This is a genomic window from Virgibacillus oceani (assembly GCF_014638995.1).
Taxonomy (GTDB): Bacteria; Bacillota; Bacilli; order Bacillales; family Amphibacillaceae; genus Virgibacillus_E; species Virgibacillus_E oceani.
This window is the reverse complement of record NZ_BMFR01000008.1, coordinates 57672-115342: the sequence shown is the minus strand read 5'-3', so window position 1 is coordinate 115342 and position 57671 is coordinate 57672. Positions and strand designations below refer to the sequence as shown.

Annotated in this window: 54 protein-coding genes and 1 pseudogene (1 of these 55 only partly in view); 11 read left to right on the top strand and 44 right to left on the bottom strand. The window is 37.4% G+C overall.

The window, feature by feature from the left end; all coding sequences use genetic code 11:
- A protein-coding gene (locus IEV74_RS11325; RefSeq protein WP_188455502.1) for an MFS transporter crosses the window boundary here: on the top strand, positions 1-107 show its end. 1063 nt of this gene lie to the left of the window's left edge; 107 of the gene's 1170 nt are visible here — the last part of the coding sequence; its start codon lies off the left edge, out of view; the stop codon is at positions 105-107.
- Between the two features lie 80 nt (positions 108-187).
- Here IEV74_RS11325 and IEV74_RS11320 read toward each other — a convergent pair whose 3' ends face one another.
- From IEV74_RS11320 to IEV74_RS11305, 4 genes are all read right to left on the bottom strand, one after another.
- Positions 188-892 (bottom strand): N-acetylmuramoyl-L-alanine amidase family protein, encoded by a 705-nt coding sequence (locus IEV74_RS11320; RefSeq protein WP_188455501.1) that lies wholly within the window; start codon positions 890-892, stop codon positions 188-190.
- Positions 893-920: 28 nt separating this feature from the next.
- Entirely contained in the window at positions 921-1787 is an 867-nt protein-coding gene (locus tag IEV74_RS11315) for a polysaccharide deacetylase family protein (RefSeq protein ID WP_188455500.1), read from the bottom strand.
- A gap of 399 nt (positions 1788-2186) precedes the next feature.
- Positions 2187-4064 (bottom strand): sensor histidine kinase, encoded by a 1878-nt coding sequence (locus IEV74_RS11310; protein ID WP_188455499.1) that lies wholly within the window; start codon positions 4062-4064, stop codon positions 2187-2189.
- Complete coding sequence (locus IEV74_RS11305) at positions 4061-4747, bottom strand: response regulator transcription factor (protein WP_188455498.1); 687 nt, start codon at positions 4745-4747, stop codon at positions 4061-4063. Before IEV74_RS11305 ends, IEV74_RS11310 begins: the two co-directional genes overlap by 4 nt.
- A 224-nt stretch (positions 4748-4971) precedes the next feature.
- On the opposite strand from IEV74_RS11305, the gene IEV74_RS11300 reads away from it, so the two are divergent.
- Positions 4972-5514: a DUF1697 domain-containing protein gene (locus IEV74_RS11300; RefSeq protein ID WP_188455497.1), complete on the top strand. Its 543-nt coding sequence runs from the start codon at positions 4972-4974 to the stop codon at positions 5512-5514.
- Positions 5515-5664: 150 nt separating this feature from the next.
- Positions 5665-6099 carry an aminoglycoside 6'-N-acetyltransferase gene (gene aac(6'), locus IEV74_RS11295; RefSeq protein ID WP_188455496.1) on the top strand — a complete coding sequence of 145 codons (435 nt, stop codon included), beginning with the start codon at positions 5665-5667 and terminating at the stop codon, positions 6097-6099.
- Positions 6100-6259: 160 nt separating this feature from the next.
- Here the strand turns inward: aac(6') and IEV74_RS11290 are convergent, their stop codons facing one another.
- Both IEV74_RS11290 and IEV74_RS11285 read right to left on the bottom strand, forming a co-directional pair.
- Positions 6260-7144: a VOC family protein gene (locus tag IEV74_RS11290; RefSeq protein ID WP_188455495.1), complete on the bottom strand. Its 885-nt coding sequence runs from the start codon at positions 7142-7144 to the stop codon at positions 6260-6262.
- A gap of 98 nt (positions 7145-7242) precedes the next feature.
- The gene (locus IEV74_RS11285) at positions 7243-7677 is read right to left on the bottom strand and encodes an SRPBCC family protein (protein WP_188455494.1); all 435 of its coding nucleotides are present in this window, start codon (positions 7675-7677) and stop codon (positions 7243-7245) included.
- 315 nt (positions 7678-7992) lie between these two features.
- Here IEV74_RS11285 and IEV74_RS11280 point away from each other — a divergent pair, with 315 nt between their 5' ends.
- Entirely contained in the window at positions 7993-9402 is a 1410-nt protein-coding gene (locus IEV74_RS11280; protein WP_188455493.1) for a right-handed parallel beta-helix repeat-containing protein, read from the top strand.
- 109 nt (positions 9403-9511) lie between these two features.
- On the opposite strand, the gene IEV74_RS11275 is transcribed toward IEV74_RS11280, so the two are convergent.
- The 8 genes and pseudogenes from IEV74_RS11275 to IEV74_RS11240 all read right to left on the bottom strand — a co-directional run bounded on the left by IEV74_RS11275 (position 9512) and on the right by IEV74_RS11240 (position 17108).
- A complete protein-coding gene (locus tag IEV74_RS11275) occupies positions 9512-9670 on the bottom strand; it encodes a hypothetical protein (RefSeq protein WP_188455492.1) in 159 nt (52 codons plus the stop codon).
- A gap of 83 nt (positions 9671-9753) precedes the next feature.
- On the bottom strand, positions 9754-11178 hold the full coding sequence (gene aspA, locus IEV74_RS11270) for an aspartate ammonia-lyase (protein ID WP_188455491.1): 1425 nt from the start codon (positions 11176-11178) through the stop codon (positions 9754-9756).
- Between the two features lie 173 nt (positions 11179-11351).
- A complete protein-coding gene (locus IEV74_RS11265) occupies positions 11352-11801 on the bottom strand; it encodes a PTS sugar transporter subunit IIA (RefSeq protein WP_188455490.1) in 450 nt (149 codons plus the stop codon).
- A gap of 1 nt (position 11802) precedes the next feature.
- The gene (locus IEV74_RS11260) at positions 11803-12471 is read right to left on the bottom strand and encodes an HAD family hydrolase (RefSeq protein ID WP_188455489.1); all 669 of its coding nucleotides are present in this window, start codon (positions 12469-12471) and stop codon (positions 11803-11805) included.
- Positions 12472-12519: 48 nt separating this feature from the next.
- Positions 12520-13921: pseudogene (locus IEV74_RS11255) on the bottom strand (PTS transporter subunit EIIC).
- Between the two features lie 38 nt (positions 13922-13959).
- Entirely contained in the window at positions 13960-14955 is a 996-nt protein-coding gene (locus tag IEV74_RS11250; protein ID WP_188455488.1) for a Gfo/Idh/MocA family protein, read from the bottom strand.
- Positions 14956-15189: 234 nt separating this feature from the next.
- Positions 15190-16005 carry a MurR/RpiR family transcriptional regulator gene (locus IEV74_RS11245; RefSeq protein ID WP_188455487.1) on the bottom strand — a complete coding sequence of 272 codons (816 nt, stop codon included), beginning with the start codon at positions 16003-16005 and terminating at the stop codon, positions 15190-15192.
- A 140-nt stretch (positions 16006-16145) separates the two neighbouring features.
- Positions 16146-17108, bottom strand: a complete 963-nt coding sequence (locus IEV74_RS11240) for a helix-turn-helix transcriptional regulator (protein ID WP_188455486.1) — start codon at positions 17106-17108, stop codon at positions 16146-16148.
- A 110-nt stretch (positions 17109-17218) separates the two neighbouring features.
- On the opposite strand from IEV74_RS11240, the gene IEV74_RS11235 reads away from it, so the two are divergent.
- Complete coding sequence (locus tag IEV74_RS11235; RefSeq protein WP_188455485.1) at positions 17219-17698, top strand: GyrI-like domain-containing protein; 480 nt, start codon at positions 17219-17221, stop codon at positions 17696-17698.
- A 136-nt stretch (positions 17699-17834) separates the two neighbouring features.
- Positions 17835-18299 (top strand): DUF8821 family protein, encoded by a 465-nt coding sequence (locus IEV74_RS11230; RefSeq protein WP_188455484.1) that lies wholly within the window; start codon positions 17835-17837, stop codon positions 18297-18299.
- A gap of 158 nt (positions 18300-18457) precedes the next feature.
- Here IEV74_RS11230 and IEV74_RS11225 read toward each other — a convergent pair whose 3' ends face one another.
- The 7 genes from IEV74_RS11225 to IEV74_RS11195 form a co-directional block, all read right to left on the bottom strand.
- Positions 18458-20554 (bottom strand): tetratricopeptide repeat protein, encoded by a 2097-nt coding sequence (locus tag IEV74_RS11225; protein WP_188455483.1) that lies wholly within the window; start codon positions 20552-20554, stop codon positions 18458-18460.
- Between the two features lie 299 nt (positions 20555-20853).
- Positions 20854-22293, bottom strand: coding sequence for a glycoside hydrolase family 1 protein (locus tag IEV74_RS11220; protein ID WP_188455482.1), 1440 nt, complete (start codon positions 22291-22293; stop codon positions 20854-20856).
- Positions 22294-22372: 79 nt separating this feature from the next.
- Positions 22373-23302: an ROK family protein gene (locus tag IEV74_RS11215; protein ID WP_188455481.1), complete on the bottom strand. Its 930-nt coding sequence runs from the start codon at positions 23300-23302 to the stop codon at positions 22373-22375.
- A gap of 74 nt (positions 23303-23376) precedes the next feature.
- The gene (locus IEV74_RS11210) at positions 23377-24399 is read right to left on the bottom strand and encodes a LacI family DNA-binding transcriptional regulator (RefSeq protein ID WP_188455480.1); all 1023 of its coding nucleotides are present in this window, start codon (positions 24397-24399) and stop codon (positions 23377-23379) included.
- 21 nt (positions 24400-24420) lie between these two features.
- Positions 24421-25248 carry a carbohydrate ABC transporter permease gene (locus tag IEV74_RS11205; RefSeq protein ID WP_188455479.1) on the bottom strand — a complete coding sequence of 276 codons (828 nt, stop codon included), beginning with the start codon at positions 25246-25248 and terminating at the stop codon, positions 24421-24423.
- A complete protein-coding gene (locus IEV74_RS11200) occupies positions 25245-26174 on the bottom strand; it encodes a carbohydrate ABC transporter permease (protein ID WP_188455478.1) in 930 nt (309 codons plus the stop codon). The genes IEV74_RS11205 and IEV74_RS11200 overlap by 4 nt, the downstream gene beginning before the upstream one ends.
- A gap of 192 nt (positions 26175-26366) precedes the next feature.
- Complete coding sequence (locus IEV74_RS11195; protein ID WP_188455477.1) at positions 26367-27659, bottom strand: ABC transporter substrate-binding protein; 1293 nt, start codon at positions 27657-27659, stop codon at positions 26367-26369.
- Between the two features lie 547 nt (positions 27660-28206).
- Here IEV74_RS11195 and IEV74_RS11190 point away from each other — a divergent pair.
- Together IEV74_RS11190 and IEV74_RS11185 are read left to right on the top strand one after the other, a co-directional pair.
- Positions 28207-28641 (top strand): MarR family winged helix-turn-helix transcriptional regulator, encoded by a 435-nt coding sequence (locus tag IEV74_RS11190; protein ID WP_229683139.1) that lies wholly within the window; start codon positions 28207-28209, stop codon positions 28639-28641.
- On the top strand, positions 28638-29213 hold the full coding sequence (locus IEV74_RS11185) for an NADPH-dependent FMN reductase (protein ID WP_188455475.1): 576 nt from the start codon (positions 28638-28640) through the stop codon (positions 29211-29213). Before IEV74_RS11190 ends, IEV74_RS11185 begins: the two co-directional genes overlap by 4 nt.
- Positions 29214-29533: 320 nt before the next feature.
- Here the strand turns inward: IEV74_RS11185 and IEV74_RS11180 are convergent, their stop codons facing one another.
- The 3 genes from IEV74_RS11180 to IEV74_RS11170 form a co-directional block, all read right to left on the bottom strand.
- Positions 29534-30115, bottom strand: coding sequence for a DUF1062 domain-containing protein (locus tag IEV74_RS11180; protein ID WP_188455474.1), 582 nt, complete (start codon positions 30113-30115; stop codon positions 29534-29536).
- Positions 30116-30586: 471 nt separating this feature from the next.
- Entirely contained in the window at positions 30587-31165 is a 579-nt protein-coding gene (gene cudC / locus IEV74_RS11175) for a choline uptake/conversion transcriptional regulator CudC (protein ID WP_188455473.1), read from the bottom strand.
- A gap of 197 nt (positions 31166-31362) precedes the next feature.
- Positions 31363-32262 (bottom strand): glycine betaine ABC transporter substrate-binding protein, encoded by a 900-nt coding sequence (locus IEV74_RS11170; protein WP_188455472.1) that lies wholly within the window; start codon positions 32260-32262, stop codon positions 31363-31365.
- 369 nt (positions 32263-32631) lie between these two features.
- On the opposite strand from IEV74_RS11170, the gene betB reads away from it, so the two are divergent.
- Both betB and betA read left to right on the top strand, forming a co-directional pair.
- Complete coding sequence (betB, locus tag IEV74_RS11165; RefSeq protein ID WP_188455533.1) at positions 32632-34089, top strand: betaine-aldehyde dehydrogenase; 1458 nt, start codon at positions 32632-32634, stop codon at positions 34087-34089.
- Between the two features lie 353 nt (positions 34090-34442).
- Positions 34443-36122 (top strand): choline dehydrogenase, encoded by a 1680-nt coding sequence (betA, locus tag IEV74_RS11160; protein WP_188455471.1) that lies wholly within the window; start codon positions 34443-34445, stop codon positions 36120-36122.
- A gap of 512 nt (positions 36123-36634) precedes the next feature.
- Here betA and IEV74_RS11155 read toward each other — a convergent pair.
- The 20 genes from IEV74_RS11155 to IEV74_RS11055 all read right to left on the bottom strand — a co-directional run bounded on the left by IEV74_RS11155 (position 36635) and on the right by IEV74_RS11055 (position 56869).
- Positions 36635-38029 carry a DNA methyltransferase gene (locus IEV74_RS11155; protein ID WP_188455470.1) on the bottom strand — a complete coding sequence of 465 codons (1395 nt, stop codon included), beginning with the start codon at positions 38027-38029 and terminating at the stop codon, positions 36635-36637.
- Positions 38030-38774: 745 nt separating this feature from the next.
- The gene (locus IEV74_RS11145; protein WP_188455469.1) at positions 38775-40829 is read right to left on the bottom strand and encodes a sigma-70 family RNA polymerase sigma factor; all 2055 of its coding nucleotides are present in this window, start codon (positions 40827-40829) and stop codon (positions 38775-38777) included.
- Between the two features lie 508 nt (positions 40830-41337).
- Entirely contained in the window at positions 41338-41994 is a 657-nt protein-coding gene (locus IEV74_RS11140) for a KwaA family protein (RefSeq protein ID WP_506016884.1), read from the bottom strand.
- Positions 41995-42064: 70 nt separating this feature from the next.
- Complete coding sequence (locus tag IEV74_RS11135) at positions 42065-43042, bottom strand: Kiwa anti-phage protein KwaB-like domain-containing protein (RefSeq protein ID WP_188455467.1); 978 nt, start codon at positions 43040-43042, stop codon at positions 42065-42067.
- Positions 43043-43257: 215 nt separating this feature from the next.
- Positions 43258-43569, bottom strand: coding sequence for a hypothetical protein (locus IEV74_RS11130; RefSeq protein ID WP_188455466.1), 312 nt, complete (start codon positions 43567-43569; stop codon positions 43258-43260).
- A 293-nt stretch (positions 43570-43862) separates the two neighbouring features.
- Positions 43863-44156: a hypothetical protein gene (locus tag IEV74_RS11125; protein WP_188455465.1), complete on the bottom strand. Its 294-nt coding sequence runs from the start codon at positions 44154-44156 to the stop codon at positions 43863-43865.
- 16 nt (positions 44157-44172) lie between these two features.
- Positions 44173-45861 (bottom strand): recombinase family protein, encoded by a 1689-nt coding sequence (locus IEV74_RS11120; RefSeq protein WP_188455464.1) that lies wholly within the window; start codon positions 45859-45861, stop codon positions 44173-44175.
- On the bottom strand, positions 45833-46159 hold the full coding sequence (locus IEV74_RS11115; RefSeq protein WP_188455463.1) for a hypothetical protein: 327 nt from the start codon (positions 46157-46159) through the stop codon (positions 45833-45835). Before IEV74_RS11115 ends, IEV74_RS11120 begins: the two co-directional genes overlap by 29 nt.
- 262 nt (positions 46160-46421) lie before the next feature.
- Entirely contained in the window at positions 46422-48101 is a 1680-nt protein-coding gene (locus IEV74_RS11110; protein ID WP_188455462.1) for a DNA primase family protein, read from the bottom strand.
- A 55-nt stretch (positions 48102-48156) separates the two neighbouring features.
- Positions 48157-48753, bottom strand: coding sequence for a hypothetical protein (locus IEV74_RS11105; protein WP_188455461.1), 597 nt, complete (start codon positions 48751-48753; stop codon positions 48157-48159).
- Positions 48753-49262 (bottom strand): hypothetical protein, encoded by a 510-nt coding sequence (locus IEV74_RS11100; RefSeq protein ID WP_229683138.1) that lies wholly within the window; start codon positions 49260-49262, stop codon positions 48753-48755. The genes IEV74_RS11105 and IEV74_RS11100 overlap by 1 nt, the downstream gene beginning before the upstream one ends.
- Before the next feature lie 134 nt (positions 49263-49396).
- Positions 49397-50128, bottom strand: a complete 732-nt coding sequence (locus IEV74_RS11095) for a hypothetical protein (RefSeq protein WP_188455459.1) — start codon at positions 50126-50128, stop codon at positions 49397-49399.
- A 147-nt stretch (positions 50129-50275) separates the two neighbouring features.
- A complete protein-coding gene (locus tag IEV74_RS11090) occupies positions 50276-50593 on the bottom strand; it encodes a hypothetical protein (protein ID WP_188455458.1) in 318 nt (105 codons plus the stop codon).
- A gap of 12 nt (positions 50594-50605) precedes the next feature.
- A complete protein-coding gene (radC, locus tag IEV74_RS11085; protein ID WP_188455457.1) occupies positions 50606-51052 on the bottom strand; it encodes a RadC family protein in 447 nt (148 codons plus the stop codon).
- 174 nt (positions 51053-51226) lie between these two features.
- The gene (locus tag IEV74_RS11080; RefSeq protein WP_188455456.1) at positions 51227-52867 is read right to left on the bottom strand and encodes an Eco57I restriction-modification methylase domain-containing protein; all 1641 of its coding nucleotides are present in this window, start codon (positions 52865-52867) and stop codon (positions 51227-51229) included.
- Between the two features lie 287 nt (positions 52868-53154).
- The gene (locus IEV74_RS11075; protein WP_188455455.1) at positions 53155-54345 is read right to left on the bottom strand and encodes a hypothetical protein; all 1191 of its coding nucleotides are present in this window, start codon (positions 54343-54345) and stop codon (positions 53155-53157) included.
- Positions 54346-54533: 188 nt separating this feature from the next.
- Positions 54534-55013: a 23S rRNA (pseudouridine(1915)-N(3))-methyltransferase RlmH gene (gene rlmH / locus IEV74_RS11070; RefSeq protein ID WP_188455454.1), complete on the bottom strand. Its 480-nt coding sequence runs from the start codon at positions 55011-55013 to the stop codon at positions 54534-54536.
- A complete protein-coding gene (locus IEV74_RS11065) occupies positions 55010-55795 on the bottom strand; it encodes an AAA family ATPase (RefSeq protein ID WP_188455453.1) in 786 nt (261 codons plus the stop codon). Before IEV74_RS11065 ends, rlmH begins: the two co-directional genes overlap by 4 nt.
- Positions 55796-55812: 17 nt before the next feature.
- Positions 55813-56502 carry an LrgB family protein gene (locus IEV74_RS11060; RefSeq protein ID WP_188455452.1) on the bottom strand — a complete coding sequence of 230 codons (690 nt, stop codon included), beginning with the start codon at positions 56500-56502 and terminating at the stop codon, positions 55813-55815.
- Entirely contained in the window at positions 56495-56869 is a 375-nt protein-coding gene (locus IEV74_RS11055; protein WP_188455451.1) for a CidA/LrgA family protein, read from the bottom strand. The genes IEV74_RS11060 and IEV74_RS11055 overlap by 8 nt, the downstream gene beginning before the upstream one ends.
- A gap of 250 nt (positions 56870-57119) precedes the next feature.
- On the opposite strand from IEV74_RS11055, the gene IEV74_RS11050 reads away from it, so the two are divergent.
- On the top strand, positions 57120-57620 hold the full coding sequence (locus tag IEV74_RS11050; protein ID WP_188455450.1) for a DinB family protein: 501 nt from the start codon (positions 57120-57122) through the stop codon (positions 57618-57620).
- Positions 57621-57671 lie beyond the last annotated feature (51 nt).

The window sequence follows — 57671 nt, the reverse complement described above, 5'->3', positions numbered from 1 at the left end:
AACCAAGATACGCCTTTATTGGAATGATAGCCTGTTCCATTCCATCATTAGCGCTTGCACTTGTGTGGAAGCAGAGGGACGGTTCTCCCGTTTCATTGGCGGGGTAAAGCATGGGCAGCGTGAAAGGAAGCATTGGGACGGTTCTTTTGCTTCATTTTTGAAACAGGAGAAGCATGCTTCACTCCTTTCAATCTATTTCCAAATACTCCATTACACCGTTTTTGATGGATGTTGCAACAGATTGCTGAAATTCGTCGGTTAACATGGTTTGCTCATCTTTTGGATTGGTTATATAACCTATTTCAAGCAAGGTTGCCGGCATGGCAGTATCTTTTAATACAAAATAGTTCTCCTTCTTTACCCCGCGATTTCTGAAACCTGTTGCCTCTACAACATGTTTGTGTATAGTATTCGCCAAAGATAAAGAGTTTTGATTAAAATAATAGGATTCCGTTCCTGAAACAGATGGATCTGTAAACGTATTGGCATGGATAGAAATATATATATCTGCACCTAGATCATTCGCAAAGTTTGGTCTGACCCGTGCTTCAGCAGACAGGAAAACATCTTCATCCCTTGTTGTATAAACGTCTATTTGCGGTACTTGCTTCAATAATTGGCAGACCTCCATCGCAATGCTTAACGTGAAGTCCTTTTCATATGAACCACTGGCACCAATAGAACCAGGATCACTTCCACCATGTCCCGGATCAATCACTACTTTATACGGGTCCCCGGTCGAATTATCATCTGCTTGATTACTTATAAGCGTTTCATTATGATTTTCCTTGGAATTCGAAGCAGAAGGTTTCTGGTCTTCTAGTAAACTAACTACTATTAAAATTAAAATTACAACTATACCAAATGTGGAAAATCGAATCCTTTTCTTCATTTCACTCTCTCCCTTACTTGTTTGTCTATTACTTTGTAGATAGCCGATGACAACGCTGATAACAGTTGAAGTTATACGGCTGTAAATTTTCTTCAATTTTCTTAGTATGAAATCCATGCTCTGATAGATAGGTCAGAAGCATTGACAGATGGTTCGCCGTGTTAGCTTTATCATGCATAAGAATAATTGGTGCAACTCCAGCATTAACCAGATCCTCTATTTGTTTAATAACCGTACCTACATATTCATCACTTGATAAAGACCAGTCACTGCTGTCGACATTCCAATCCCATAATTTAAATCCATTGCCAGCTAAAACCTCGCGATATGACTCGGTTAGATAAGGAACACTGCCATAAGGGGTCCGAATCAGAGAGGACTTAATCCCTGTAATCGATTGAAGTGTCTGCTGGGCAGCGTTCATTTCTTCCAGGGCGGATTGTTCAGATTTATAGAATTTATTTTGGTTATGTGTCACACCATGCAAACCCACGGCATGACCTTCCTTTACAATTTTGTCTACAACTTCCGGTAATTCCGTCATAGAAGGTTCCAGCATGAAAAATGTTGCTTTGGCGTTAAATTGATTTAATGTATTCAGAATATCCGTCGTTGCTGCAGTCGGTCCGTCATCAAAGGTTAGGTAAACCGTCTTTTCATTAGTTGGAGAAACCAGCTCACTTTCCGCCTTTGACTCCCCTGTTTCGGTTTTTTGAGATTCTGGCAATTCTTTATATGTTGGATTTATTTGCTGCGTTGAATCCTGCCCTGCCTTATGACCCGCAGCAATTGACTGACTTTCTTTTGCCCCCTCCTGATTAAGGTCAAAATGACTTTGACAGACATAAAAAATTACCAAACAAGCAAGGAAAATAATTAGTTTAAACTTGTTCATGCAAAGACCTCTATTCTATTTCGTTTTCATGCTTTTAGACAGGTTAATATATGGAGATAAAGAAGAGATGAAGATGAAATAGATTTAGGCTGAAGATTAAAAAAAGCCATCCATATTCACGACATATAGCGTCATAAATTAGGTGACTCCGCTGTAGAAAAGTTTATTATTAAAATGCAATTATATTGGCAAAATGTGACTAATATATATTTCCTCCCTGCTGACAGGCATTCATATGCGATATGAGTGACCTTTTTCGCTGATTTCAGCCTTGTACGGGCGTTCATAACCGTTCTGTACATTTTAATTTATATAAAAAGAACATACCAACCACTATTTGATTTAGTATGCCTTTTAGCTTGTCAATAAGATTTTCTCTATCAAAAATAAACTACCTACTCATTTTTTATTCAAATAAAAGTAAAACAGCACGCCTTCTTCCGTATTGATTACACCATACTGCGAGCCGTGCAGTTCTAAGATATTCTTTGAAATAGCAAGCCCTAACCCAGTTCCGCCTTTCGAACGCCTGCGAGACGTATCTCCACGATAAAAACGATCCCATATTTTCACTAACTGGTCCTGCGGGATATGGGCTCCTTGATTTTCCACACATACTTTTACACGCTTCTGCTCTTCTATTGTGGAAATCATAATATTTTTATTCTCCGGTGTATAACGAATTGCGTTGGTAATAAAGTTCGTAACAACCTGTTCAATTCGACGTTGATTGGCAACTACCTTAATCCCTGAAAGTTGCTTATAAACATGTAATTGCTTGTTAGCTATTTCTAATGTTAATTGTTCACATATATACTCAATGACCTGGTCAATATAGAAGACATCCATTTTCATTTTATAAGTGCCAGACTCGAATTTTGCCAACTCGAGCATATCGACAATGAGCATATCCATTTTATCTACTTCTTTTGCCATTGCTTTAAAATAATAATCCTTCTTATTACTAGCGACACCATCTTCTAAAATCGAGATGCAGCTTTTCATAATACTTAAAGGTGTCTTTAATTCATGTGAAACACCGGAAATAAATTCTTTACGCGTATTTTCCAGTTGTTTTTCTTTCTCTATATCCTGCTGCAGCTGATTAATATATGAATGCAATGTATGTGACAGTGTATTAATATTGCGTGATAGCGTACCAATTTCGTCTTTTGATGTAATCGGTATAGTCTCTGAAAAATCCAGGTTTGCAATCTTGTTTGTCGTATCGTTTACTTGCAGCAATGGTTTAGCAATCTTTTTTGAATAATAAAATGAAGCTAGAACAACAAGCAGGAGCACAAACAGGATTAGGTATACATAATAATCCTTAAGCATTTGTACTGCTTCATCAACCGGCTGCAAGGATGTCATAGCATAAATATAGGTCGTTTCACCATCCGAATTTTTTATAGGTCTAATAAATAATTTGTATTTGATGTTATTCTGCTCATAGTCTATTGTTTCAGCGGTACTGATATGATTTTCATTAACTAGCAGGTTTACTTGAAATTGTTTTATCCTTTCTATAAACAGACGATTGGTATAAATGGTTGAATTCGCCGCGCCGACTGGTAACTGTAACTTCTTAATCTCCCCCATTAAATAGCTTTGTGTGCTATCTTTTGGAGAAGGTTTAATTGCATCTTGTTCGCGCTCAAGCTTTTCAGATAGCTGTCTACTCGCTATCGCTGCCTGCTTGCTATCTAACTTTTCAGATAGCCTTATACTCTCTATTTCCGCTTGCTTACCATATAATTTTTCTGACAGCAGCTTATTTTCCAACACATTATTCCTGTTTTCTCCCGTAATAATAACTGGAATAAATGTGTCATCCTTTATGATTCCATCAATAAAAATTCGCTTTCCTTCTTCTAAATTAAACCGCAGTCTTTCTATATCTTCTAAACCAGTGAAGCTATATAGGGGGATAGTAATGTCACGATCAGAGAAATCCTTATCCCGAGAACGATCCAAATGAATCTTCACAGAAAAATCGTCCGCATATTTAATCGTTCCTAAACCATCTAAAGTTGTGATCCATGTCTGATTTTCCTGGTAGAAATTCTGCTGCAGCTTTTTAATTGCTGCTACGTCTCCATCTGCTTTTACGTATGCCTTCTCAAAGGATTGAATGCTCGTATTTATTTCTTCTACTTTTTGGTTTGCATAATATTGCTTGAAAAAAATGGTTTGTCCAATATACATCGTTGCTAAAATGAGCATACATAATAATGTGGTTAGCATAAATAACTTTGCTACAATTCCTATTTTCATACGCTTCCCTCAAATTTATAGCCAGCCCGGATAACCGTCACAATATGATTTGCCTTGTCACCCAATTTATGACGCAAATTACGGATATGACTATTGATTGTACGATCATCACCAGCAAATTCATACCCCCAAATTTTAGTGATAAGCTGTTCCCTAGTGATTATAATCCCTGGATTTTGCATTAAATAGGCTAATATTTCAAACTCTGTATGTGTTAAACCTATAGTTACTCCATCTGCGGTCACCGTACGAGAAGGGATATGAACACGGATACCGCTGCTAATTATGGTATCCTCGTTGGGCAGCTTATCTGCATGAGCATATCGGCTTTCTATTAATCGTTTTACCCGTGCCAGCAAAATTGGCGGACTGTATGGTTTTGTAACATAATCATCAGCGCCTAATTCGAAACCAAGTAACGTATCGTCTTCATCCGCACGTGCTGTCAGCATAATAATAGGCACATTGGACGATTTGCGAATTCGTCTGCAAACGGACCACCCATCTAACTCTGGCAGCATGATATCCAAAATCATTAAATGTACTTCCTGTTCTTCAAATTTGGCCAAGGCTTCAATTCCATCAACCGCTTCCAAAACTTCATATCCCGCGTTTAATAAATAGTCCTTAACTATTTCACGTAAAATGTCTTCATCTTCTACAATTAAAATAGTTTTTTGCATTTTTCTCCCTCGCAATGCCAAAAGTTATTACTTATGAAAAGAATATCATAACGATGTAAAGATGAGATAAAGATTCTGGGAAAAGGTGCTGGTGGTGGGACACGGGGTCAGTCCCCTCGTCCCGCAGCTGGGACAGTGAACCCGTCCCATTGCCTACTGTACACATAACCGATTGGGTGCTAGTATACAGGTAATAAATTTAAAAGTTAAAGGAGTATGGCTATATGGTATATGTTGCTCTTCTTCGGGGGATTAATGTTGGGGGAAATAACAAAATTGACATGAAGCTGCTTAAACAAACTTTTGAAAAAGCAGGGATGGATGATGTGGTAACATACATCAATACGGGCAATATTATTTTCTCATACAATGGCACAAATGTAGATCTGCCAGGTATTTTAGAGGAAGCAATCCATCTTGATTTTGGGTTACAAATTAAAGTAGTTGTTCGCAGTTTCGATGAGGTCAGCAGTATCATTAACGCTATTCCCGACACATGGAAAAATGATAAAGAAATGAAAAGCGATGTTATGTTTTTATGGGACGAAGTGGATGATGAATCCGTACTTATGGATTTGACCATCAAACCAACTATTGACACGGTGAAATATGTCCCCGGTGCGATTCTGTGGTCCGTTGACAAGATTAATGTCACCAAAAGCGGAATTTCAAAGATCATTGGGTCAAAGCTATACAAACAGGTTACGGTAAGAAACGTCAACACCGCCCGTAAGATATATAAGCTTATGCAGGATCAAAATGATTAGTTCAATCGGTATTATTTAGTGATGTGTATGTGCAGATAGATGATAAATAAATTTAAGATTGAGACCAAAGTCAGGTAATTCCGTTATAGAGAATGCGGACTAAGACTCACACCGCTTTATCATTACTACAAAAGAATTCGGGGGATTTTTATGCTTAAAAAAGCGACGTTAACGGAGGCAAAAGAGGCTGCTTACCTTGCTTTACTGCTCTGGCCTGGTCACACGTTAAAGGAATTTATACAGGAAATGACATATCTTATTGCTCAACCTGATGCAACTGTGTTTTTAGTTTATCATGGCAATGAAGCAATAGGGTTTGCTCAATGCCAACAGCGGTATGATTATGTTGAAGGAACGAGTTCAAGTCCAGTCGGATATTTAGAAGGACTTTACGTAAAAGAACCTTTTCGTAAACAGGGCTTTGCCAGAAGCTTGGTTCATGCATGTGAGAACTGGGCAAAGAAAAAAGGTTGTGGTGAATTTGCCAGTGATTGTGAATTAGATAATGAGGAAAGCCTGGCATTGCATCTGAAATTGGGATTTAGTGAAGCAAATCGAATTATTTGTTTTAAAAAAACGTTATAGGGCTATATGTGTCTTCCAAACAGTTTCATTTCTAATCCAAAAGGTGGCTCCATTTCTACTGGAACCACCAGCACCACTATTATTTAAAAATGTACCCTCCATATTTGTTTAAACTAATCTAATCAATAGAATTCTTCCAATAAACGGACAAACCACCTTATCATTTTGCCAAACGTGCCTTTTCCAATTCGCTGATATCAATCTTCTTCATCTTCAGCATTGCATCAGAAGCTCTGCGGGATTCATCCTTTGGTCCTTTGAACAAAACCTCTTCCATATTATCGGGTACAACTTGCCAGGAAACGCCAAACTTATCCTTTACCCAGCCGCATTGTTCAGCTTCCGGCACAGCAGAAAGCATGTCCCAGAAATAATCGATCTCTTCCTGGTCCTTGCAATTTACGATTAGCGAAAATGCTTCATTAAAATTAAAGTCTACATCCATCCCATTATCCATTGCTGAAAATTCCATGCCACAAAGATTGAAATCAGCATAGTTCACTTTTGCCTTTGGTGTCTCAGCTTCCCCCGTTTTATATTTGCTGACAACGCCAATTTCTGCCTCCTCAAATATATCTGTGTAGAACGTTATTGCCTCCTCGGTCATTCCACATGATTCACCCGAGAAGAGCATATTTGGCTTAATCTTTTGTGAGGTCTGACCCTCTTTCACAAGCATCAGCTGCCAAGACAGACCATATTTATCCTGGACCCAGCCATACCACCTATTAAAGGGATATTCTCCAAGTGGCATTAATTCCGTTCCCCCATCTATTAATGCCTCCCACTTGCTATTTACTTCTTCCACAGACTCGCAAGCTACCATTAACGAAATGGTAGGATTGAATTTGAAGTAAGGACCCGCACTTATTGCCTGGAATTCCTGTCCCGCCAGTTCAAAGCTTACAAATTCTGAATCACCAGATGGAGTGTCCTCAATAACCGTCACATTTAGCAGTTTTGAATTATCGAATAAACCAATATAAAACTGTGCCGCTTCCTTCGCTTCCTTGTCATACCACAAATGTGGAATTATTTTTTGCATACGATCCCTTCTTTACAATTTATTTTTTGTGCCTAACTTTCTAACCCTAACAGCTATCAAAAGACTTCTATCTGGAAATGCTTGTGATTCTCTCAACTCTAATCACCTTGGGCTGCCTCACTATACTTCTTAAAATTGTCCAAAATCGACTGCCATCCTGTTTGCTGCATCTTAATGGAATTGGTAGTTTCAGCCTCGAATGTTTCCACTACTTTTGTGTCACCTTCCTGACTATTAAATGTAATGTCAACCTTCCTTCCGTCACCCATCGTGTAAGAAATAAACTCATGCTGCCTCACCTCATCATAAACACCGGAAAAATCAAATCCAAAGCTTGCGTCCTTTGCTTCCATGCGTGTAAGGAATTTGCCGCCCGCTCCTAAATCATTTTCTGCTTTTGGCGCATGCCAATCGTCAGAAGCATTCGACCAACGTGTAATGTGCTTTGGCTCCGTCCAATACTTCCATACTTTTTCAACTGGTGCATGAACAATAGTTTCAACCGTTATTGTTTCTTTCTTACTTGTTTCCATCGATGTTAACACCTCACTCCTTTAGATTTAAGTTAATAATATATGTAATAGTTTTAATATTCAAGCTACAGTATAGTGATTTTTATTTTTACGCTCATATGGGACTTTATTAATCTGGTATACCAAACATTTGCGAATAATGACCTTGTACAAAAGTTTACAGGGAGCTAGTAAATCCAGTGGTATCTATCTTTCAAAAACAGCATTCTACATCTTGTCCTAGTTGTTTTAAAAATACCATCATATAGTAATTCTGCGTACCATCATGTATTATAAGATGAACTTAAAAATATATTTTACACGGGGAATGATTTTATGAAAAATACTATTCTTGTCCTTCTTGCTGCATTTGCTATCATAATTGCACTTGTTTTCAATCATACTAACGCAGATGAACAACAGGAAAATGCTAATTTTATATACGTAGCCACAAATGGAAATGATCAAAATAATGGTACAAAAGAAAAACCATTTCGAACGCTGAAAAAAGCCGCCTCAGAAGCAATAGCAGGATCCACCATATTCATCCGAAAAGGAACCTACAATGAAAAGCTTGTCATCAAGCATAGCGGAACAAAGTCAAAACCGATTGCCTTCAAAGCATATGAAGATGAAGAGGTTATTCTTAGCGGTGAGAACCAAAAGGACGTTGAAGGGGATACGTCCATGGTGATGCTAAACAATAAAAACTATATTACCATTGATGGAATAACGATACAGGATTTAACAACAGATTTAACAGACGAAACCGTAATGGGTATTTTTGTAACTGGTTCGAGCAGTCAAATTACGTTAAAAAACAACCATGTACAGCATATTGAAACCTATGCAGATGATGGCAATGGCCATGGGATTGCCATCTATGGTACAGGTCCAATGAAAGACATAACTATTCAAAATAATACTGTGGAGAACTTAAAACTTGGTTCAAGTGAAGCTCTCGTACTCAATGGAAATATCGACGGCTTTAAGGTGGAAAACAATCTCGTTCGCCGAAACGATAATATAGGTATTGATCTAATTGGTTATGAAGGTGTCGCCACTAATGAAAAAGCTGACTATGTACGAAATGGTACCGTAAGCAACAATACGGTTTATGAAATTTCATCGTACGGTAATCCTGCTTATGGGGAGGATTACAGCGCTGGTGGCATTTACATAGATGGCGGAAAAAATATAACCGTCGAAGAGAATACCATTTATAAATGTGACATCGGAATTGAGGCTACCTCGGAGCATGCAGGTAAATATGCCGATAACATAAGCATTATAAACAATATAGTTCACAGTAATTATTACACTGGGATATCGATAGGCGGCTATGATGAAGATCGCGGGGGCACGATTAACTCCACCATTTCTCACAATATAATGTACCGAAATGACACAAAGGGATTATATGGGGGACAGCTCTTGCTGCAGCATGATATAAAAAACAATTTGATTGAAAGGAATATATTGACTGCTGGACCTTCCCGCGTATTTATCGCCAACGAATTTACAACCAATCAAGGTAATAAACTACAAAGGAATGTTTTTCATAAGGAAAAAGGAAAAGATGGTATATGGATATGGAAAAACGAAGAATATATCTCTTTTCCAACGTTTAAAACTGCTTCAAAAAGTGATGAGAAAACCAGTTATTTAGATCCAGGTTATAAAAATGCAGATGAATTTAATTTTGAACTGGAAAACGATTCACCTGCAAGGAAAATTGTTGAATGACTTGAGGAATGACACATGGGGACGGTTCTTTTGCTTCAGGTGACACATGGGGACGGTTCTTTTGCTTCAGAAGCAGAAGAACCGTCCCCATGCTTCACCCCATGCTTCACTAATCACTACCTTTCGATATACCCCTTCCAACCAGATAATCCTGAACGAAGGAAGGCAATAGTCTAAAAAATAATCCTCTATTTTTAAGGTCCAAAAGCCCGGCAATCATAAAACAAATAATACCAACCACTACGATAACAGGATTCTTCTTCCACATTGTTAGTTCCCTCCAAAAATTGATAAGAGGCGGTTCATCTGCCTTCATCATTAGAAAAGAAGCACCAGAACCGTCCCCTTGCCTCACTTCAACAAGCTCGCTCCGGCAATTCCTGGGTGTGTCATTTCATATGGGTCGAGGATTTGGCTTAATTCATCTTCTGTTAGTACACCATATTTCAAGCATAATTCCCGGACTGGCTTTCCGCTTTTGATGGCTTCTGCAGCAATTTGTGCAGCTCTTTCGTATCCAATATGCGGATTTACCGCTGTGATCACGCCAACACTCTTTTCAACATATTCCTTTAATCTACCTTCATTTGCCGTTATTCCTCTTAAACAATGATCTGTAAAGGTACGGAATGCGTTATTCATGACACTGATGGATTGCAGTAAATTAAATACCAAAACAGGCTCCATCACGTTTAATTCAAGCTGACCCGCTTCCGATGCTTGGCTGATTGTATGGTCATTGCCGATAACCTGAAATGCTACCTGATTAATAAGCTCAGCCATAACTGGATTCACTTTCCCGGGCATAATCGAAGAACCAGGCTGTCTGGCAGGTAGTGAGATTTCACCAAGTCCTGCTCGTGGACCGGATGCCATTAAACGTAGATCATTAGCTATTTTCGACATGTTGATCATGCAAATCTTTAATGCTGATGATACCTCTGTATAAGCATCTGTATTCTGTGTTGCATCAACTAGGTTTTCCGTGCCTGTTACAGGAAGACCACTAATTTCAGCAAGATGTCCGCACACACTTTCAATATAATTTTCATCTGCGTTAAGACCCGTTCCAACCGCAGTTGCCCCCATATTTAATTCGTATAAATGCTGGGTTGATTGTTTAATCCGCTTCATATCACGGTTAATGACGCGGCTATACGCTTCAAATTCCTGCCCAAGCCGAATTGGAACAGCATCCTGAAGGTGGGTGCGGCCCATTTTAATTACGTTACTAAACTCGACTCCCTTTTGCTGAAATACAAGATTCATTTCTTTCATGGATAGGATTAATTTATCAACTAGGTTAAGTACCGCAATATGGATCGCCGTTGGAAATGAATCATTGGTTGATTGTGACATATTGACATGGGTATTCGGGCTGCAAAAGGAATAGCTGCCTTTCTCTTTCCCAAGCATTTCAATAGCACGGTTGGCGATTACCTCATTCACATTCATATTGATCGAAGTTCCCGCACCACCTTGGATCGGATCGACAATAACCTGATCATGCCACTTTCCTTCCATTAATTCACTGGCTGCCTTGACAATAGCTTCCCCAACGTCCTCATGTAGACGCTTACTTTCCATATTAGCTAGTGCCGCTGCCTTTTTAACGATTGCCATTGCCTTAATTAATTCTTCATGGATGCGGTACCCTGTTATTGGAAAGTTTTCGACAGCCCGTAATGTTTGAATTCCATAATATGCGTCAGATGGAACTTCCCTTTCCCCTAAAAAGTCTTTTTCAGTACGTGTTGGTCTTGTTGTGACAGTCATTTTTTCCATTCGCCTCTATTCCAATTGTTCTATAAATCTATAAATAATTTCTAGTCTCCGACGCCTATTATAGAACTTAATTAGGAATAATCAAGGGATTGGATTGAAATTTTGGGAAATGGGGACGGTTCTTTTGCTTCCGAAGCAAAAGAACCGTCCCCATGCTTCCCTTGCTATTCCACTGATTCCGTCAAAGTTTCATAAAATTCTTCTGGTGTAGTGGCAGTAAATAATTCCTCCATAATATCTTCATCGCTTAATATAAGCGCCAACTCAGAAATCATAGATAGATGAGATTCTGAATCAGTAGCTGAAAAGGTGATAATTAATTTGATTGGATCAAAATTCTGAGAACCAAAAGCTATTGGAGGGTTTAATGTTGTGAAACTTAGCCCTAGTTCATTTGCACCTGATTCTGGTCTTGTATGTGCCAAAGCAATATGATTTCCTAATACAATATATGGTCCATTCTCCTTCAATACATCTATCATGGAATCTACATACCGAGGTTCAATTGCTCCTTTTTCAAGCAGCCTTTTAGAAGATTTTCGAATGGCATCTTCCCAATCAGCAGAACGCAACCCAATCGTAATATCCTTACTCGTAATTAGTTCCTTAAGCATGTTATTTAACTCCTTTAGGTTCAAAGTCTTTCTTTATTTGTACTAAATCTACTTCCCGCAATGAACTATATTTTGCATAGTAATCAACAAACTCACTATATTTTGTCACTTCATTCGGGATAATAATCGTTTTAATCCCCGCTTTATTTGCCGCGATTAAACCGTTATTCGAATCCTCTATAACAATTGCTGCATCATTCTCTACATGATGCGTTTTAAGTGCTAGATTAAATAGATCCGGAAATGGTTTAATTCTCTTTACATCATCTGCAGTAATCAGAGAATCAAAATAATTTATTAACCCTAATCTTTTTAAATGGGTTTCAGGTTTTTTTCGTTTTGACGAAGTTGCCAGCAGTAATATAAGGTTCTGTTTCTTAATTGACTCTATAAATTCAATTACTCCCTCTTTAGCAGGCAGGTGATTGCTTCGATCCATAAACATACCCATTGTATCAGCGAAAAACTCATCCTCGTCAACATAAATTTCCTTTGTTTTTTCTAATTCACGAAACAAGGCCTTATAATTGGAACCGACACAAACTAAAAATTCACTAATTGCCAATTCATAATTCTTTTTCACATGAAACCAATCTTTATATACTTCATACCAAATAACCTCGGTATCAATAATTACTCCGTCAAAATCCATTATTACAGCTTTTAACATTTTTTGTCTCCTTATGTTAAACAAGATGATTAGTAGTACTATCTACTTTTATTCCTTCTGGGAAAGAATTTTTTCAATTAATTCATCGTATTCTGGTGCATTTAAATAATCATTTATGGCAATATGATGTACATCGGGTTGCTTTTCTTTAACTCGATCCATTAAAGATTCATGCGTAATGATAATATCGCACGCGGCTGGCAAATTGCTGACAGATATGTGAAAGACATCAATTTCTTCCAACCCTGCTTTCTTAATCTTTTTCTTCAAAATAGCAACACCCATTGCACTATCCCAAACCTGCATCACATGCGTACGCGATTTTTTCTACATTTGCATAATTAAATTCTTGAGCATTTTCTTCTTTATTGCTAAACATGCTGGAAACACGACTTTTCTTTCCTTTTAGTTGTTCCATTTGCGATGCAGCATCTTCTAAATCACTGTCATTCTGCGTCTTTTTCATAAAAGGAATGGAAATTAGGAATGTAACAAGTGCAGATGTTAAGATACCCAGGTAAATAGGCAGATGATCTCCAGCCGAACTCATAATTGAAATGGCGATCACACTTCCTGGAGAAGCGATGCCTACCAATCCTACTTTAAATAGGGTAAAAATAAATGTTCCAGCCATCCCCCCTAGTATTAATGGAAGAATTAAAATTGGCCGCATTAATACAAACGGGAAATAAATTTCATGTATACCTCCAAAGAAGTGAATAATGCTTGCACCAGATGCAGTTCCTTTCGTCTTTTTAGTTCCAAAGAACATAAATGCAAGTAAAATACCAAGTCCTGGTCCAGGGTTAGATTCCAATAAGAACAATACAGACTTTCCAAATTCCGACGCTTGCAGGAGTCCTAACGGTGTTAATACCCCTTGACCAATCGCATTATTTAAAAATAATATTTTAGCCGGTTCGATAAAGATAGCAGTAAGCGGTAATAGATTATAATTCATTAAGAAATCTACGCCATTAGCTAAAGCCTGTGTTAATTCTTCTATGACTGGAACAAACGTTATTTGTCCAATGATCGCTAAGGCTGCCCCAATAATCGCTGTTGACAAATTATTAATTAGCAATTCGAATCCAGTTGGTATTTTTTCTTCTATAAAATTATCAAATTTCTTTAATATCCAAGCTGATAGCGGGCCCATTATCATGGCACCAATAAACATCGTGATATCGGTCCCGATAATCAAACCCATTGTAACGACAGCGGCAATAACGGAACCCCTGTAGCCATGTACCATTTTTCCTCCGGCAATGGCAAGTAGCAAAGGTAATAAATAAGTTAAAAATGGTCCAATGAAAGCCGTTAACATCTCATTATCTAATGCAATGGCTAAGGCTGTAATAATCCCCCACGCCATGAAAGCTCCTAAGTTGGGTAAAACCATATTACTTAATTTACTTCCAAAGCTTTGTACCTTTGATTTTAATGACAATTCATTTCATTCCCTTCTGTTGGTTGATTTGGCTTGTATCATAGATTTACTTCTTTGCCTTCAGAAAGTGATCGTTCTATGGCATCTACCACTTTAAGCGATTCAAAAGCTTCATGTGGTGTAATGATCGATTTTGTGTTCGTTGCAATATTATTAATGAACGCCATTAACTCTTCAGCCAGGTCCCCTGATACTTCACCATTTGTATAATACCAATGCCTGGAATCCGGGTATTGAATCCGTTTATCTGTCACAAATCTTACGCCATTATCACTTGAATCAACATAAGCAACACCTTTTGTACCGACAATTTCCACTTTATCGTCTATACTTGTAGGGGAATTTTCAGGCAATACCCAGCATGCCTCTAAACAAGCTATCGCACCATTTTCATACGTAATTATTGCGTAGATAACATCCTGCATATTATGCTCTTTTAATAAGACACTTCTTCCTTTAGCAAATACTTTCTTAGGAGCTGATCCCATATACCAATTAATATAATCAATATCATGAATCATGACATGCATACTTAAGTCTGAAGCCCCAATATATCGTCTGGGACCAATAATTGGACTATTTCTTCTGCAATATAAATGGATAATATCTCCCAATTCATTATCATCAATTGCTTGCTTCACCATATTAAATCTAGGATCAAATCGTAATAGAAAGCCAACAGTAAATACTTTGTCATAATCCTTTGTTATTTCATATAGAGCTTTTCCGTCCTCTAATGTTTTGGCTAACGGTTTTTCCAATAAAATATGTTTTTGATATTGGACAGCTGCTTCTACAGCCTTTCTATGCATATTATCAGGCAGTACGATACTTACCGCGTCAATCTCCGGATCGGATAATAATTCTGTATAATCTTTATAAGCTATACACCCAAATTCCTCTTGAACCTTTTGTCTTCTCTCATCGTTATATTCACAGACTGCAACAAGCTCTACCATAGATAACTTTTGATAAATTTGTGCATGATATGTCCCCATTTGTCCCATTCCAATTACGCCAACTTTTATACTCATCAATACCACCCTATCTCCAATGTTTTTAGAATAAAGCGTTTACAAATTCCGTTTATGAAGTATAACTCCCTTTATTGATTTAATTATGGAGTTTTACTTCAATTTCATTATAACACGTTAATTTTTAATTACAATGCCTTTTATGACTCATTTGAATTTTTAAACAACTTCTAAAGAACAACAGAAAAAAACTGTATAACCTAAAAAGCCATACAGTAATTCAAGGAAAGGTACTTATTCGATTGTTTTGTCCAAAATTGATTTAGCCGTAATCTGGTTCAATTTAACAGATTTATCTTTATTTCGTAAAGCAAATCCTGTTGTTATTATATCTACCACAAGTAACTGGGATACCTTCGCGGATAAGGAACCCCCATCCACAATCGTTTCTTCCATCGACGTGTTCAACACAATATCGGCATTCTTTGCGATCGGAGATAACTTAAAATCGGTAATTACAACGATTTTTGAACCATTCTTTTTTGCAATCATCATGGATTCAAAGACATCCCTCGTTCTTCCGGATAAGCTTAAAACGATAATGACATCTTTATTTGTTGTCAACGATGCCTCCATTGCTTGAAAATGTGAATCTGTAACTGCTTTTGCTGATTTACCAACCCTTAAAAATCCAATTTCCGTTTCTTGCGCTGCTAATCCACTAGCTCCAACACCAAAAATAAGGATCTTATTCGAATTTTCAATTTCTGTGATAGCATTTTCTAACGCATCTTTGTCTAACAAATCTATTGTTGAGGAAATCACTTTACCAAAGTTTCTCGCAACTCGGTCAATATAGGTATCTATGGAAGGAGATTCTTCAGACAAATCATCAGCTGCAATTTGAAGCTTCAAATCCTGATATCCTTCAAATCCAACCTTTTTGCAAAACCTGATTACGGTCGCATCCCCAACACCTACATTTTGAGTAAACGTTTTAATTGGCTGGTATATAATTTTTTTTCCTTCCTTTTTAATATAATCTGCTATTTTTTTTTCTGATTTTGTTAAACCGTGATAACAAGCATCAATCATACTAATATATTTCATCTTCATTCCAACCTTTAGTTTTGCAATTCTAGTATTTTATTTCACTTTATCATACCCGCGATAATTTTGGGAAATGTGGGAAAGCATGGGGACGGTTCTTCTGCTTCGGAAGCAGAAGAACCGTCCCCACGCTTTCACTCTTATTGGCTGAATAAGTATAACCTCTCCTGTAATTCTTCAAGGAACTCCTCTGGCATTTCCCTGACCTTGATATCCCCGCCAAGGAAAAGCAGCCAGTTTGTCGTTTCGGTCAATTCCTCGCGATTAGTAATATTAATAAACAGCTTTAGAATGGCTGTAGTCTGGTAGGGGTTTGTATAGGATAATGAAACCGTTAAAGGATGGTACTTTTTGAACTGTGCAATAGCCTTTGGACCAAGTTCAAGGACAAGATTAAATACTTCCTCCTGCTTGTTTAGTTTTTCTAAAACCTTTTTCCTGCTTAATCTTTTTTTCGTTGGGTATGCTTTGACATTGGTGAGATTGTCGACTGGGAAAGTCTTCTTCTTCTCATCCTGCAGGTCAAAGCCTTCAATTTGCCAAAAGCTTTTTTCACGATAAAGGTGCAAGAGGTAAATTGGATAAGACTTTATTTCCTTCTCTTCCTTGATGGTAATCCATAAATAACTTTCCGAAAGAAGGATTTGGATAAGTTCTTCTAAAATAGGATGGGGCAGGTCTGACAGATCCAGCAGGTCGGGATTGTTCGGATTGGTCCCTTCAAAAAGCAGGATTTGGTTTAAAAGAACGAGGTCATCCTGCTGGTATTCCGAGATGAGTCCTAATAATTTTTCGGCAAGCGAATGACGGCTTTTCAGATAGGGAAGCTGCTGATTTCTTGTGGCCATAAAGGCAATAAAAAGGGCCTTAATCTCATTATCCGTAAAGCGAACAGTTGGCAGGACAGAGTTGTTCATGACAAAATAACCCCCATCCCGTCCAACTTCAGCGACAAGCGGCATTCCCATTGCTTCAATTTCTCTAATATCCCTAATAGCCGTTGAACGAGAGATATTAAATTCCTGCATAATTTCAGAGATTGTAAATTGGGCGCGGTTGTTGATGTAACGCATGATGATATTAATCCGTTGAACTTTTTTCATCGGAACCTCCTAAACAGTGTCACTTTTTGACATGATTTAAGGTTATTATAAACGTATCAAATGAAAAGACAAATCATTTGGTCAATTCTAAAAAAAGGAAGGTTTTGAACATGGCAGATTATAATTTAGAGGAAAAAGAGAGCTTTACCGTTGTAGGTATTGGAACGGAGCTTAAGAGTGACTACACAGACTTTGCCGGCATTAATAAGGAAAAGGCAGACTTTTGGGGTGCTGTCGAACAGGATGGACGGCTCAACATGTTAAAAGATGCAGCTGCAAATGACTACATTTTTGCCGTTAACGAAGCGGTGAACAACAAGATGATGTATTACTGTGGTGTCATGACAGAGGAAACCGTACCGGAAGCATCAAGGGTTATCCAATTTCCAAAAGGGGAATACTTAGTTGTTAAAGGAGAAGAAAAGACCGCTGATGAATTAAGTACTAAGCTTACCGGCATTGCCTTTGGCCAAGTCCTGCCAGAAGCAAAGGACTTCGCCTATGTAGGCGGGCCAAATGCAACCGTTGAGATGGAACAGCGGAGCGGCTCTGTATATGGTGAAATGTGGATACCTGTTGTTAGGAAATAAAGAGAAAGCTTTGATAACTGTTTAGAAGCGATCGCATAAGCAAGTTACTGAAAAATTTAAACAATCGTAGTGTGCCTTGCTTATGCCATCAGCTTCTATGTGATCGATCTAGACTAATATTAAAGGAGAGATGGAAATGTCCTATACCGTTGATTTTAAAAATGTGTCTACAGTTGGGTTAGAGTCTTCACCTGTGGCAGAAGCGCTTGCTGGTTTACGCGCTAATGAAGCCCGTTACTTTATGAACAAATACAAGCATGAATTTACGGTTGTACCAGCCAGCGAAAGCCAGGAGACACTTGATTATGTGAACCAAATTTTGAGTGAAGAACGTGATCTTGAATTTTCAGCCAAACCGTTAGAAACATCGCGTTTTCAAGTGGAAAATATCAAATTCGCCTATGTCTTTTATGAGGATGGTTTAGGCGTCAACGTCATGTATACGGTTGATAATCCCAAGAAGCGAGCTGTTGGTTTTAAGCTTTCTGATGGAATGGAAGTACCAAAGGAATTGGAAGGGAAATTTAAGTTTGCCAGGCAGAAATCTAAACTGGCTGGGACAATTCGCGGGTCGTTTTTTGTGATTAAGGGTGAGTATTAGAGTAGGCAGGGATTGTATATGTTGGAGCTTTCTAGTGAAATGCGGTCCACAGGTCACTCCCAGTAAAAAAAGCGTCCATTATGTGAAATGGATGCTTTTTTTAACCGCTATTTACTTCCAAAACTTCTTTAATTCCTGCACTGCTATTCCTAAACAGATCACCCTATAGTATTCATCAACTCATACTGGCGAAGCTTCAGCTCGAACATGGTAAGTGGATCACGATAGAATTCAGGTGTATCATGCATCTTATTTAACGAATTCTTATGACTTTCAATATCCAGCTGTACCTTATCCATTTTACGATCTAGTTCCTCCAATGATTCTGAGAAAAACCTGCTAATATCCCATTCTATCGACCCCTCAAACAAATCTAATTGCTGCATGAAAGGGGTGATAATATCCTCTGTCACCTGACTATAATCTGCATTTTCAATGTAGTTTTTATATTTACTGTGGAGCATTTCTTTATTTTTAGAAATAGACCCTAATAATTTGCCCGCCCCTTTCAAAAACAACTGGGAAGGGGTATTACGTAACAGAACATTTACCTTTTCAAAGCGCAGCAACCCTCGGGATATCCGTTCTAAGTCCCGCTGCCAATCATCCAGCACCTTAAAGTCACCCTGCAATACAACCTGCTCATCACCATAGTTTTGGTTAATATTCTCACTTAGCTCATTACATGTAATCTGACTGTCTTGAAACTCCTTTTTACAGTCCTCGATCCATTTCTGAACAGTATGCTTCTGATGATTTAAGACATCGTTTTTCATATAGGCAGCAATCCGCTTATTCATCTCTTCATTTAGTTCGATATGAATTTTTGAAAAATCACTGTCCTCCTGAACAAGTTCGGAACAATCTTGTAACAGTTTAGGCAGCTCACGCATCACATGCTGTGTTGAAGATTCTTTTAAAGTACGGAACGAATCTGTCATAACAGTCGCCATTTCTTTCTCCATATCACCTATCTGTTGATGAATATCATGCAGGCTTGTTAGTAAATCTTCATTCCGATTTATTTCTTCCTGTACATCATTTTCCAAGGCTACTCTTTGTTCCAGCAGAAACTCTATAGAGGTTTTAACCAAATCCCGGATTCTTGATGGGCTCGCCACTTCAATATTGTATTCTGCCAGCATAGGCTCTGTGATTTGATATAACTCTTCTGACAGACCTTCTCCTTCTGCCCATGTCTTAATGGAATCAAAAAGCGCTATACCGTCCTTTCTCCCATTTTGATTCGGATTTGAAATTTCAAACTGGTATTCCGCTTCACGGACCAATTCAGCATCAAATAGGGAAGGAAATGTTTCATTCCAGGCAAGTATGGCAGTTGCGGAAATGAAAGAATCTGATTCAGATGAAACATTTAACCAGTTCGCTAAATGGTGCTGCATTAACCCCGAAATGTCCCTGATCAAATACTTTCCGCTAATTAAATCACAGTAACCCTCTTTAAATAAGATTGGGAGTCTATTCCAAACATACGAAGTTTCATCTCTATCATTCAAGAGTAATTGGTTTATCACTTCCAGCCACTCGATATAAAAGTCACTTTGCTCATAGCTTTTCCACAATAGCTCCGTAAAAAGTTCAAATCGGTTAGGATCCAATTGCAGTAAATCTACCAACAATTCATTAAAATAGTTTGGTTCATAGTTAAAAGTCAGCCCTTGTTTGACATACTCTGATAAAACTTCAAACCATGAATGTGACTTTGTACGTATTGCCTCACCAACAGCCAGTTCAACCGCATTACCCCAATCATGAATACCCTCCAAATATTTCCGGGCTATTTTCGTTACATGGGAATAATCCGGATTTAACTTAACAGCATTCATGATTGTATCAACAGCCTTATCCTGATCACCTTGCTGTATATACAATGAAAACAGCTGTAACAAGACCTCCGATTGCAATGCAAGTGATTCGGAATCTACCTGCTTATAAAATCTTTCTGCATCCTCCAGCAAACCCATTTCCAAGTGGGCATCTGCAATATTTTTCTGTGTCCATGGAATGAATTCTTCCTCTAAAGCATGCTGCCATTTGAAAATCGCTGCTTCATAATCATTATTTAAGAAGTATACTTCCCCTTGTGCAAAGCGAATAAAAGATAAATTTGGCTGCGGTTTCTGCATTTCCTCTGTATACATCTCACCCAATATTTTGATAGGCTGTCCTTGTTTGTTTTCACCTATGAATTTTTCATGAAAGGATTTATTAATTAGTTCACTCTCTGTTGCCAAGCTAATCCCCCAAATCATTATTTTCATTTTGATTCTTTAATCCTGATTTACTTAAATATATATCTATTCCTATTCACATCATCCTTGTACCATTCACAAATCATACGTTTCACATAGAATTTCACAGTTACTTACTGTATTCGGATTAAGCCTCAAGTTTATGGGGGCGAGAACAATGTTTAAAACAATAGGGGTCAGTCCACCACTACGCTAATACTTTAGCAAAGTGGGGAACTGCCCCCTTGATTTTCCAATTCATTTCTATAAAAATTTATTTTACAGGATCAGATTTATCAAATTCACAACCTATCCCCATTCGACCAAATCACATCTTTATACCAATAAAAGCTCTTCTTCCTGATCCGCCTCAATTCTTTCTCGTTCAACTCATCCCGGTCCACATAAACAAAGCCATAACGTTTCTGATACCCGTTCAGCCAGCTCAATAAGTCAGTAAACGACCAGGTGCAATACCCGAGTAAATCCACACCGTCTGCAATGGCTGCTTGCAATTGCTCGATATGCTTGCGGATATATTCAATGCGGTAATCATCGTTTATAACATCATTTTCCTCAAGTTTATCGAATTCACCTAACCCATTCTCCGTCACTAATACGGGAAGCCCATAACGGCTTGTGATTCTTCGGAGTCCGATGCGCAACCCGGTTGGATCAATCTCCCAATCCCAATTGGTTGTTTCCAATGCCTCATTGCGCTTCCGTTTGAACAATCCCGCATTGCCATTTTCAACAAAATTACCTTTTTTACCATCGTGGTTTTCCTTGGCATTAACGAATTCCTCATCTAATGGGCTAGCCGTAAAAGTTGCTGTTTGGTAGTAGTTTACCCCCATAAAATCGGGTTTTCCCGCTTTTAATAGCGCTTCATCACCCGCTTCCATTGTTGGTGCCAGATCATATTTTTCAAGATATTTCCAGACCGTTTTAGGATATTCTCCCCAGCCGTACACATCCAGCCACCAATGACTGTTAAAGTCCTCAGCATTTTCTGCTGCCAGAACATCTTCTGGATTACTGGTGTATGCATAGGCAGGTCCATAGGCAAAGCTGGGTCCAATTTTACCGTTTAGAATGATTTGTCTGAACGATTGAATCGCTTTTGCATTGGCCAAATTAGCGATATGATTCGCTTCGTACATACGCTTTCGATCACGTACACCTGGAGGATGGGAGGCTTGTTCATACCCATGACTAATAAATACATTCTGTTCATTTAAGGTAACCCAGTAATTCACTTTATCCTTAAATCGTTCAAACAGCGCCACACAATAATTGTTAAAATCCTCGATGATTTCCCGGGATTCCCAGCCGCCATATTCATCCTGCAAGGCTTGTGGCAGATCCCAATGATATAACGTTACAATTGGCTCGATTTGATGGCGAAGCAGTTCATCAATTAAATTTTCATAGAATTGTATCCCTGCTTCATTGATTTCACCTTTACCAGCCGGGAATATGCGGCTCCAGGATACGGAAAAGCGATACGCCTTCAGTCCCATTTCCGCCATTAATGCCACATCTTCCTTATAGCGGTGATAATGGTCCACTGCTACATTGCCATCTGTACCTTTAAATGTTTTACCAGGAATCCTTACAAAGTTATCCCAAACAGAAGGGCCTTTACCATCTTCATTCCATGCCCCTTCCACCTGATAAGCAGCCGAAGCAGACCCCCATAGGAAATCATTTGGGAATTGATCTAGTTTTGCATGATACATGATCTCAACTCCATTTATTATTGATTAACATATTGAGAAAAAGGAAACGGTCATAGTCCCCAATTTTGAAACAGTCGTATTACTGCCCGTTAACACGGGTTAAATCAGGATTAGAGAAAGCGTCCCCTTCTGTTTCACGAATGTACCCATAGACAGCACCTAGTAAATTAGAATGCTGGCGGAACTCACAGGTGTCGATGTTCGGTTTGATTTTCGATGCTTCAAGCTGATGTAAAATACCATCCAGCTTTTCGTTTATGTTATCAATCAGATCATCCCTGACACTGATACCGCCGCCTATTAGAATAATTTCTGGATCATAGATATATTGCAGGTTATAAATACCTAAAGCTAGTATTTGATAAAATTGATCGATAGCCTTGCTGCAAACCTCATCGCCAGCACTTGCCATCTCAAAAATAGCTTCACCTGTTAATTCATCCTTGTTCATGTTTTTCAGACGAGCTACCTTTTTAATCAATGCACCAGTTGCAGCAGTGCCGCTCCAAGTATCGTATCCAGTTGCCGAATCATACGGAAGCACCATGTATCCAAACTCGCCTCCATGAAGATTGGCACCTTTATGAATCAACCCATTCTTGATGACAGCACCGCCAATACCCGTTCCGATAACCATAACCAGAACGTCCTTTATCCCACGTGCTTTTCCTTTCCACACCTCGGCATAGCCTGCACAATTGGCGTCATTTTCCATATAGATGTGTACACCCAATCGATCCTTTATCAATTGTTTGATATTTGGCCCATGAAGATATGGAAGTGCACTTGTTCCGTAAATGACGCCAGATTCAGAAACAGCCCCAGGACAACTGATTGCGACACCCGCTGCATCGAGATGCTTTTGATAAAGCTCCTCCAGCAATTCCAGTAACCCATCCAAGGTTTTTGGTGTTTTTGTCTTATCCAATTCTACGATAGCTGCCTGTTCGTTGACTATTCCATATTTGATAAATGTGCCGCCTATATCAACAGCCAAATATTCTTTCATGTCTCCACCTCTTACGCTATATGTTTATTCCATGTTTGTCGTTATACCTTCTACCTGAAAATCCAGCCTGTTTATCACGCATGATTATCCATTAAGCAGGAATCCCGAATGACTAATTCTGGATCAACCTGCACGGAATTAGGTTCCGCGTCTTCATTAATTAAATCATGAAGCATATATGCTGCTAATTTACCCATTTTATCCTTATCCTGCTTGACCGTGGCCAGTGTTGGATCACTGTAGCGGCATGCTTCAATATCATCACAGCCAATGACCTTGATATCTACCGGGACACGAACACCCTTTTCCTTAAGTGCCCTTAATACACCTAATGCCATCATATCGGAAACTGCAAAAACAGCCTGCGGAACGGATGAGCCCGCCAATATGCGATTCATCGCCTGGTATCCGCTTTCTTCAAAGTAGTCACCATACTGGATCCACTCATCCTTTGTGTTCATGCCAAAAAGGTTCATTTGACGAATAAAGCTTTCTTTACGAATATTCGATACAACGGAGTACTCAGGACCACCGATAAAGGCAACATCCTTAATCGCGTTCAAATACAGATGGGTCACAACCTGTTCCGAGACCTTATTATTATCAGTTGTCACATAGCTTGAGTTCGGACCGCTTAACGCAATGTCAATCCCAACACACGGAATATGACTTTTATCCAGTTCAAGTGTAGCCTCCTCAATGCGGTCCCCAGCAATAATTAAACAGCCATTCAGCTGATAATGATTACACCGCGCCAAATAATCCTGCTTATCCCGGCTGAATTTGTTGTTGGAAAAAACAAGGATATCGTAGCCAAGATTTCCGACCGCATTTTTAAATGAATTTACAACATCATTAAAAAATGGATGGTTCATTTCGGCATTAATATTTCCGGCATAGATTAATCCAATCAGATTGGACTTTTTTGTTGCTAATGATCTTGCGGAAAAAGTAGGTTGATAGCCTGTTTGTTCAATAATTTCATTTACTTTTTCAATTGTTTGCTGACTGATGTTTCCTGTTTGATTAATTACCTTTGAAACGGTTCCAGGTGAAACATTAGCAAGTTTTGCAATATCTTTAATGGTAAGTTTCATAACATTCCCTCATGTCTGCGTCTATTTAACTGAACCCTCTGTAATACTAGCGATAAATAATTTATTAAACATCAAGAACACAATAACTAAAGGAATCGTTGCCCAAAATACGCCAGACAGAATCATCCCAAAGTCTACATTGCTCGTTGTGTTCATGGAAGAGAGGGCTACCTGTATTGTATACATATCTGGGTCCCTAAGAACAGTAAATTGCCATAAAAATTCTCCCCAGGTTGCCGTAAAGACAATAATTCCTAATGTTGCAAAGGCAGGCAGGATAATTGGGAGAACAATACTTCGGAAAATACGGAAATTAGAGCAGCCATCCAATTTGGCAGCTTCAATCAATTCATCGGAAACAGACTGTGAAATATACTGCCTCATCAAGAAAATTCCAAGAGGGTTCAGGAAAAAGATAACCATCGCACCAAATAGCGTATCTAACAGCCCGAACTTCGCCACTAAATAATATTGCGGGATCAAGCCAAGCTGGGGCGGTATGATCATCGTTAATAAAATCGACACAAACAATATATTCTTTCCGGGAAACTTAAATTTCGCAAAGGCAAAACCAGCTAATGAACTAATTAATAAAACTACTAATGTAACGACTAAGCACATTATCAATGTATTAAACATTGCCCCGAAGAACGGGATTTTTTCCAATACCTTTTGAAAGTTTTCCACCAATTGATCCCCTGGTGTTAACGTTGGGGGAATCGAATTGTATGCCGCACTTGGCCTTGTTGCCATCACAAACATCCAGTAAAACGGGAATACGGAAAGGAAAGCCGCAACAATTAAAAACAGATACACGAAAAATCGGCCCAGTTTAAAATTCTTTATCATGACTTCATCCCCTTTCCTTTACCGCGAACCCCCGATGTTAAATAGGTATTGATAGCAGAAGCGACAACAATAATGAATAGTAAAATTACTGCTGTAGCAGAACCTGTTCCAAAGGATTGCAAGCTGAACGCATCACGATACAAATACATAACAACCGTCATCGCCTCTGTTCTGCTAAATGCACTGGAACCCAAGAACACGGTTGGCTCTGTGAACAATTGCAGTGCCCCAACAGTCGAGAAGAATACAGTCAGCACAATGAACGGCTTTAACAGCGGAATCGTAATGTAACGCAATTGCTGTAATATACTGGCACCATCAATTCGTGCAGCTTCATACAAGTCTTTCGGAATGCTTTGCAGCCCTGCTAAATAAATGATCGTATTATAGCCGATCCAGCGCCAGAAAACCATAATGGAAATAGCAATCTTTGCACCCCATTCACTTGTTTTCCATGCCACCGAATCCATCCCAAATAAATTTAAGATATAATTGGCCAGGGCTGTGTCATTGCTGCTGAAAAACACGCCAAACACGAGGGCGACAGCTACCATCGATGTAATATAAGGTAAAAATACCATGGCTCGGAATGTATTTTTAAACTTAAGATAGGCCTGGTTTAAAATAAACGCCAATATAATTCCAACAATAATCTGCGGTGCCGTACCCATAATTCCCATTACAACGGTATTGTAAAGCGACTTCCAAAAGATCGGATCCTGCAATACAACGGTAAAGTTATGCAGCCCGACAAATGACATTTCCCCTAAGCCATTCCATTTTTGAAATGCGAGATACAAACTAAATATAGCCGGATAAAGCCCAATAATGGCAAAAATAATAAAGAAGGGCGAAATATATAAATATGCACTTATTTTATCCTTCGTTGCTTCAGAACGATATTTCCTTTTGCGAGTAAAGGCCATTGACTCCCCTTCCTTTCTATAAGAAAAACTTAGGCATCCCCCGGGCCTTCACAGCGAATACCATCGTTGCGCCTACGCAGCTGCATGCTAAGAACACCCGTACAACTATTTGCAGATCAGTCCATTCTGCTAAATGACATTGATGTGGCAGGAGAGACCGCCACATCAATGCATCTGCTGCTTTCAAACAACTTATCTGCTAATAAGCGCTTTAATTCGTTCTACCGCAGCATCCCATTCATCATCAGGGTCTCCATCCTGCTGCTGCACATTACTCAAGGCATTTAGGATTTCATCATTAGCTGCTTTGTATTTTGGTCCTTTGTAAATAAAGCTAATATCCTCTGCTGCATTCGCAAAATACTGTGCTGTACTTTGACCGCCAAAGAACTCGTCTTCTGTATTCTTGAATTCTTCCATTTCATATACAACTGGTGATGAAGGGAATAGCCCCGCCTCACTCGTGAATGATTTTAATTGACTGTCAGGAGATACTAGCCATTTCGCGAATTCATATGCTTCTTCCGCATGCTCCGTTTCTTTAGGAATAGCTATATAAGAACCACCCCAGTTACCAGCGAATTCTTTAGGTAATGTTGCGATGCGGAACTTGCCAGATGCATCAGGGGCATTGTCCAGCATCCATCCTTTTAGCCATGCTGCGCCTAGCTCAACCGCGAAGTCACCATTGTTTACAGCGTTACCCCACTCTGGCGTCCACATCGTATATTCGCCGACAAGGCCAAGTTCATTTAACTCGACTGCTAAATCGTATGCCTTTCTGACAGCGTTTCCATCGTTTTCAATCAATAGGTTACCGTCTTTATCAAAGAAACTTTCCTCAGCTCCATCGATGACTGCGCGATATGCCATTTCCATGCTATCTAATAATGGTTTGCCGGTTTTCTCTTTTATTTGTTTTCCAGCTTCAATGAAGTCATCTTTCGTTTGAATTAAAGCCTCAACCCCATCTGGTTCTGTTGGCAGACCAGCTTCTTCAAACAAATCTGTGCGATAAAACATAGCCTTTGGTCCAATATCTGTTGGCAATCCAAACAAGAAGTCACCATCACTGTTCTCACCTATTTGCCATTTCCATTCTAAGTACTGATCCTGAACCTCATCGGCACCCATATCATATAAGTTTACGAATCTATCCTGTGCTTCTTTAAATCTATCTAATTGATCAATTTCCAGCATGGCAATATCAGGTGCACCGCTGCCAGCCGATAATGAAGTAAATAAGCTGTTGTGATGATCATCTGTTTCGGATGTTTTCACTTTAATTTTTACGCCAGGATGATCTTTTTCGTATTCCTTAGCTAAATCTTCATAATTCGTGGCACCAAACACCCAGAAATCTAATGTAACATCGCCATCGCCATCTTCACTCCCACTCGCCTCATCATCACCACTGCAGGCAGCAAGGGAAAAGACCAGTGCAAACAGAACACCAAACAACAATACCAATTTGCTTTTCTTCATTAAAAATTACCCCCGTTTTTTAATTTAATATGTGACTGGATAAATCCTCGATGGTCTATAGGTATTCGCTTCATACACCTCCTTGGTTTATGTAATTTGTCAGGTTAAAATCAACACATTTAGGAAAGCGGTTTCGTAACTTGGTAAACAAAAAGCATTAACCACATTAGGAAAACGCTTTCTTTTTCTCATTATATTGCTTGAATTTATAAAAATCAATATAAATTTGCAAAAATTATACAATTTAAAGAAATCGGTTTCCTTATTGCTTGTGTAAACCCTTGGAAAACCTGCATCCGATCAAAAAATGCCGGCATTAGAGGTGGCTTACTTCCAGTGTTTATGTATGATTGCCTGTGTCAGAATTAAAAAGAAACTTTAAATGAAGAGAATTCCTTCCAAAATGGCGTTGGGTGAATGGATAAGTATCCTGCCGGCGACAATAATTACAAGGACAAACCTATTGATTTGACAAATTATATTACTTAAATTAATGTTGACATATCAACGTTGTATAGTCAACAAGTTTAAAGGAGGGTTTGTTTTATTGAATCTGGATGATAATGTTGGAATTTTAATTCATAATGCTGATTTGACTATCACTAGTTGTGTTAGGAAACATTTAGAGCCATTCAATCTTGCCCCAGAGCAAAATCTAATTATGATGATGCTATGGAACCAGGATGGTATTTCACCTAACGAAATTGTATTAAGGCTTAATAAGGACAAAGCTAACATCGCACGTATGATTACGAGTTTAGAGAAAAAGGGATTTATTAAAAAAGTTAGTGATCCTATCGATAAACGCACATTTAAAGTACATTTAACAGATGAGGGCAAACAACTTGCCAATTTAGTTTTGCCGGCTCAACAAAAAATACGCGAAACGTTAACTAAGGGTATGTCTAGAGAAGAAATTAACGAGCTGCAAAAACTTATCACAAAAATTATTCATAACGTAGTAGGAGATAATAAATCATGAACATTGTTACAATAGTCGGAAGCATACGAAAAGAATCTTATAACATGCAACTAGCGAAAACCATTCAAGAACGTTACAACACGATAATGAATATGGAGTTTGCCGATATTCGTTCCCTTCCCCATTTTGACCAGGATGAAGAAAACAATCCACCAGAGTCTGTAAGGAAATTCAAAGAGTCCATTGCAAATGCAGATGGGGTTATCATCATCACACCCGAATACAATTGGTCGATCCCCGGTGTGTTAAAAAATGCCATCGATTGGGCTTCCAGAGTCGATAAGGTTTTCGTCGGTAAACCAGTTATGGCCGCTGGCGTCAGCATTGGCATGGCAGGAACACTTCGAGCACAGCTAAACCTGCGTGAAATTCTTACAGGTATTCAGGCGAATTTACTTCCACCAAGTGGTAATGAGGTACTGATTAATTTTGCGCCTCAGAAATTTGATGATCAAGCAGGTCGGTTAACGGATGAGATGACCCTCGCATTTCTGGATACTGTCATGGACAAGTTTGGTGAATTTGTAAGATCGTCCAAAAATGCCCAATTACAAGGAAGTTATATGGGGTAGTATTGGGAAACTGCATTTATAGTTAGTACGTTAAAATTTCGGTTTTTCTATATAAGAGGCAAAAAAATGAGCCTGGGACAAAAGTGTTTTAACCAAAATAAATTCCGAACATAGTTGGTGCATACATACCGCTACGGTAATACACTACGCTTTCCGCGGGCGCTGCTGAGCCTACTCCGAGCTATCGCTCTACGTAGTCTCACCTAGGCTTTTCATCCCGCAGGAGTCTCCGTGTATTTCCTTCGCTAGTATGGTGAAATGTTCGGCTTTGGATTAAACAATTTAGTTATGTCCCAGCCTCTTATTTTATTCGGAATACGCTAACCAAATACCCTTCGATTACCTTTGACTGTTATTTGTAAATCATCTATAACTTTATCTTTCATAGAAACAGTTGGATATAGCAAAAACGTTTCTTCCTTTGCCATTTTGCTTACTTTCGATCTTGAAATATCCAATATTTCTGCCAGCAGTTTATCTATTCTAAGACCAAAATCATATTTACAGCAAATTCTGATTGTCGCTTCATCGGAAACTGATTCGGACTTTTCCTTTCTTACCTCATAATTGATGTCGTTTTTCACAGCATCACATAATTTCCGTAATTTACTGATTTGAAAGGCGTGATGCCAAATTGTCTCTTTATCATTATTCATATACTTTTGATGCAGTATTGGATCGATTCGATTTACATTTAACCTTGATAATATAGGGCAATTCCATGTACCTTCACAGTGTATACACTTATAAATGAGCCAAATATCAACTATTTTCTGATTTGCATTTACCCTGAATTTATCACTGCAAAAGTATTCCGTGCTTCGCTTACAATTCCTGCAATTCCGTATTACGTTAGGTGTTTCCTGTGCAACAATCTCATACGTAACAGCATTTAAACTCATAACCCGCTCCTCCAATTTATCCAGAGGAACGCCAATAATAGCTGAAGGGAGAATAATTTCCATCAAAAAAAGCGGAATACCATACAGGTATCCCGCTTGGAATTAATACAACAGATTATCCCGCGTTCCCTGTAATGGCTAAAAATAGGCACACTTCTCCCGTTAATGAACAACCTTGTTCAAAAAAAGAAATGTACAATTTAATTACGTAACCATTACAAGTATGTTGGCAAACCCGATTCCACCTTCCGTACTTCTCCTATTTAGAATTATACAATAATTCAAATCGATGTCAATACCCCGCCCCAGAAGAGCCGGAGCAGAGTAAGATAACCCAAAAAAGGATCAGCCCCTACAACACGAATACGTTAGCGGTAAGGGACTGATCCTTTCAAATTATGGAGATCATCACAGTACATGACCCGATTTTACATACCTGCCAGTTAATTCTAATCGACAGCATTATGATAACTACTCTTTTTCATCAGTATCTTCAACGGGTATATAATTATATATCTCGCCAGATTTAGTAAGTTTAGTAAGCTTGTCCAGCCAATGATAATAGATCATGGCATCATCGAGCTGCTTATAATGCAACATGGCTTTTTCCCGCAATGCTTCATCCGCCTCACTATTTTCAATCACCTCATTGAGCTGTTCCTGGGCCTTCTGAATACTAACCAAAAACATACTCACTTCACGTTCCCATTTTGCACCGAAGAATTGAGTGAAGTAATTGAAGAAGTTCTTTTCAGCCATGAATGAATCTTTTCTCGAGCCTTTCTGCCATACCTTTTGAACGATATTGATTTCCTGAAGCTTTCTGACAGATGTACTCATGCTTGGTTTACTCATACCGAGTGCATCTTTCATTTCGTCAAGGGTGATTGGCTTATGTTTAAAATACATGGTTGCGTACAGACGTCCCACTGAAGGGGTAACACCATAAAGATCCATCGTTTCTGAAATCGTATTGATCATCATACTTTCAGCTTGATCGATTTTCTCTTTGGCTTTTTCATTCGTAAAGTTATTCCGGTTTCCTTCCATTGTGGCACCTCTTTTGTGTGGAAAATAGAGCAAGTTGCTGTTAAATTGATTCATAATAAATTTAATATATTTTTATTTTATAATTAAAATTGCTAAGATGCAACACAAATTCAGCAACAGCATACTGCTTACATATAAAGCATTTTTCATGGAAAAGAGACGATTCTCTTATGGAGTATCCTCTCTTTTACTTTCGTTTACTTCATCCATTTTTCAATGACATCCTGGTTATCTTTCACCCATTTTTCCGCGCCTTTAATAGGATTGTCTTTGTTTTCTTTGATGTTAATCATTAATTCACCAAGCTGCTCGTCGCTTAATTTAAAGTTTTTCAGCCAATTGCTGACTTTTTCATTGTCTGAGTCAAATCCTTCGCGGGTTGCCATATAAATTTTCTCCACTTCGCCAAACCCTTTTTTCGGGTCTTCCAGGAATTTTAAGTCCACTTCAGAAAATACATAATGTGGTTTCCATAGCGGTGCAACGATCGGTTCTTTTTCCTTAACCGCTTTCTTAATGGATGAAATCATTGCTGCCGTACTGCTCCCTACCAAATCATAGTCAAGACCGTATTCCTCAATTACATCCTGCGTTACGAGCATTGTTCCTGCCCCAGACTCAAACCCTATAATTTCGCTATTGAATTTATCCTTGTTTTCATTTAAATCTTCAATGCTGTTCACATCTTCCATATACGTTGGAACAGCCAATCCGACCTTCCCATTCTCATACCACGGATTTTCGAAAAAATTAGCTTGATCTTTGTACTTTTCAAAATAACTTTTATCTTGCACTGGCAACCAAATTTCCGGTGCCACATCTAAATCTCCTGAAGCTAGAGCTGCCATCTGCGGACCCATTTCGAGAAGCTTTAATTCCACGTTATACCCTTCGTCTTCCAGAACAGCCTTCCACAAATTTGTTACTGCAATATTTTCTGGCCAGTTAATCTGACCGATCGTGATGTTCCCTTTGCTTTCATTCGAATCACCCGTTGTATTATCCGAACCTTCACTATCACCGGAAGAACCGCAAGCTGCTAGTACAAAAAGTAGTAAGGTAAATAAAATTAATTGACTCATTCTGCGAAAATTCATTACTTGTCAAACACCTTTCTGAAATTTATTCTGGCAAACATTTATTACGAAACATACACTTTTGCCAAGAGCGCTTCGATTACTAATTTCGCCTCCTTTTATTAAATAAAATAAATGCGTTTAATATTTTTTAAATATATTTACTCTATGTAATAGGTTAACGAAAGATTTTATTTTGTCAAATGTGAATATTTCGTTCATCTTGTTTCATTGTTGTCTAGCCAGGGGATAGAACCATTTCGTTTTATTTCAGCGTTTGACAAGTAAATCATCGTACTGTTACGATTATTATTAATAATGTTTAATTTTTATTTAACAAATTTAACAATATCATTATAGTGAAGGAGTGATGAGTTGAACTTACAAAGAATGTATATAAATGGTGAGTGGGTGAACGCTAAATCCGGAGAAACACGAGATATCATTAACCCTTATAATCAAGAAATCATTGCGACTGCTGCAGAAGGAAACGAAGCAGATACGCAAGCAGCCATTCAAGCAGCAAGGATCGCATTTGATGAAGGCAGCTGGAGCACATTACCTGCAAGTGTTCGTGGTGAGCTTGTTTACAGCATAGGTACATTGATTCGGCGGGATTTGCAAGAGCTAGCTGAATTGGAGACGTTGGATACGGGTAAAACAGTCGAAGAAAGCCGTGCTGATATGGCAGACATCGCAAACGTATTCTTTTACTTCGGTGGTTTAGCGGATAAAGATGGCGGTGAAGTCATTGCCTCGCCGATACCAAACAGTGAAAGCAAAGTTGTTCGCGAGCCAGTCGGTGTCTGTGGTCAAATCACACCATGGAATTATCCTTTGTTACAAGCCGCATGGAAGATTGCACCGGCATTGGCAGCAGGCAACACGATTGTTATAAAACCGAGTGAAATCACACCATTAACAACAGTGAAAGTCTTTGAACTAATCGAAGAGGTTGGCATACCAAAGGGTGTAGCGAACTTAGTGCTCGGTTCCGGAGTTTCTGCTGGTGCAGAGCTAGCTGCCAGTCGAGACGTTGATTTAATTTCATTCACCGGCGGCATTGAAACTGGAAAAACAATCATGCAGGCAGCGAGTCATAATGTGAAAAAAATCGCACTTGAACTCGGCGGAAAGAACCCAAATATCGTTTTTGCCGATGCTGATTTTGAAACTGCGGTTGATCAGGCGTTAAATGCTGTGTTTTTCCACGCGGGACAGGTTTGCTCTGCGGGATCAAGGCTATTAGTTGAAGAAAGCATCCATGATGAATTCGTTGACGCACTCATTGAACGAACGAAGCAAATCAAATTAGGCAATGGTTTTGATGAAAATACACAAAGCGGCCCAATGATCTCTGCAGATCACCGTGCGAAGGTTGAAAGCTATGTGGAAATAGGTAAAGAAGAAGGTGCCAAACTAGCTGTTGGCGGAAAGCGTCCGGATGATCCTGAATTGCAAAATGGCTTTTTCTATTTACCTACTATATTTACAAACTGTACAAGTGATATGCGCATCGTCCAGGAAGAGGTATTCGGTCCGGTATTGACAGTAGAAACATTCCAGACCAAAGAAGAAGCTGTCAGATTAGCGAACGATACGATTTATGGTTTGGCTGGAGCCGTCTGGACACAGGATTTAAATAAAGCAGAATTTGTCGCGGTGCGCTTAAGAATGGGTACTGTTTGGATCAATGACTTCCATCCTTATTTTGCACAAGCACCGTGGGGTGGCTATAAGCAATCAGGCATTGGCCGTGAACTTGGCCGCGAAGGTATGGCGGAATATACTGAGGTTAAGCATATTTATCGCAACAAACAGCCTGAACCTATTAAATGGTTTAACTAAATCTGATGTAGTAAATCTATTCTTTATAATCAATAGCTCTATGCCTTCTTTAACGGAAAGGTTTAGAGCTATATTTTGAGTTTATTTCAACATGTGCCTTGTACTTGTTCCGAAAACTTGAGTACTAAACCAAGATTTACAAGTTTAAAGGAACATGTTATGTTTATACTATTCCGTTTGTTAAAAATATATTTAATAAATTAAACAAAGCCTATACAGTCAAAGAAGATAAAGTTGTTTGCCAGATTGCTAGATTTATTGAAAACAAAAAATTTCTGCCAATCATGTCAACAACGATAGACGACTTTTTGATCAATGTATTCCATTTAACAATCTTTAAGGAGGTATTTCAGATGAATCAAACATACGATTATGTAATTGTAGGCGGAGGCAGTGCAGGTTCTGTACTCGGCAACCGTCTAAGCATAGATGAAAATAGCAGTGTACTTGTTCTTGAAGCAGGGCGAAATGATTATTTTTGGGATTTATTTATTCAAATGCCGGCAGCTTTGATGTACCCATCAGGCAACCGCTTCTATGACTGGATTTATTCCACAGATCCTGAGCCTTATATGGATGGACGTCGTGTCGCGCATGCTCGGGGGAAAGTGCTTGGAGGATCAAGCTCCATCAATGGCATGATATACCAACGCGGCAACCCGATGGACTACGATCGGTGGGGATCTGAACCGGGCATGGAAAATTGGGATTATGCCCATTGTCTTCCGTATTTTAAACGATTGGAAACAGCCTTTGGAGCGGATTCATCTGATACGTACCGCGGTCACCATGGTCCAATTAAATTAAAACGTGGACCTGCGACGAATCCCTTATTCCAGGCATTTTTCGATGCAGGTGTTGAGGCTGGTTACTCTAGAACACCAGATGTAAACGGTTTTCGTCAAGAAGGCTTTGGTCCATTTGACAGCCAGGTGCATAACGGAAGACGGGTTTCTGCTTCACGAGCATATTTACGTCCAGCAATGAAACGCAAAAACCTTACAGTAGAGACGCGTGCCTTTGTTACGAGTATCAATTTTGATGGTACCAGAGCACAGGGTGTAACCTACCAAAAGAATGGAAAAACCTATCATGTTAACGCGGGAGAAGTGATTCTTTCCGGTGGTGCATTCAACACACCACAGCTACTACAATTGTCCGGTGTAGGTGACGCTGACCATTTACGCTCACTTGGCATTGATCCAGTCCTTGACTTGCCAGGTGTAGGTGAAAACCTGGAGGATCATCTCGAAGTATATATTCAGCACGCTTGTCCGCAGCCAGTTTCCATGCAGCCTAGCTTAAATAAAGCTAAAATGCCTTGGATCGGCTTGCAATGGCTGCTTGGACGCACTGGACCGGCAGCATCGAACCATTTTGAAGGCGGCGGATTCGTCCGTTCGAATGATGAAGTTGATTATCCAAATCTGATGTTCCACTTCCTGCCGCTTGCAGTTCGATATGATGGGCAAAAGGCAGATACGAAGCATGGATTCCAGGTGCACGTTGGACCGATGTATTCCAACTCCAGAGGAAGCCTAAAAATCCGTTCACGTAACCCTTTTGAGCATCCAAGTATCGTATGTAACTATCTGTCTACTGAAGAAGATCGACGCGAATGGATTGAAGCAATACGCGTTTCACGGGAAATCCTTTCTCAGCCAGCGTTAGCGCCTTACAGTACGGGTGAGATTTCACCTGGACCATCTGTTCAAACAGATGAGGAAATTCTGGAGTGGGTAAAGAAGGACGCCGAAACAGCACTTCATCCATCTTGCACGGCAAAAATGGGACCTGCCTCCGATCCAATGGCAGTCGTTGACCCAGAGACCATGAAAGTTCATGGCCTGGACAATGTACGGGTAGTTGATGCATCTGCAATGCCGCATACAACAAATGGAAATATCCATGCACCGGTATTGATGCTAGCGGAAAAAGCAGCCGATATTATCCGTGGACAAAGACCAATGAAGCCCGAGTATAAAGATTATTACCGGCATGGTGTTCACCCGGCAGACGCGGGTACGGTTTGAGTGAAGCGAGGGTGGTGAAGCAAGGGGACGGTTCCTGTGGCTTGAAGCAGAGGGACGGTTCCTGTGCTTCCTTATTAGATTTACCCCACGTTTGATAAGTACATGTAAAAGGCCCAACGACTTTTGAAGTTTCGTTGGGCCTATAATGATATTGACAAAGCTAGTTGCCAAGTAATCTTCAAGCTGAATTTACTCATTGTGCGGTTCACCGTTATATTTAAGAGAAAAAAAGAGGCATTGGAATTATTTTCAATACCTTCATTACTAAATTATTGCTTTTTAGGGTTTAATAGCGGGTTTTAATTGTATATTGATTTACTTTGAGTATTGCGGATGACTTTTACCGAATGTGCGTTTCTTTTTACCACTCATTGCAAAAGAATATACCAGAGTGCAGAGGAATTTACCAGTGTATTCATTTAAGTTTGATTGCTAATCTTTTCTGTCTATTACATCGCCTTAATCATCCCTAACTTGAAAACAATAAGTACCTATTAAAAAAGAATGGTTAATTAGCTTGGAAAAATATTAAATGGCATTATTTTATGAGATAATAAATCCTTCACCTCAACTATCCTTATTTTCGGAAAATCATTACCCTTATAATCTGTAAAAAAACCACTCCTAGCCGCTTCGACTACCATATTTCTTGTAGGTGGTCTTAAGGAAACAAATACCCCCATATCAGCGGACTCATAATCAATAACGGTATTTAATTCTCTTATATCCTTAACAGACACTTTGCCGCTCTTGACTTGTATAATAGACTTCCTTAAATTTCCTTCTTTCCCATTTTCAAAATACCTAATGCCATCAATACCACCATCCGCGCCTTTCGTTATTGAGTTATAATCCTCTTTATAATTCATCCCTAAAAGCGAAAGTGCCCATATCTGAAATTGAAATCTATTTGTTTTTGCTAATTCTTCTGCTCCTTCTATATCAACTGGTTCGCCTTGAATATTAAAATCGGCTAGCAACCCAAATTCGTCAATTAATCTATCTTTTATTGTTGTTATTGCTATATGGGTTATATCAATTCCAATCCATTTCCTGCCTAGTTTTTCAGCGGCTACAACTGCAGTACCACAACCACAAAATGGATCCAAAATTACATCACCTGGGTTAGAACTTGCAGAAATGATTCTTTCCAATAACTTTAAGGGTTTCTGGGTTGGGTACCCTACTCTTTCTTTTGATGTTGGGGTTAAAGCAGGTATATCCCACCAATCCTCTGGAATTTTCCCGTTTGGATTAGGCTTATATAGTTTACCGTTTACTAGATTACCGCCATTATTCTTATTGTTAATATAACCACCAGTACCCTCATAAGATACCCGAACATCATCAGCATTAAATGTGTATTCTTTATTCTTTGCATAAAAGTAGATTGTATCGTGTTTTTTTGCAAAATTTCTTTTTCCTCTTCCCCCTTGCCTGTAACACCAAATAATTTCATTTTCAAAGTTTTTAAATCCAAAAACTGCATCTAATAACAGTTTTAAATAGTGAGAGGCGGATGGATCACAATGTAGAAATAAGACCCCATTTGGTTTCAAGACCCTATACATTTCTAATAATCTAGGTGCCATCATAGTTAAATAAGCCAACATTTGGTTAGTCCCTAAAAATTGTCTCATTGAAATTAGAAAGTTTGATACGAGATGGTTATTATAATATTTTATTGTTTCTAAATATAATTTTTCGGCATCATTATTCCAATACCAAGTATCTTCAAACACTTTAATTTGTGCAGATGATCTCTCACCGTCCTTATTAGTAAATATCTGATTGTAATCTCTATTGCTATTGAATGGAGGATCTAAATATATTAAATCAACTGCTTCATTTCTTATTTCACTTTTAATTACAGATAAATTATCACCAAAATACAATAAATTAGTCATTGTGCCACCCCTTTAGTGGTACAAGATATGCATTGGGTAGCTTGTCTTATAACATAAAAAGTCATTAACATTTTGGAAATTATTCAAAGTTATACGTGCGGAGAAGAACCCAAGGGAGAATAATTCACTCTCAACTTACTCAAGATTATTTGCTACAGGCATCCCAGGTGAATTTGCTATGGCAGGTACAATTCCAGCTGATTTTATGCAATTCTTTGGAACAGCCCTTAAGTTAGCACAACTATTACGTATTCATACATGGAGCCTACGGGAAAAAGATTATCTATAGCATTATCAGAATACCTTGATTTATTTAAAGAAGATTTTTAACTTTTATCTAATCTGTAAAAAGCTCGATAAGAATCCAGAAGCATTTATTGACGCGGTTATATCCAAACCCGTTTAACTTCAAAAATCGAGTAGTATCGAATGCACCCTGCATATACAGGGTTTGTTACAATTGTTTTAATAGCATTTAATCAACGATACGATTTATTTGTATCAAATTTGAACGAGTAATAATAAAAAATCCCCCGAATGATGATTCAAGGGATTTTTCGTATGTTGATAAAGCGAATTTATAAAACTATGAAAAAATAGATTTACATATGCGAATAAGTCTTCCTTTATGCCGCTAATATCTTGTTGTAAACAAAAGATACAACTATAATTTGATTACCTTTAATGTGATAATATTGCCCCTACAAATAGTTAGCTTTTGAAACTTAGAGAATTTAATTTCCCTTTATTCCAACGAAAAACTCACAACATCATCCATATATTTCGTTGTACTATATCCATGAATAACCAGTGTTTTAGGAATCACTTTTTCTGCATTGTCATTGTTTAACGACATCCTTAGAACAGTATCGAAATATCGGGGCTGCTCAATCTCTTCATATGTTATAGGGTTAACATCCATATCCTGTTCAACCCCATTTTTATCAACAAGTACCCCTTGAGAATCTATTGCCATCGAATTCACTCCGTTCTTATTCTCATCCAAAATATTTAAGTTGAGCGACTCAAATGCTCGATTCTTAATTTCGTAATTACTTATGACTACCTTGGAGGGTTTTCCGATTTCCACCTTATCAATAGAGATTTTACTTCCTGCATATTCAAAGGTTTGAGGATATTCTTGAGAAGCATCCAGTTCAATTCTTTTTTGGTCTTCAACCATTAGGTGGACAGAATCGAATTGAGCGTTTACCTCTTTTGGCTTTTCTCCAAAAATCGGGTCGAAGTGTGTTTGAAAAGTGGTCCAACCCATATTTCCTTCTAAAAAGATTCCGCCATACATATCAGCTTTCACTTTTTTATCATTCACTTCTAGCGTGTTAAAATTAAGATTGTTTATCTGCTTCTCTGTCTGTTTATTATTAATCGCATATTGCAGAATCGTTGCTGTTGGAGCAAAAATTAGTTTATCAAATCGTACCGGAATCCCCTCGACTTCTATTTCTTCATGCAATACATATTCTTTAGATGGCTGTTTGGTTACAGGGATCTCAAAGTTCCACTCTCCTGTTTCCTTTTCCGTCTCCCCATAAGCCCATAAACTATTCCGTTCAGGGGAATCATGAATCAATTTCCGAAGCTGAGTAATTTTAAGTTTGATAGTACCTTTATCCTTTATGAGTGGCTGCATACTAATCTTCCCATGATACACGTTCCTATCTTTTTGGTTTAAATCCGATTCAAGATCAGGAGGATAGTACTTTGGATATGCTTCATTATTCATGATTTCATATCCGTTCTCTACAAAAAAACCATCGTCAAAACTTATAACATATTGATTTTCTTCGTTTGTATCTTCTATTTCATAAAAGACAAGCGTCTGTATATCATCAGCAATCACGCTCTTAATTCTAATTTTTACCCCATTGCTTTCAGCTTCCAGGTTCAGCCTTTCACCCAGGTCCTCTTGCAGAAACGCACGCAATTCCTGATCATCTACTGTCCATGTATAGTAGAGGTTGGTAAACGCCCCCGTAAAAAAGCCTAAACCCATTAATAATACGAAAACACTTGCAAAACCTATCCCCATTCTTTTACGTTTCCTGTTCTTCTGTTGTCTGTGTTTTTCCTGGTCTGCCAGCCTAGCTCTGACGTTCTCCATAAAACCGGATGGCACACGTAACTCTTCTATCCTTTCCGGCAGATTTAGCATTGTATCCTGAAAGGCAGCCAAATCCTTTCGACAGTTTAGACAATGATAAATATGGATCTCGAAATCAATATTTTTTGACCGATCCAGTGTTCCTTCCAAGTAATCGATGTAATATGTATGATATTCTTTACAGCCATTAAAGGACGACCCATCATCCATCCCTTTTCTAAGTGACTGGATTCCAAAAAACAAATGCTCTTTCAACTCATCTACTGAAACTTGGAGAAGATGTGCCACTTCCTCATGAGAGAGTCCATTTATATAGGTAAGGACCACCGCTTCTTTCTCAATCTCTTTCAAATGATCAAGTGCTTGAAATAATTCCGTTTGTTCACTTTCCTCAAAAGCTTGTAAACTTCTATTTTTAGAAAGCTCCCGGCAGGTATGTATAAAAGTGGAGGTAACCATCGTTTTGATTGATGTTTCTTTATTAAATCGCGGCAACTCCTTATGGACCTTTATTATAGACTGGTAAAATAGCTCTTCCATTTGCTGTTGATTCCCGAGATAAGACCAACCAAGAAAATAGAGCGACTGCATATGTTGATCGAACCAATCGACGATGGATTTCATGCCATTTTCTCTTATTGTCGTGATTGAAATGGGATCCATTTCTGCTGGGATCATAAATGTGTCTCCTCCTTTTACATTCCTCTGTAAACTTGCCCAATTTTCTGTTTATTTATAAAAGTATATACGTATAGTCTGGATATCCTGTTACTGCCATACGTTCACACCCTATTATCCTACTTTCATTATAACAAAATGTGGATTTTAAATGGATACATGGACACAAAGTAGAATATTTATTTTAGGTTGTAGTGTTTTGTTTTATATTTTTTCCTGTCCTTAGCAGTTGTAAAGTAAAACTTGACAACTGCGTCTTCTTCTAATTCCTTCTCTGCAAAGATATTTGCACTCATGTGCTCCTTCATTATATAGGTGGGGTGGTCAAGTTATGTGCTATATGGTTCAAATTCGTGGCAGAGTTGGGTCAAAAAGAGGGCACAACTGGTTCAATCGGATGGCTGTAATCACTTATTTTAACTAATTAATTGGTCAAATATACTTTTTCTAATCTCAATTTCCACTCTTTGTTTTACCACTACTTGCGATACGGTTCTCCGTGGTAAATCTAAATGAGGTTTTTTATAAAAGAAAGGATAAAAGTAATAATCTTTAATACATAACCATTAAACTCTTCGTTCCACAAAGCTAGAAGTACTAAAAAACTTGTTAAAAATATAACAAGCTTTCTATATGAAAGGACATTTTGGGGTTTCATTACATACATTAATGCTCCGGGAGATAATTTTCTCATGAATACAGTTGAATTTAACGGTACATCTTTTCCTTTGTCTGAAACTATAATTAAACTTTCACCCTTAGTCCCCTTTGCAACGTTAATATCATAGAATAAGCTTAATACTGGATTAATGTGATAAAGGTTATTGTGCATATAAAGATTCCCTATAACTAAAAACAGTACTAAAAATGCAAAGATAGTTGGAATATTTAAATCGCCTTCACTATTAAAAATATTTGAATTAAATGAAATGAAAGGAATTATATATGTTACTATATAATTTAAAGCTTCACTGCTCCTATTATTAATTCTCTCTAGTTTAACTGGAATATTAGGACTTGCCTTTAACGGATTATCTAAATACCATTTTAATGTCAAAATTGTGATTGCCATTAACCCCCAGATAGTTATACATAGTGTAAGGTTATTAATATTCATTAGGAACAAAATCATAAAAAGGGGCAAATAGGAACTTAGAAAAAGCATATACCTAAAAACTCTATTTAAAATAAATTCAACTTTATTTCCCATGATATATCCTTTCTAACCACAAAAATTAACCAATGTTTATCCTTTGGTTAGCAAAAATCCTGGTTTCACTTACCAATGTTTCTGCTGCCTCGTCATTGATAACCCTTATTATTTGGTCTACTGACTTATGACTATTTTCTTCATCAATTTTAATAGTTCTCTTTTCAGTATCTAGACTAAAATATAAACCGTCTACCACCGTTTCTTTGACTTTCTTAAAAGTATCAAAGGTGACATGGTCAAACTTGCTTTCGGTACTTATTGTGAAAAGTTTCTTTTTAAAGTTCTTATTCGTACTACAATGAGATTCTAAAACATTAAAGTTATCTATTAAACCGCTCCCATTAATACTTCCTAAGATTGCTGTTGAATGGTTCTCAATATGTTCTTCGTACTTAAATAACCGTTCAAAATAAAATCCATGTGTTACAAAAATTTCATCATTAATACTAAAAGCACAACATTTTTCGTTCAATTCTAAGTGTGATACCTCAATTTTTTGAAGTAGGTCTCCATCTTCATTTCCGAAGCTATAAAGACTCTTTTTAGGCTTATAAAAGTTAGCTTTTGAGAGTGTTGAGAATACTAGTACATGAAATTCTTCTGCTGTAGTATTATTTGTAACAATTACATCAATTACGTATCCTTTCATAGATTTTGAAGACTCTTCAAAAATGCTTTTTGTCAGTCCTACAGAGTTATCATTAACAATAAGATGCTCAATATCTTGAAAATTTGGAACATCATCTTTCTTCAAAAATGAGACGCTCTCATTACCATCTGGAGATGTGTTATCGTGATACGGAAATAACTGAGCATCAGTAGCATTTTCAAGATTTCTTCTAATGATAGCTCTTAAATCTTCGTGAGTAGACATATTCAGCTTATATAATTTAAAAGGTTCTTCTTCATCTGAAAGTAAAAATGCTGACAATCCATTAATAGAATAGTTAGCAGTACTATTTACAAATATATCTTGTAATACCTCAAAATTAGTTTGCATACAATAGCCCCATTCAAATAGTTTATTAATTTAAATATATGGCTATTTTATCAGATAAATCAATATTTTTCCTACTTTAAAACTAATAATTTTCCATTTTTGTTACTCAATGACTCTATATTTTAAGCTTATCATCCTAAGAATATATTTTTAATTCTCATTTACTATAAATTCTTCCATGCATCGCTTTTACTTATATTAGGAAAAATGAACTTTTATTTAAAAAAGTAATGTAATTGGATATCCTCTACTTGATAAATTCCTATTCTCATACAAGCATTTGACTCTAACTGAATTAATTCGGTGAATTCAAGCTCTGGAGTGTCTTTCAAAATTCGTTCTAACTCACTAATTTCCTCAATTATTATCATTGATTGATAAGTTTCAAGCTGAAAGTCTTCTTTCGCTTCACCATTACCTAAATAATCATATAAATGATGAAATTCTTGACTTATATACTCAAAACAATCATTGGGTAATTGACCTATAATATTTTTTATATCCTTAATAGAATGAATCTTCTTCATCTACTACAACTCCAACGTGACCTCTGAAGTCTTTCAAACGAATAACAAACCATAACACCTACAACTGTTCCCATCAAAAAGTATCGCATTATTATTCCTCCCTAATAATTATTAAACTCACTTCTAATACCTTCTCGAATCAAGATATAAATAGAAACACCAAATGTAACACCTGCTTTGAACAAATCAATTGAAATCATTTTTCCACCTCCCTTTAAGCCTCAACTCATATAAACTGCAACTAAATAAGTTCCAGATTAAATCAAGAATTATTTGGTTATTTAAGCTTGTCTTCACTTATAAAAACTTATAGGCTTTACTGGTTCACCATTCTTTAACAGGCTAATCCCAAGGTTTGTTACACCCTTTTTATCTTGCAGTAAACAGACAACATGATTTAGACCTCCATCATAGAAGAATAGCCAACATGTAATAGGCTCATTAATCTCTTGAGGTAATAAAGCCTTAATATTTACGTTTTGGATTTCTTTGGCGGATAATAATCTTACATCCGCTTTCCAGTCTTCATGTTCCAAATGCGGATGATGTTCCTGCATATAATTCCTAAAAACTTTAATAACACTCATATGTTTTCGCTCCTTTTTATAAATCAATGAGAATAGAAAAAGGAGGAGCAAATTCATCTGTAATAGACGAATTTGCTCCTCTGTTAAAGGTGAAGTGTTTTGCCACTTCTTTATTTAGTTGTATTTGTATAGATTCAATTTTTCGTTCTTTCCCAATGGTGATTTGATTAATAAGCAGATGCATCAGGCGTTTTCTTTGTTCCCTTGATAGCGACTCCTTATAAGCACTTGTGAAGTTCTGCATGACTTGTTTAACCATGGTAAAGTCTATATTTGGAGTGCCACCTTGCCCCATTTGAGATTCTATAGGATATAGACGTTCTTCTAACCTTGTTTTTTCCTCATTTAAGGCTGTCAATCGCTGTGCCAAGTCTGTTTTGGGTATCAAATCTTCTTCATATAACCCCAGCACTTTTTCTTTCTTTTTAAGGTTAGCTTCAATAGCCTTCTTCAATGTCTCATATTCATGTTCTAAAGGTGAAGATTTATTGGCATTTCTATTATTAATCTGGTCAACTAACTGTTTAATCAATGTTTCATTCGTAGCTATCGAAGATAACTTCTCTACTACATATTTATCTGCATAATCTGTCCTCACACCATTCGAATGACAAACTGTTGACCCTTTATTCTTCCAAGCACCACAAACATAATATTCCAATACTCTTTTCGTTCCATCTTTTAGTTTATTGGTTGTACGACCTATAACCATCCCTGAGCCGCATTCAGGACACTTCATAATACCTGTAAGTGGAAACTCGCCACTGTGTATGCGATTTGGTTTCCTGCTTCTGCTCGCCATGATAGTCTTAGCTTGTTCCCACACCTCTTTTGAAATGATAGGCTCATGCTGTCCTTTTTCGATGACAGGATTAGGATTAATATTGTTTCTCCTTTTTTCACTCCAATCTCTTCTTACATTGTAGCGAATATAGCCTGCATAAAGAGGATTACTTAAAATAGTTTTTACTCCATTGATAGAAAAGTCTTTATCTTTCTTGGTACGATGTCCTTCCTTGTTAAGCTTATTAGCAATCGATTTATAACCATGCCCTTGAACATATAAATCAAATATCTTTTTAACAGTTTGGGCTTCTGTCTGATTAACAACTAATGATGAAAATTTTCTTTTCCGACTCTCACCTGGTACGCTGACTACATCATAGCCAAGTACACGTCCACCATTCCAGGAGCCTTCCTTTGCACGGGCAAGCATTCCCATTTTTACATTTTGAGCAATATTGTCTCTTTCAAATTCAGCTATAACTGCTAACATTCGAAATTGCATTTTGCCTGCAGGTGTTTCTGTCTCATATCGTTCTGTAAAAGAACGAAATACAATATTCTTACTCTCTAATTCTTCAACAATATTAAGTAAATCTTTTGTTTTTCTGGAGAAGCGATTTACCTTCCACACAACTACCACTTCAAAATCTTTACTTTTCGCATCATGTAATAGCTGTTGTAAGGCAGGTCTTCCTTTGATATTTTTACCACTTTTGCCTCGGTCAATATATTCTTTATGTACGGCATAACCTTCACGTTCGCACATTTCTCTTAATACTCTAACCTGCTCGTCAATACTATAGCCTTCCTCAGCCTGTTCTAAAGTAGAGACCCTAGCATAAATAGCGGCTTTTTTACTGGCACTTGTACCAATTGTGCCTGCAAATTCATTAAGAAGCATTTCTGTTTGTACTGCCATTCCATTCACCTCCTTTCAAAATCTGCTCTTTACCAATAATTAATTTTGCCAAGTTAGATAATGGCATATCTCGTTTCGTTGCCAAATGTTCATCCTTTAATAGTTTCTTTAGTACAGGACGTTCTGATGGACGTATCTTGGAACTAGGTTCACGATATATCTTGTTTATTGGATAGCCATTTCGTTCATATAAGCATTTCAACAAGTATACGTCTCTATATAGATATCGACCTTGTGGTTGTTCTATCGCTGTATTTCTTGTATAAATTACAATTCGAAGTTCATTAGAGTTATTCATAATTAATTTTCTCCTTGTGTATTTTTCTCTAAATAAGTTGTAACCATTTCAGCTAAGATATCTACTATACTTTCATAGTCATAAATGTTTCTATTCTTTTTCTCCATACGAATATTCTCCTCATCCAGATAATAATATATATTTAAATTCTTAATAGGTAGCAAGGGGGAGAGGGTGGTATGTTAGAGTAAAACTTTTCTCAGTTCCGATACTCATTTTCATCTTCCGCTCATTTTTACTTTTGCCACTCCCCCTAGACCCCCTAAAATGGAATAATGTTTTCGTTTAATCTTGAGTTTTGTTCTTCAAAATCTTGTAGTTTCAATCCGTCAAAGTAAATAGTCCCTTTTACTTTCTTTTTATTAATAGCCACACCTTCATTATTAAGAATGATTTTAAAGTATCTCCAGAAGACCTGACGAGACCTCGTTCCTTTATCATCAATTCCTTGGATTTCCAACCATCGAATATACATATTGAAAAAAGCTGACTGTTTGGTACGACTATCATCTTGTATGGCTACATATTCATCGAAAAACTCTTGAACTGGATTTTGCTCGTTATAATAGGATTCTTGCAACGACTCAATTGCTTTTGAGGAACTAAACTGATAATTATTTTTCCTTAAGCGTTTTAAGCCTTCGATAGCCCAATTTAATATGCCAGGTAGTTCCTTCAATAACTCATTCTTAAGATTCACATCTCGCTCTTCTTTTTTGAAAGTACGAGGAAATGGGATAATAATAATTTTTCTAAAATAACCCTCCGTCACATCGGAAGAATCAGGAAGGTTATTTACTAGGAATACTTGTCTACAAAATGGTCGATAAGTGATAGCTGGTCGATATTTAATATTAATTGTGATACTATCTCCACTTACAATCGCCTTAAAGTTTTCTGTTTTCAATGCCTTACCGCCCATCTCATTTTCAGCAGATATATTCAATGCTTTACCTATCATACTTTCCAAACCAAATTGGTCATTGAATTTTGATAGCGGTACACTGCTAACATTCTGTGGCCCTACTAGTTCAGTAATAATCGAGGCTAAAACACTTTTTCCATTTGCACCACTACCATAATAATAGACTGCCTTTTCAGCTTTCGTTTCACTTGTTAGCCAATATCCAATTAGTTCCTGATGAACAGAGACTAATCCTGCGTCGGTACATGTAATATCATCTAGAAAAGAAAGGAACTTTGGCGCAGTTGCTTTTGCATCATAATGAATTGGAATCTGAACAGTTGATAGATACTTTGGTGAATGTTCAAGTAAGGTATAGGTACTCAAATCAAGCATACCGTTCTCGACATTCAGATAGTTTCGATGTACATTCATCTCTTCGACTGTATTAGCTTCTCGTTGGAGAGCTTTATAAATTTCAACCTCATAAGTACTTTTCCAACTGTTCCACTTTCCTTCATGCATCACGCTACGAATAAGCTTTCCCAGATGTACTTCTGAAAGTTCTTCATAAACACCTTTATAATTGTAAAGAAACAACCTTCCGTCTTCTGTGGAGCGTATATGACATCTCTGCAGAAAGTGTCTAGCAAACACGTTAGCATTGAAACTATATCGATTCTTTTTTTCATCATATAAAAAGCCTCTTTCTTCTGCTTTTCCAACTTTCAGCACCAGTCTTAATTCTTCAATTAATTTCTCAGGAACCATGGAATCATTGGTAATATTGGCAGAATCATATAATACGTTTATTTCAGAGTCTCGAACATTGGGTGCATGTTTCACTAATGCAGTAAAAAAAGCATACTCTTCCCCTACAGCTACGATATGAACCGCAGTCATTAATATTGATAGCTTTCTATCATCCTTTATTTCGTGGAGTAGTGTAGATAATGTTCCTGTTCCTTCTAACAGTCTGACTCTCTTAATAGGGCTATACAACAAATATTTTTCTGTCTGTTGTTCGTTTACTTTCATTTTTCTTCTCCCTTTTACAAGGTAACAAGAGAATTCCCTGTCACCTTGTATTCAATTAATTAAACAAATTAACACTTTCAACTTTTATTCGTTCATATATACTTCCTCTTGCTGTCTGATGATGATAAATACGACCAACACCGCAACAACCCACTAATCCATCAAAAGAAATTGTTTCCTCATCGAAAAGCGGAGCGAAGTTATTAACAAACTGCATAAGAGGTGACTCATAATGATAAGAAAACGAGAATGAAATAGTAATTTGAGTCGGTGTATCATCTTCAGATTTTCCTATTGAGAAATGAAATAGAACTAAGCCATTAGCTCCAAACTTACTTTTAAAATTTTTCTTATATGTCACATTGTTAATTCGAAAAAAATAGTTACCCTCTGGTAGCTTCGGTTTTCGTATTAGTCTAGCCTGACCGCCCGTAAATGAAATGAGTGGTAACTCAGTTATTGACATTTCATTTTCATTAGAGATTCCTTGTAATGAAATTGTTTCATGTAGATGAGCTTTTGGAAACTCATCTACATTCCTATCCACTTGGGAGGAAGATACTTCTTCCAAGTGTTTAGCATCTTTTTTCCTTGATTCAATAAATTCTTGTTCACCTTTCAAAACTGGACGCTTCACTTTTTTCAAAGCCATTATGCTACCTCCTCATAAATCATCTGCGTGTTTAAACTTATTACTTCGATTGACTCACCATCATAAGCACCAAAACATTTCGAATTAAATTCAGGGAAAAAGTTGATAAGGTCGTTGCATACGGATTTTACTGAGCCATCTGGGTCATCAATGAAGGAACCACTTTGGATTGTTATTCCTTTAATTCGTGACTTGTTCAAGAACTCAGCAAGTTCTAGTTGCAACCCTGCATATTGACCTCGGGTCATAACCATTTGATAGCCTTTTGGATAAAAATCAATATCAAACGAATGATTACCTATGAAGATTCGATTGGCTCGCACCTCTAAGGTTGAGAGTTGACTAATTAATCGATTTAATAATCGATATATACCCTCAATTGGTGTGCCATCTGGTATAGGTACTGTAGCTGCCAAACGATATATGGAATTCACACCGTCATAATGGTCTTTTCTAACTTCTGTTAATGCAGAGTTAGCAATTTGATAGTTACTTTTTTTGTGAATCATAAACATTACCTCCGTAGTTGTTTTGTTTGTTTACGATTCTAATTTTATTGGGTGATTGAAAAATACTCACGGAAATGTTTATGGGGAAATCCAACCAAAAAAAATCCTTGACATAACAAAAACCTTCTGAATCATTACAATTCAGAAGGTTTTTGTCGTTTTTTTTCTATTAGAACTCGTATTTCTTGTTGGATTGGGGGAGGTAGTTCTAAAAAATCTGCCATAGTGTACATTGTTTTCTCATTTAAATCAGGATGAGAGTTCATTATTTCAAGAAAACACTCTTCGAATAACAATTGCTCTTCGACTTGTAGTCTGTACATAGAACTTACCATTCTTATGTCATTCATATATTTTTCCTGGAATTCCAACTTTGATGCAAGACTATTCAGGTCATCAAACAGCGAAAAATCATTTTTGACAATCCTCATTACTTCATCAAGATTTTTTTCACTTGCAATGTAATAATTATCACTAAGTTGGTCTTCTAGCCATTTTTCAAATAGTTCTTTGTCTTGGTCTATCAATTTTTTATGTTCAGCTTCAGCCACAATTTTAATTAAAGATTTTAAAGCTTTATTGTCTTTTTTCTCCTCTAAAGCTTGACCATTAATCATCTTTCTATTTAATTTTAAGGCATCATTATTTTCAGGGTTGTCCAATAGATTTTTAATTAACAAAACGTAATCGTCTAACTGGTCTATCGGAGCTTCAAACGTTCTACGAGATTGTCCCAACATTTCTTGTACACCTTTTATATGTCTTTCAATTCTTTTTCTATTGGTTTCAAAAGTACCAGAATTAGTATCACTATTTCCATAAACTTCTTTCGTTAGGTCTGTTACGTTAAATGTTTTTTTCGACATGCTAAAGTCCTACCTCTCTTGAGTCATCTAAGAAGATTCGGTAAGTCATTACCGAGACTTGATAACAATTATTTTACACGATTCCTTTAGTTAATCTCCACTAAGTCATAATATCTAGATACGAGTATTTTTCTAAATTTGTTATTTTTACTTCTCCTTAGTTCCAAGCAATATTTCTTCATAAACCTTCATACCGTCTTTAAGACAAACTAAAAAGAGTGGTTGGTTTGTATCAGCATCAGATGCCACACAAACCAACCACTCATGTTCATTAGTATTATAAACACAAAAGTGTACCAACACCATTTCAGGACTAATACCAATCAATTCTGTTGAAACAAGATTCTTATCAAGTTCTTCTTTGTACAAAAGGACTGATTCTTCTCCTACCTGTTTTTCGTCAATATCTATATCGAATTCCAAAGACATAAAGGTTGCAAAGTGTTCGGCTTTGTAATAACACATTATTTTCCCCCCTTAGATATAACCTTTTTCTTTTAACGATGTATATTTGCCATCTCCAATAATCAAATGGTCAAGAAGCTCAATCCCCATCAGTTTTCCGGCTTCAACGAGCCTTTCAGTAACTTCTATATCTTCTCTCGATTCTTGTACATCACCTGACGGGTGGTTATGTGCCACTATAATACTTGCAGCTGATGATAGAATTGCCGTTTTCATAATTTCACGTGGACTAACAAGACTCGCATTTAAACTTCCGATATGACAGATATTAATTGATACAGGCTGATTTTTAGTATCCAATGTTGTTACAATGAAATGCTCACGGTCTTTGTCTTCTAAGAATTGCTTCACTAAGTCATAACCGTCTTCAGGTGAGCCGACGCTTCTCTTCTTATAAAGTAAACTAGATTCTTTTACTAACTTAACGGTTACAATATTCACTCTTTTTGCAGATTTCATTTATTTAACCTCCTATATAAAAAACCCCGAAGTATTAACATACTTCGGGGTCGATATAATCTAAATTTTAGGTTGCTTTTTTGCAAATTATCGAATAGTTCACTTTCTTTAGAGGAGACTCTTCAAAAACCTTTTTACAGGGTAAAATTATATTTATCTCTTACAAGTTATTCACTAACCTCTGCTCAATCTTCTGCTCCTTAAGGTTTTCCATATATCATTAAAAGTATCTACCAAATCCCTCGATATACCCATTTTCTTAACAAGAATTTCTTCGTCTATTAAATTTAAGACTTCAATTATGTCCTTATTAGTTCTTGTTAACTTATCAATTTCAGCTAATAATTCTTCCACTAATTCTTCCTTAATATCAATATCCTCAAGGTTGGGTATGGTGACTTTTTCTAATTCCCCCGGTAATATTTCTAGGACTCCACCACCATAACTTCTTGCCTCTAATTCCGTAAAAGCTAATCCAATGCTATTATAAAAGGCTAAGGTGGCTTTTTTTCTATCCGCTAACAGTGAAAACCTAATTCTATGCATAGTATCAGTACTAACTGCATCAATGTCATTCATCACAAATTTAGGATAAAGATGGTTTCTTCTGAGGAAGAATGCATCTGGAGTATAGATAGAAGGAATACAATACCATTTCTTTCTTATTCTACACTTATAACCTGTATGCTCTCCTCTTTTTTCACCTTCTTTAATATAATTCCTTTGACCCTCGGTAAATTCCTCTTCTTTTACACCATTAAAATCTAATAAATAAGTATTGGCACCTGCCTCAACATTTTTAAGCCAATCTTCTTTACGGAATATAGTTCCTGGTATATTTACACTTCTGGCGATTAAAGGTATCGCAACACTTTCTAGGTCATATTTTTTAACTATTTCTTTATTAACACTAAAAAACTTATTATTACCAGTAGTTATCCCAATATCTACGTCAGCAATTGTATTAAACGGAAAGAATCTATTATCACCTCTAACTTCGTCAATTGCTTCATTCTGTTTTTGATTTAAGAAATACCTTGTCCATTTTGTTGTTGATAAGTCTACTTCTTTGTAAGCCACATTCTTGTCGACTTCTTCAAAGTTTTCAACTAAATCTTTAATACTATCAAACTCAAGAATTTTTATTAGATGGTCACCATTAAATTCAGATACTTTTTCTCCCATTAATAAAATAACTTCTTGTTCTACATCCGGAAAGATTAACTCTCGGAATGTAACAATTGTCATTTTCTGTAGTTGTTCCATTAAATACAATCTTAACTGTTCTGAATATTTTACTTGTAATAACTCCGCAGGTATTACTAAACCAATATTTCCACCATTATTTAAAAGTTGCACACTAGCAACTACAAAAGAAACCCATGCGTTAATCAACTTATTTGAGTTCATTCCGTTATTCTGTAAAATAATTGATTGCTCTTCTCTTTGTTCCTCTGTCAAATATTGATACCTAATATATGGAGGATTACCAACTATCAAATCAAAACCAGCTTGTGTTAAATGCTTTTCATATTCGTCATAAAAATCATTATTTATTACCTTGAACCTCTCATCATTTACAACTGCTTGTTTTGCTTTTTCAGCTTCCGATTCAAAAAGTTCTACACCTATACAACTAAAATTTTTATCCAGTCCTTTTAAAGATTCTAGAAAAACACCGTCTCCACAACTCGGTTCAAGTACAGTCTCCACATTTTTATTAAATCCCCATTCCACTAAAAACTGAGCTAAATCAGAAGGGGTATAGTATGCACCTCTAATTTTTTCAGGTGTTGCATTATCTTTTAACTTCATATTTTATCACCGCTTTTTATTTTATCATACATTCTGTCCTTATTCCTTTAATTTAAATTATTATATAAACCTTAAACCATAGGTTCATATAGTAAGTTTAAAAAAGTAGCTATCAAACAAGTTAAGTAAGCAGAACAAGGTCTTAAATGAAATAATTAGATTGAACATTTACATAACCCAAGTACAAATTCCAACCCTTTATAGAACCTTGGTTCCCATTGAAGAAACGCAAAATTAAGTAATAAAAAAGAGTACCTGTTATAAGTACTCTTTGGAAATAGGTAGACTTAGTTTTCAGTTTTTGCATCTATCTCAATCAGATATTCATCTACAGTATCTCTTACACTATACAATGTTAACTCTTTCCCTAACAAATTCTCATTCACAACTAGCTCTCTGGCATCTCCCCAAAGTAAATGAGTCATAGGTTGTCTTTGTTCATACGTCTTGGTGTTAGTTCTGATATCATGCTTCAATTCCAATTCATATTTCCCATAGTCCACACCTTCAATAACAAAATAAAAGCCTGCCTTTGTATAATGAAAATGGTCGGGTTTGTTAGGCTTTGGAGCCCATTCTAGATTAGCAAAAACATCCTCACGAAAATAAACTTGTTGGTCAACATCATACTGTCCTTTTTTTAAAAGCATCGAACCCGTCACATGAGTATTTCCACCAACTTTCGGAATATTTAAGTCTCTTTTGGTGAGTTTTTTACTTTTCCATTCTTCGATAAGTCTTAAGCCCTTATCAGCAATTAACACAGTATCTTGATTTTTGTTTTGATTAAAATTTGAAGTAACAGGTTTTTGAATACTCGCTTTTCTAGGAATAGAAACATGTTCTCTTGATAACACCATTGTAGGTGCTATTCTTTTACCGCCCTTGCTTTTACCTTTTACAATTTCCTTCGTTGATGTTTCATCAACCAATCTACCTTCATCAAATAATCGTTCAACCACTTCATTTGTATTTACTGAAAATACATTTTCAGGATAATCTTGCTTAAAATTATTAAATGTTTTTAAGAATTCATCAACGTAACCTTTATCCGAACTATTGTTGATGTCTAATTCAATAATGGTGCTTGATTCAATGTTATTAATCAAGCCTCCATATGTGAGGTTAGCACTTCCGACGTTAGATAATGCTTTTGTAGAGCCTATTGCTAAGGAGGCTTTGGGATGAAATATAAATCCTCGACTTCCAGTATCTACAACAAAAGTAGTTATTCCTAAATCAAGCAAACTTGAAACACCTTGCTTTGAGGTAATACCATTCCTGCAACCTACATAAACGGTTATTTTATCCTTGTTTTTTAATAGACTATCCTTCAGTACATATACACCATCACTTGTAAGAAACGCAGAGCTTAGAATAATTTCTTTTGCATCTTCCATTTCTATTAATTCTTTTAGGTTATTTCTGTGGTTTTCCTTCTCCTTTAGCCCCTGCATCAAGAAATTTACTTTAGCCACCAAAAGCACTCCTTTCGTATCTGTGATTAATTTTACAACAGATACTACAGGAATGTCAATATATAAACCAATTTTCTGCAGTATATAACCCGTAAAAATTTATTAAACACTGTTATAACAACATTCATATAAAAAATTACTGTAGTAATATACTGCAGATATTTTTGGAATTTCTCCAAAAACCTCATTTACTTATGGTACGGTTCTCCCCGCAAAATCCGAAACCCCCGATAAACCTGCTCCAACAAAACCATCCGCATTAATTGGTGAGGAAACGTCATCTTAGAAAACGACAACGCCAAATCACTCCGCTTCTGCACGTCTTCACTAATCCCTAAAGACCCACCAATCACAAATGCTACCTTACTCTTCCCATACGTAGCAAGCTCGTCCATTTTAGCCGAAAGCTGCTCTGAAGTTAGCATTTTCCCATTGATCTCCAATGTAACCACATACGTATCCTGTGAAATAGTAGACAAAATCCGTCTGCCTTCCTTGCGCTTAACTTCATTCTCTTCCGCTTCGCTCAAATTCTCTGGTGCCTTTTCATCAGCGACCTCAACAATATCAACCTTAGCATATGCCGTAAGCCGTTTTAAGTATTCCTGGATGCCTTGCTTCAGGTATTTTTCCTTTAGTTTTCCGACCGCTACGATTGTTATTTTCATTGATCTGATCCGTCCTTTTCTCCATCCGATTCAAACAGGTGATTAAGCATGCGTTCTTTGTTCTCAAAAAATTGTTTCATAATGGTGTAATGGCCAGTTTGTTCCAGGGTTCTCTCGGCCAATCCATCAGCCGTAAGCTCAATAATTTTTGCATCTGGGTATGTCATGAGAATTGGTGCATGTGTTGAGATAATAAATTGTGCACCTTGATTCACCAGATCATGAATGCGGGTTAACATCGACATTTGCCTTAATGGGGAGAGTGCTGCTTCCGGTTCATCCAAAATATAAATCCCATTTCCTTGGAATCGATTGATAAACGCAGCAAAGAAGGCTTCCCCGTGTGACTGCTCATGGAGCGATCTTCCGCCAAACCCGTCAATTACTGCTGCACCACCAAGAGGGTCGCTATCAACTTCCTCAATATAGGTTGCGACATTATAAAATGTCTCCGCACGGAAAAAGAAGCTGTTTTCTGGCCGGTAAAATCCCCTTGCCACACGCAAATAGCGATCTAAAACGGAATGGGAATCATAGCTGGAGAAGTTAAAATTAAGGGTACCCCCCTCAGGATTAAAGCCCAATGCAACCGCTATTCCTTCAAGCAGTGTCGATTTTCCCATACCATTCTCGCCAATAATATAGGTCACATTCGGATGGAACGCGACCTTCTCAAACTTTTTAATAACAGGCAAATTGAATGGAAAGGTGGTGTACGACGGTATGAGATCCCTTTTCAAATCAAGACTTTTAATGTACTGGGTATCATGATTCAATTTCATTATCTATCATCACCTCGTTACATCCATAATACTATCAATCCAGGTGTAATAATAGAGACAACTACCGCGCTGACGACCATAGCAATGGTGCTGACTGCCCCGGAGAGCTGGCTTTCTTCCATAATAGTCGCTGTACCGATTGCGTGGGAAGCACAGCCCATTCCGACACCGCGGCCGATATAATGATCAATTTTAAAATAGTTCATAATGGTCGAGCTGAGCAGTACACCGCCGATTCCCGCGATCATCACAAATACGGCAGCTAACGGGGTTGCTCCGCCTGCAGCGTCTGTAATAGCCATGGCAACGGGAGTCGTGACAGATTTTGGTGCTAGGGAGAATATAATCAATTGATCAAACCCAGCCCATTTTGCAAGCAATATTCCCGTCGACACACCGACAAATGCTCCGATAAACGTTCCGCAAAACACGGGAAACAGCAGCTGTTTCAGTACGTCACGCTGCTGATAAAGCGGATAGGCGAGTGCAACGACCGCTGGGCCAAGCAAATGGTTAATCCAGTCACCGCCGAGCATATACGTTTCATAGGGGATTTGAAAAACAACAAGCACCATAACAATGACAAACGTTGCAATGATGACAGGAACGGTAAATGTATAGTTGTGTTTTTCATGTATTTTTATGGAAAATAGATAAATGATTAATGTGCCAGCAATTGCAGCGACTCCGATCAGTATGTTAATCATGTTGTTTCAGTTCCTTTCTCCGCATAATCCACTGGCTGATAAATCCCGACCCAGACATAACAAGTACAGTACTGATGAGGACAATTATAATTAACAGAAATCCCTTTCCGGAAAACACATCAAAATAATTTAAAATTCCTACCGTGGCGGGGATGAAGAATAGCGTTAAATGCTCAACGAAAAACTTCGCACCCTTATCGATCCACGCTACGTTCAATACGTTGGTCATAAGGAGAATAAATAAAATAATGAGACCAATAACACTCCCCGGAATAAATAGACCCAATACATGCTGAATCCAGTTTCCGATTAAATAAATACCATACAGGATGGCAATTTGAATGATCGTTTTACAAATCCTTAACAATGGAAGACACTTCTTTCTATAAAAATCCTGCAAAATTCTATCATAGAACTTCTTTCACCCATTGAAAAGTATTTAGCCTTCACGAAACTGCTAGCACTTTCTGACAAAACGGGACAGCTAACAGGTATACTTCATCCAACTATTCATTTTGAAAAAGATTTTAAAATTTTTATGAGGATGTATGACAGGGTGCTGTCATACATCCTTTTTTATAATACAGCTATCACCGATAAAAAGGAGTAGATGTTAAATGAATCATGCAAAAAATATGTACCAATACCATATTTGGGCGAATAAGGTGCTGCTGGAAAGAATAAAGGAATTACCAGACAATGTCCTGTATGAAGAGGTCAGCAGTTCCTATCCGACCATTGCGAAAACATTTAGCCATATCTATGCGGTAGATGCTATGTGGTTACAAGTGCTGAAAGGAATGGATATGAAAGAAGCTATCGAATATCCTATGCCTTTCCTTGAAAAGGCTAATTTATATTCCGCAGACGAATTTGTTACGTATTTTGAAGAGCTGGCTTTACAGTATGAAGAATGGATAGATAGCCAAAACAATTTGGAACTGAAAATTAATGTGAACAATCCATGGGCTGGTGCCAGAGAAACTGCTTACTCGGAAATTATCTTTCATGTTGCTAATCATGGCACATATCACCGGGGCAACATAACAACAATGCTACGGCAGCAGGGGTACGATTCGACCATGAATGACCTTGCTTTATATTGGTATCAACAGTAGGTAAGCCACAAAAAAGTCGATTCCTTCACATAAAGGAATTCGACTTTTTTA

Excerpts from the sequence above, each read along its gene's own strand:
- IEV74_RS11060 (WP_188455452.1), bottom strand. The coding sequence starts at position 56,502 with ATGATTAACATACTGATCGGAGTCGCTGCAATTGCTGGCACATTAATC.
- IEV74_RS11300 (WP_188455497.1), top strand. The coding sequence starts at position 4,972 with ATGGTATATGTTGCTCTTCTTCGGGGGATTAATGTTGGGGGAAATAAC.
- IEV74_RS11290 (WP_188455495.1), bottom strand. The coding sequence starts at position 7,144 with ATGCAAAAAATAATTCCACATTTGTGGTATGACAAGGAAGCGAAGGAA.
- IEV74_RS11135 (WP_188455467.1), bottom strand. The coding sequence starts at position 43,042 with ATGCAAACTAATTTTGAGGTATTACAAGATATATTTGTAAATAGTACT.
- IEV74_RS11215 (WP_188455481.1), bottom strand. The coding sequence starts at position 23,302 with ATGAAAGAATATTTGGCTGTTGATATAGGCGGCACATTTATCAAATAT.
- IEV74_RS11280 (WP_188455493.1), top strand. The coding sequence starts at position 7,993 with ATGAAAAATACTATTCTTGTCCTTCTTGCTGCATTTGCTATCATAATT.
- IEV74_RS11250 (WP_188455488.1), bottom strand. The coding sequence starts at position 14,955 with ATGAGTATAAAAGTTGGCGTAATTGGAATGGGACAAATGGGGACATAT.
- IEV74_RS11310 (WP_188455499.1), bottom strand. The coding sequence starts at position 4,064 with ATGAAAATAGGAATTGTAGCAAAGTTATTTATGCTAACCACATTATTA.
- IEV74_RS11220 (WP_188455482.1), bottom strand. The coding sequence starts at position 22,293 with ATGTATCATGCAAAACTAGATCAATTCCCAAATGATTTCCTATGGGGG.
- IEV74_RS11195 (WP_188455477.1), bottom strand. The coding sequence starts at position 27,659 with ATGAAGAAAAGCAAATTGGTATTGTTGTTTGGTGTTCTGTTTGCACTG.
- IEV74_RS11050 (WP_188455450.1), top strand. The coding sequence starts at position 57,120 with ATGAATCATGCAAAAAATATGTACCAATACCATATTTGGGCGAATAAG.
- IEV74_RS11240 (WP_188455486.1), bottom strand. The coding sequence starts at position 17,108 with ATGAAAAAAGTTCAACGGATTAATATCATCATGCGTTACATCAACAAC.
- IEV74_RS11185 (WP_188455475.1), top strand. The coding sequence starts at position 28,638 with ATGAACATTGTTACAATAGTCGGAAGCATACGAAAAGAATCTTATAAC.
- radC (WP_188455457.1), bottom strand. The coding sequence starts at position 51,052 with ATGAAATCTGCAAAAAGAGTGAATATTGTAACCGTTAAGTTAGTAAAA.
- IEV74_RS11095 (WP_188455459.1), bottom strand. The coding sequence starts at position 50,128 with ATGTCGAAAAAAACATTTAACGTAACAGACCTAACGAAAGAAGTTTAT.
- IEV74_RS11235 (WP_188455485.1), top strand. The coding sequence starts at position 17,219 with ATGGCAGATTATAATTTAGAGGAAAAAGAGAGCTTTACCGTTGTAGGT.
- betB (WP_188455533.1), top strand. The coding sequence starts at position 32,632 with ATGTATATAAATGGTGAGTGGGTGAACGCTAAATCCGGAGAAACACGA.
- IEV74_RS11140 (WP_506016884.1), bottom strand. The coding sequence starts at position 41,994 with ATGCTTTTTCTAAGTTCCTATTTGCCCCTTTTTATGATTTTGTTCCTA.
- IEV74_RS11130 (WP_188455466.1), bottom strand. The coding sequence starts at position 43,569 with ATGAAGAAGATTCATTCTATTAAGGATATAAAAAATATTATAGGTCAA.
- rlmH (WP_188455454.1), bottom strand. The coding sequence starts at position 55,013 with ATGAAAATAACAATCGTAGCGGTCGGAAAACTAAAGGAAAAATACCTG.
- IEV74_RS11120 (WP_188455464.1), bottom strand. The coding sequence starts at position 45,861 with ATGGCAGTACAAACAGAAATGCTTCTTAATGAATTTGCAGGCACAATT.
- IEV74_RS11245 (WP_188455487.1), bottom strand. The coding sequence starts at position 16,005 with ATGAAATATATTAGTATGATTGATGCTTGTTATCACGGTTTAACAAAA.
- IEV74_RS11155 (WP_188455470.1), bottom strand. The coding sequence starts at position 38,029 with ATGACTAATTTATTGTATTTTGGTGATAATTTATCTGTAATTAAAAGT.
- IEV74_RS11180 (WP_188455474.1), bottom strand. The coding sequence starts at position 30,115 with ATGAGTTTAAATGCTGTTACGTATGAGATTGTTGCACAGGAAACACCT.
- IEV74_RS11115 (WP_188455463.1), bottom strand. The coding sequence starts at position 46,159 with ATGAATAACTCTAATGAACTTCGAATTGTAATTTATACAAGAAATACA.
- IEV74_RS11110 (WP_188455462.1), bottom strand. The coding sequence starts at position 48,101 with ATGAAAGTAAACGAACAACAGACAGAAAAATATTTGTTGTATAGCCCT.
- IEV74_RS11145 (WP_188455469.1), bottom strand. The coding sequence starts at position 40,829 with ATGATCCCAGCAGAAATGGATCCCATTTCAATCACGACAATAAGAGAA.
- betA (WP_188455471.1), top strand. The coding sequence starts at position 34,443 with ATGAATCAAACATACGATTATGTAATTGTAGGCGGAGGCAGTGCAGGT.
- IEV74_RS11305 (WP_188455498.1), bottom strand. The coding sequence starts at position 4,747 with ATGCAAAAAACTATTTTAATTGTAGAAGATGAAGACATTTTACGTGAA.
- IEV74_RS11100 (WP_229683138.1), bottom strand. The coding sequence starts at position 49,262 with ATGATTCACAAAAAAAGTAACTATCAAATTGCTAACTCTGCATTAACA.
- cudC (WP_188455473.1), bottom strand. The coding sequence starts at position 31,165 with ATGGAAGGAAACCGGAATAACTTTACGAATGAAAAAGCCAAAGAGAAA.
- IEV74_RS11205 (WP_188455479.1), bottom strand. The coding sequence starts at position 25,248 with ATGATAAAGAATTTTAAACTGGGCCGATTTTTCGTGTATCTGTTTTTA.
- IEV74_RS11090 (WP_188455458.1), bottom strand. The coding sequence starts at position 50,593 with ATGTGTTATTACAAAGCCGAACACTTTGCAACCTTTATGTCTTTGGAA.
- IEV74_RS11210 (WP_188455480.1), bottom strand. The coding sequence starts at position 24,399 with ATGAAACTTACCATTAAAGATATTGCAAAACTTGCTAATGTTTCACCT.
- IEV74_RS11285 (WP_188455494.1), bottom strand. The coding sequence starts at position 7,677 with ATGGAAACAAGTAAGAAAGAAACAATAACGGTTGAAACTATTGTTCAT.
- IEV74_RS11170 (WP_188455472.1), bottom strand. The coding sequence starts at position 32,262 with ATGAATTTTCGCAGAATGAGTCAATTAATTTTATTTACCTTACTACTT.
- IEV74_RS11315 (WP_188455500.1), bottom strand. The coding sequence starts at position 1,787 with ATGAACAAGTTTAAACTAATTATTTTCCTTGCTTGTTTGGTAATTTTT.
- IEV74_RS11105 (WP_188455461.1), bottom strand. The coding sequence starts at position 48,753 with ATGGCTTTGAAAAAAGTGAAGCGTCCAGTTTTGAAAGGTGAACAAGAA.
- IEV74_RS11065 (WP_188455453.1), bottom strand. The coding sequence starts at position 55,795 with ATGAAATTGAATCATGATACCCAGTACATTAAAAGTCTTGATTTGAAA.
- IEV74_RS11275 (WP_188455492.1), bottom strand. The coding sequence starts at position 9,670 with ATGTGGAAGAAGAATCCTGTTATCGTAGTGGTTGGTATTATTTGTTTT.
- aspA (WP_188455491.1), bottom strand. The coding sequence starts at position 11,178 with ATGACTGTCACAACAAGACCAACACGTACTGAAAAAGACTTTTTAGGG.
- IEV74_RS11125 (WP_188455465.1), bottom strand. The coding sequence starts at position 44,156 with ATGAGTGTTATTAAAGTTTTTAGGAATTATATGCAGGAACATCATCCG.
- IEV74_RS11260 (WP_188455489.1), bottom strand. The coding sequence starts at position 12,471 with ATGTTAAAAGCTGTAATAATGGATTTTGACGGAGTAATTATTGATACC.
- IEV74_RS11230 (WP_188455484.1), top strand. The coding sequence starts at position 17,835 with ATGTCCTATACCGTTGATTTTAAAAATGTGTCTACAGTTGGGTTAGAG.
- IEV74_RS11080 (WP_188455456.1), bottom strand. The coding sequence starts at position 52,867 with ATGAAGTTAAAAGATAATGCAACACCTGAAAAAATTAGAGGTGCATAC.
- IEV74_RS11320 (WP_188455501.1), bottom strand. The coding sequence starts at position 892 with ATGAAGAAAAGGATTCGATTTTCCACATTTGGTATAGTTGTAATTTTA.
- IEV74_RS11200 (WP_188455478.1), bottom strand. The coding sequence starts at position 26,174 with ATGGCCTTTACTCGCAAAAGGAAATATCGTTCTGAAGCAACGAAGGAT.
- IEV74_RS11265 (WP_188455490.1), bottom strand. The coding sequence starts at position 11,801 with ATGCTTAAGGAACTAATTACGAGTAAGGATATTACGATTGGGTTGCGT.